The sequence below is a fragment of the Mariniflexile sp. genome, from assembly GCF_052728615.1.
Map to the genome: position 1 here is coordinate 1 of NZ_JBFVFE010000038.1, position 40,991 is coordinate 40,991.

Annotated in this window: 31 protein-coding genes and 1 pseudogene; 21 read left to right on the forward strand and 11 right to left on the reverse strand. The window is 36.8% G+C overall.

Features of this window, described 5'->3' with window-relative positions; all coding sequences use genetic code 11:
- Positions 1-468 precede the first annotated feature (468 nt).
- Positions 469-1,515: a GntR family transcriptional regulator gene (locus tag ACU1LP_RS13635; RefSeq protein ID WP_445736518.1), complete on the reverse strand. Its 1,047-nt coding sequence runs from the start codon at positions 1,513-1,515 to the stop codon at positions 469-471.
- Positions 1,516-2,005: 490 nt separating this feature from the next.
- Between ACU1LP_RS13635 and ACU1LP_RS13640 the strand changes: the two genes are divergently transcribed.
- The 6 genes from ACU1LP_RS13640 to ACU1LP_RS13665 all read left to right on the forward strand — a co-directional run bounded on the left by ACU1LP_RS13640 (position 2,006) and on the right by ACU1LP_RS13665 (position 10,783).
- Positions 2,006-4,111: a bifunctional aldolase/short-chain dehydrogenase gene (locus tag ACU1LP_RS13640; protein ID WP_445736519.1), complete on the forward strand. Its 2,106-nt coding sequence runs from the start codon at positions 2,006-2,008 to the stop codon at positions 4,109-4,111.
- A gap of 80 nt (positions 4,112-4,191) precedes the next feature.
- Complete coding sequence (locus ACU1LP_RS13645) at positions 4,192-5,472, forward strand: sugar isomerase (protein ID WP_445736520.1); 1,281 nt, start codon at positions 4,192-4,194, stop codon at positions 5,470-5,472.
- A 207-nt stretch (positions 5,473-5,679) separates the two neighbouring features.
- Positions 5,680-7,035, forward strand: a complete 1,356-nt coding sequence (locus ACU1LP_RS13650; protein WP_445736521.1) for an FGGY-family carbohydrate kinase — start codon at positions 5,680-5,682, stop codon at positions 7,033-7,035.
- A 27-nt stretch (positions 7,036-7,062) separates the two neighbouring features.
- Complete coding sequence (locus ACU1LP_RS13655) at positions 7,063-8,352, forward strand: class II aldolase/adducin family protein (RefSeq protein WP_445736522.1); 1,290 nt, start codon at positions 7,063-7,065, stop codon at positions 8,350-8,352.
- Between the two features lie 209 nt (positions 8,353-8,561).
- Positions 8,562-10,205: a M1 family metallopeptidase gene (locus ACU1LP_RS13660; RefSeq protein ID WP_445736523.1), complete on the forward strand. Its 1,644-nt coding sequence runs from the start codon at positions 8,562-8,564 to the stop codon at positions 10,203-10,205.
- A gap of 5 nt (positions 10,206-10,210) precedes the next feature.
- The gene (locus ACU1LP_RS13665) at positions 10,211-10,783 is read left to right on the forward strand and encodes a YdeI/OmpD-associated family protein (protein ID WP_445732479.1); all 573 of its coding nucleotides are present in this window, start codon (positions 10,211-10,213) and stop codon (positions 10,781-10,783) included.
- Positions 10,784-11,421: 638 nt separating this feature from the next.
- On the opposite strand, the gene ACU1LP_RS13670 is transcribed toward ACU1LP_RS13665, so the two are convergent.
- From ACU1LP_RS13670 to ACU1LP_RS13695, 6 genes are all read right to left on the reverse strand, one after another.
- Positions 11,422-12,921: a magnesium chelatase gene (locus tag ACU1LP_RS13670; protein ID WP_445736524.1), complete on the reverse strand. Its 1,500-nt coding sequence runs from the start codon at positions 12,919-12,921 to the stop codon at positions 11,422-11,424.
- A gap of 130 nt (positions 12,922-13,051) precedes the next feature.
- Positions 13,052-14,179 (reverse strand): vWA domain-containing protein, encoded by a 1,128-nt coding sequence (locus ACU1LP_RS13675; RefSeq protein WP_445736525.1) that lies wholly within the window; start codon positions 14,177-14,179, stop codon positions 13,052-13,054.
- An 87-nt stretch (positions 14,180-14,266) separates the two neighbouring features.
- On the reverse strand, positions 14,267-14,944 hold the full coding sequence (locus ACU1LP_RS13680) for a Crp/Fnr family transcriptional regulator (protein WP_445736526.1): 678 nt from the start codon (positions 14,942-14,944) through the stop codon (positions 14,267-14,269).
- Positions 14,945-14,991: 47 nt separating this feature from the next.
- Positions 14,992-15,831: a universal stress protein gene (locus ACU1LP_RS13685; protein WP_445736527.1), complete on the reverse strand. Its 840-nt coding sequence runs from the start codon at positions 15,829-15,831 to the stop codon at positions 14,992-14,994.
- An 85-nt stretch (positions 15,832-15,916) separates the two neighbouring features.
- Complete coding sequence (locus ACU1LP_RS13690; RefSeq protein WP_445736528.1) at positions 15,917-16,972, reverse strand: response regulator; 1,056 nt, start codon at positions 16,970-16,972, stop codon at positions 15,917-15,919.
- On the reverse strand, positions 16,969-18,213 hold the full coding sequence (locus ACU1LP_RS13695) for a PAS domain-containing sensor histidine kinase (protein ID WP_445736529.1): 1,245 nt from the start codon (positions 18,211-18,213) through the stop codon (positions 16,969-16,971). Before ACU1LP_RS13695 ends, ACU1LP_RS13690 begins: the two co-directional genes overlap by 4 nt.
- A 217-nt stretch (positions 18,214-18,430) precedes the next feature.
- Here ACU1LP_RS13695 and ACU1LP_RS13700 point away from each other — a divergent pair, with 217 nt between their 5' ends.
- From ACU1LP_RS13700 to ccoG, 6 genes are all read left to right on the forward strand, one after another.
- Positions 18,431-20,860, forward strand: a complete 2,430-nt coding sequence (locus ACU1LP_RS13700; protein WP_445736530.1) for a heavy metal translocating P-type ATPase — start codon at positions 18,431-18,433, stop codon at positions 20,858-20,860.
- 186 nt (positions 20,861-21,046) lie between these two features.
- The gene (gene ccoS / locus ACU1LP_RS13705; RefSeq protein WP_445736531.1) at positions 21,047-21,232 is read left to right on the forward strand and encodes a cbb3-type cytochrome oxidase assembly protein CcoS; all 186 of its coding nucleotides are present in this window, start codon (positions 21,047-21,049) and stop codon (positions 21,230-21,232) included.
- Between the two features lie 99 nt (positions 21,233-21,331).
- Positions 21,332-23,521, forward strand: a complete 2,190-nt coding sequence (gene ccoN, locus ACU1LP_RS13710) for a cytochrome-c oxidase, cbb3-type subunit I (protein WP_445736532.1) — start codon at positions 21,332-21,334, stop codon at positions 23,519-23,521.
- 12 nt (positions 23,522-23,533) lie between these two features.
- A complete protein-coding gene (locus ACU1LP_RS13715; protein WP_445733309.1) occupies positions 23,534-23,719 on the forward strand; it encodes a CcoQ/FixQ family Cbb3-type cytochrome c oxidase assembly chaperone in 186 nt (61 codons plus the stop codon).
- An 85-nt stretch (positions 23,720-23,804) separates the two neighbouring features.
- Positions 23,805-24,695, forward strand: coding sequence for a cbb3-type cytochrome c oxidase N-terminal domain-containing protein (locus ACU1LP_RS13720; protein WP_445734433.1), 891 nt, complete (start codon positions 23,805-23,807; stop codon positions 24,693-24,695).
- Positions 24,696-24,868: 173 nt separating this feature from the next.
- Positions 24,869-26,293, forward strand: coding sequence for a cytochrome c oxidase accessory protein CcoG (gene ccoG, locus ACU1LP_RS13725; RefSeq protein ID WP_445732877.1), 1,425 nt, complete (start codon positions 24,869-24,871; stop codon positions 26,291-26,293).
- A 510-nt stretch (positions 26,294-26,803) separates the two neighbouring features.
- On the opposite strand, the gene ACU1LP_RS13730 is transcribed toward ccoG, so the two are convergent.
- Entirely contained in the window at positions 26,804-27,832 is a 1,029-nt protein-coding gene (locus ACU1LP_RS13730; RefSeq protein WP_445732105.1) for an IS110 family transposase, read from the reverse strand.
- A 422-nt stretch (positions 27,833-28,254) separates the two neighbouring features.
- Here ACU1LP_RS13730 and ACU1LP_RS13735 point away from each other — a divergent pair, with 422 nt between their 5' ends.
- From ACU1LP_RS13735 to ACU1LP_RS13760, 6 genes are all read left to right on the forward strand, one after another.
- Positions 28,255-28,701: a FixH family protein gene (locus tag ACU1LP_RS13735; protein WP_445732878.1), complete on the forward strand. Its 447-nt coding sequence runs from the start codon at positions 28,255-28,257 to the stop codon at positions 28,699-28,701.
- 1 nt (position 28,702) lies between these two features.
- Entirely contained in the window at positions 28,703-29,404 is a 702-nt protein-coding gene (locus ACU1LP_RS13740) for a sulfite exporter TauE/SafE family protein (RefSeq protein ID WP_445736533.1), read from the forward strand.
- Between the two features lie 148 nt (positions 29,405-29,552).
- Complete coding sequence (locus tag ACU1LP_RS13745) at positions 29,553-30,227, forward strand: TetR/AcrR family transcriptional regulator (RefSeq protein ID WP_445732880.1); 675 nt, start codon at positions 29,553-29,555, stop codon at positions 30,225-30,227.
- 2 nt (positions 30,228-30,229) lie between these two features.
- The gene (locus ACU1LP_RS13750) at positions 30,230-31,897 is read left to right on the forward strand and encodes a peptidase domain-containing ABC transporter (protein WP_445732881.1); all 1,668 of its coding nucleotides are present in this window, start codon (positions 30,230-30,232) and stop codon (positions 31,895-31,897) included.
- A gap of 3 nt (positions 31,898-31,900) precedes the next feature.
- The gene (locus ACU1LP_RS13755; protein ID WP_445736534.1) at positions 31,901-33,262 is read left to right on the forward strand and encodes an HlyD family secretion protein; all 1,362 of its coding nucleotides are present in this window, start codon (positions 31,901-31,903) and stop codon (positions 33,260-33,262) included.
- Positions 33,259-34,653 carry a TolC family protein gene (locus ACU1LP_RS13760; RefSeq protein WP_445736535.1) on the forward strand — a complete coding sequence of 465 codons (1,395 nt, stop codon included), beginning with the start codon at positions 33,259-33,261 and terminating at the stop codon, positions 34,651-34,653. The genes ACU1LP_RS13755 and ACU1LP_RS13760 overlap by 4 nt, the downstream gene beginning before the upstream one ends.
- A gap of 72 nt (positions 34,654-34,725) precedes the next feature.
- On the opposite strand, the gene ACU1LP_RS13765 is transcribed toward ACU1LP_RS13760, so the two are convergent.
- Positions 34,726-35,559: a universal stress protein gene (locus tag ACU1LP_RS13765; RefSeq protein WP_445736536.1), complete on the reverse strand. Its 834-nt coding sequence runs from the start codon at positions 35,557-35,559 to the stop codon at positions 34,726-34,728.
- A gap of 347 nt (positions 35,560-35,906) precedes the next feature.
- Positions 35,907-37,271, reverse strand: a complete 1,365-nt coding sequence (gene hemN, locus ACU1LP_RS13770; RefSeq protein ID WP_445736537.1) for an oxygen-independent coproporphyrinogen III oxidase — start codon at positions 37,269-37,271, stop codon at positions 35,907-35,909.
- A 122-nt stretch (positions 37,272-37,393) separates the two neighbouring features.
- Between hemN and ACU1LP_RS13775 the strand changes: the two genes are divergently transcribed.
- The 3 genes from ACU1LP_RS13775 (at position 37,394) to ACU1LP_RS13785 (ending at position 39,578) form a co-directional block, all read left to right on the forward strand.
- On the forward strand, positions 37,394-37,963 hold the full coding sequence (locus ACU1LP_RS13775) for a superoxide dismutase family protein (protein ID WP_445736538.1): 570 nt from the start codon (positions 37,394-37,396) through the stop codon (positions 37,961-37,963).
- 279 nt (positions 37,964-38,242) lie between these two features.
- Positions 38,243-38,773, forward strand: a complete 531-nt coding sequence (locus ACU1LP_RS13780; RefSeq protein ID WP_445736539.1) for an RNA polymerase sigma factor — start codon at positions 38,243-38,245, stop codon at positions 38,771-38,773.
- 1 nt (position 38,774) lies between these two features.
- A complete protein-coding gene (locus tag ACU1LP_RS13785) occupies positions 38,775-39,578 on the forward strand; it encodes an anti-sigma factor (protein WP_445736540.1) in 804 nt (267 codons plus the stop codon).
- Between the two features lie 733 nt (positions 39,579-40,311).
- Here the strand turns inward: ACU1LP_RS13785 and glyA are convergent.
- Positions 40,312-40,991 (reverse strand): annotated as a pseudogene (gene glyA, locus ACU1LP_RS13790) (serine hydroxymethyltransferase); the annotation flags it as partial.

The window sequence follows — 40,991 nt, forward strand, 5'->3', positions numbered from 1 at the left end:
TTATCCGAAAAGATTACTTTTACCACATAAAATAAATGTTTAAAATAGCAAATTAATCGCTTGCGGATTTAAGGTTTAATAATTTTTATAAAAATAATTATTTAATATAAATAATGCTGTTTTGGATAAGCTTTATATGTTAAAAAACTTCCTAAGTATAGCACTTTTATTTAGAACTGGTTTTAATTAAAACCTAAACTTAAGGATTTAAAACAAGAAGTTAAAATATGTTGCGTGTAATAGCTGGTAGTTTGATTTATTATACAAAACAACTATTAAAAAATAAGTTATCTATCCTGCACTATACTGTAGTGGATTGAAATTGAAAAAGTCCGTAGGATGTTTTTCATACAATTCCACTTTAAAACCTGCAAGCCACGGGTTGAAATATGTACTAAAATAACAGAACGCCATCGCTTACCACATCAGCATACCTAATTTTACAAAATAAGCAGGTATATATTTTTACTATATTGAATTCCTATCTATAAAATTAAAAGGCACTTTAAATTTCCCTTTTTCTTTATTCATGATCATATAAGCGGTTCTTTCCCCCATTACCTTAAAATCTGTTGATACTACGGTAATGCCAAGCAATTCCTTTAAAGGGGTATCATTATAAGAAATAACCCCTATATCTTTGCCTAAAACAAACTCATCCTCCCTAATCTGCTTTACTAAATTCACTAAATCCGCTTCTTCAATGGTAATGAACAAATCGCCTTTTTTAAGAACCATATCATCATAAACCTTATCTATAATTTCAAAATCAAGGGCGTTCTCAATACAAAATTTTCTAAAACCATGCAAAATTCTTCTCGGATATGGATAAACCGCTTTTTCAGGATACACTAAAACCAACTTCATATATTTTGATATTTTAGGCAATCCTTCTTTGAGAGCAAAATAAATATCATTTTCAAAATCCTGATAGATTTCAACAATATTACCTTCAATCGCTGGCTTAATATTATCTAAAATGATCAGCTTTTCAGTGGGTATTTTTTTTATGGCTTTTATGACTGGATCTGTGAAACTTACATGTTTTAAATCATCTGTTTTAAAATGGGGCATGATAACAAAATAATCGTATAGGGCTTTATACTTATCCAATAAATTCAAAAACAAAGATTCGTCACAGTGGTAAATATGCAGGTCTGTATGGGAATTTCCTCCAATACTATCTATAAAGGAATTATATGTTTTCATTTTGTAGGAACTCAATTTATTTATTAGAAACAGAATATTGACTTTAGAGATCAATTTAGTTCTTGAAATATAAAAGCCTTTTCCTCTTATTGATAAAATAATATTTCGCTCTTTCAAGATATTATAAGCTTTTTCTACCGTATCCCTGGACAAATAAAACTCTTCACTAAACATATTAATGGATGGGATTTTTTGATCGATGGTAAGATTCCCCACAGATATATTGTGTATTATAGAATCCACTATCTGCTGATATTTGGGGACCCTAGAATTATCATCAATTTTTATAAATTTCAAATTATCCATACACTTTTGTTTTTTTTATGATTACCGTTTTGTTTTTGGAAACACTTATTAAAATTACAACTATCTTCTTAGCAAGACAAGTCTAAACAAAGTTACTACCATTTGAAATTTGTCAAAATCCAAATAAAGGGCATCAATTGTACCATTCTGCTTTAACGAATTGTTCTTTGCTTCGGGCAATACGTTTCCTGAAGTTAATATTAATGACCAAAAAGTACGTTTAATAAAGCTACTAAAACAAGCAGTAAAATCTGTGCGTGCTATATTGGAACATAAAAAGTCCTGCTAAACAATAAACAATTAATTGAAATAAATAATTTTTTTATCTAATATTTATAAAAATATATACTGTGAATATATCGAAAATGAGTATTAACATTATACTTTTTTGGTAATTTTTTCAACATTTTAAGTAATTTACAGTACAGTACAGGATAGAAAAAATTTTATGTTGGTTTATTTTCGCTAAGAAATATTTTTAACAAATCTTATGAATACGATTACAAAAAAGTTTAAATACGTGGATTACCTTTGGGACGATAAAAAATCTGAAGCCCTAGGGGATGACCAAGTGGCCCAATTTTTATACCGTTCTAACATTTTGGGCGCCGATTTAAGAATCACCAATTACGGTGGCGGGAATACCAGTTGCAAGACCATTGAAAAAGATCCCTTAACAAATGAAGCCGTTGAGGTGATGTGGGTTAAAGGTTCTGGAGGTGATATAGGTACTTTAACACGTTCTGGAATTGCAGGTTTATACACCGGCAGATTACGGGATTTAAAAAATGTTTATGGTGGTTTAGAAGATGAGGACCGTATGGTCGCCCTTTTCAACCACTGCATTTACGATCTGGACAGTAAAGCGCCTTCTATTGACACACCGCTTCACGGATTATTGCCTTTTGCGCACATTGATCACCTGCATCCGGATGCTTTAATAGCTGTGGCCGCTGCAAAAGACAGTGAAAAAGTGACCAAGGAAATTTGGGGCGATACCATGGGATGGGTGCCTTGGCAACGGCCCGGGTTTGACCTAGGTCTTCAATTGGAAAAATGTTTGGCAGACAACCCCGGCATTAGAGGTATTATTTTGGGTAGCCACGGGTTGTTTACTTGGGGAGACACTTCTTATGAATGTTATATGAACAGTTTGGAAGTCATTGAAATGGCTTCGGAATATATTGAAAAAAAAATAAAAGAAAAGGGATCTGTTTTTGGCGGACAAAAAACACAAAGTCTTCCTAAAGAAGCACGCTTGGAAAAAGCTGCACAATTGATGCCATTATTAAGGGGATTATGTTCTTCTGAAAATAGAATGATTGGGCATTTTTCTGATAGCGATGTGGTATTGGAATTTATTAACAGCAATGATTTGGCTAGATTGGCACCATTGGGAACCTCTTGTCCAGACCATTTTTTAAGAACAAAAATACAGCCGTTGGTTTTAACCTTGGATGCTAATGAAGATTTAAAAGATTCTGAAGCCATTCTGAAAAAATTGGAACCTGCTTTTGAACAATATAGAAAAGAATACGCAGATTATTACAACACATGTAAAAAGGCCAATAGTCCTGCCATGCGCGATCCAAACCCTGTTATCATTATTTATCCGGGCGTTGGCATGTTCAGTTTTTCAAAAGACAAACAAACCACTAGAGTTGCTAGTGAATTTTACATAAACGCCATTAATGTGATGCGTGGCGCAGAGGCTATTACCTCTTATACATCATTACCAAGACAAGAAGCGTTTGATATTGAATACTGGTTATTGGAAGAAGCAAAACTTTCTAGAATGCCGAAAGAAAAACCATTATCGCGTAAAGTAGCTTTTGTTACTGGTGCTGGTGGTGGAATTGGCAAAGCGATAGCCGATAAACTGGCTGCAGAAGGTGCCAATGTGGTATTGACCGATATTAACGAAGACAGTTTAAAAGAAGCCCATGCTACTTACAAACGTGATGTTTCAACCTATGCGGTGTGCGACGTTACCCGTTACGATTCCATAAAGGAAGCCTATAAAAAAGCCTGTTTGGAATTTGGCGGTGTGGACATTATTGTGCACAGTGCTGGATTGGCAATTTCTAAATCAATTGAAGAAACTACCGAAAAAGACTGGGATATTTTACAAAACGTTCTAGTAAAAGGGCAGTTTGAATTGGCACAAGCTGGTGTTGAGGTGATGCGTAAACAAAATTTAGGTGGTAACTTTATTAGCATTGCCAGTAAAAACGGTTTAGTTGCAGGACCAAACAATGTGGCTTATGGCACCGCCAAAGCTGCACAACAACACATGGTGCGTTTATTGGCCGCTGAATTGGCAAAAGATAAGATTAGAGTGAATACAGTAAATCCAGATGGCGTTATTGTAGGAAGCAAAATTTGGGAAGGCGCTTGGGCAGAAGGTAGAGCAAAAGCGAACGGCATTACCGTAGAGGAACTGCCCGCTTTTTATGCAAAAAGAAACCTGTTGAATGAAATCATCACACCAGATGATATTGCAAATGGCGTGTTTTCTTTAGTTGGGATTTTGGATAAATCCACAGGAAACATCATCAATGTAGATGGTGGTATGGCAAATGCATTTGTAAGATAATAATTTTGAGTTAGTTTAGTTTGTTGAAAACTTCCATAGTATATCATAATATCTATGGAAGTTTTTTAAAAAAAAGAATCATGAAAATAGAACAGAACCACATCCAAGACGCCAACAAAAAAGCGCTTCAATCACATCAAGAACATATCGATTTTTTATCACATAGTTTAACCAGAAAGGGTGTTGATGTTGATAAAATAATCAAAAAACTACAAGACTTTCAAGTCGCTATACCCAGTTGGGCATTGGGCGCGGGCGGTACAAGATTTGGTCGGTTTTCATTTTATGGAGAGCCATCAAATCTGGAACAAAAAATAGAGGATGTGGGCTTAATACATAGCCTAACACAAACGGCAGGTGCCGTGTCGCTTCATATTCCTTGGGATATTCCTCAAGATTATAACGCTATCAAAGAATTGGCAAATGGTCTGGATATTAAGTTTGATGCCGTAAATTCCAACACGTTCCAAGACCAAAAGAATGCCAAAGAAAGCTATAAGTACGGTTCTTTGAGCAATATTAGTAAATCGGTTAGGGAACAAGCTATTCAGCATAACCTGGAAGTCATCAAAATTGGAGATAAATTAGGCTCAAAAAGCTTAACCGTTTGGTTGGCAGATGGATCGTGTTTTCCTGGGCAGAACAATTTTCAAACAGCACTTCAAAATACAGAGAACAGCTTAAAAGAAATTTATAAAGGCTTACCGACCGATTGGAGCATGCTTATAGAATACAAACCTTACGAACCTAATTTTTACAGTACGGTTATACAGGATTGGGGCACATCGTTTATGTTGGCGAATGCCTGTGGAGAGAAAGCGTTTTCGTTGGTAGATTTAGGGCATCATTTACCAAATAGCAATATCGAACAAATTGTTTCCATTTTAATGCTAAAAGGCAAACTTGGTGGTTTTCACTTTAACGACAGCAAATATGGTGACGACGATTTAACCGTTGGAAGCATTAAACCTTATGCCTTATTCCTTATTTTTAACGAATTGGTTTACGGCATGCAGAACAACCCACAAAACCCCGATTTGGCGTGGATGATCGATGCGAGCCATAATGTAAAAGATCCTTTGGAAGATTTGATACAATCATTGGATGCCATTCAGGAAGCTTATGCAAAAGCGCTTTTGGTGGATCAAAATGCTCTAAAAACAGCACAACAAGAAAACGATGTGGTAAAATGCCAGGAGATTTTGCAGGATGCATACAGAACAGATGTAAGACCTCTATTGGCCAAAGCCCGCTTGGATAAAGGTGGTGCCCTAAGCCCCATACATGCATATCGCAGTTTGGATGTTAGAAACCAACTTATTAGAGAGCGTGGTAAAGATACCAAAGCCACTGGATTGTAGGTTACTTGTAGTTTATGGGTTTACAGGGTTATGGGTTTATTAGTTTATGGGTTTATGGGTTTATGGGTTTATGGGTTTATGAAAAATATCGCTTTAATAACTTAATAATCAATAATATAATAACTATTAAAAAGCAAAATAGCTGCAAAAGATTTAATCTTATAATAAAGTGCAAAGTTTCAACCAACACTTGTTACCAATGAAACCATGATAGATGTAACCGCCGTTTTTGATATTGGCAAAACCAATAAAAAATTCTTTCTGTTTGATACCGATTTCAAGGAAGTCTATAAAGAATACATCATTTTTGATGAGATTACGGATGAAGACGGCCATCCTACCGAAAACTTGCCCGCTTTACAAAAGTGGTTAAAGGACGTATTCAACCGTATTCTGGAAGCATCGGAATACAATGTGCAAGCCATTAATTTTTCAACCTATGGCGCCAGTTTTGTGCACTTGGATGAAAATGGCGAGGTACTTACACCACTTTATAATTATACCAAGCCGCTGGACGGGAATTTGATAACTTCTTTTCTTGAAACCTATGGTCCAAAGGAACAGTTCCTTAAAACCATAGGTTGCTACGATTTGAGTATGCTGAATTCGGGCATGCAACTCTATTGGTTAAAGCAACAAAAACCTGAACTTTTCAGCAAAATAAAATATTCGCTGCACTTGCCGCAATACCTAAGTTACATTTTTACGGGTATTCCGTTAAGCGAATTTACCAGTATTGGCTGCCATACCGCACTTTGGGATTATACAAAAAAAGATTACCACGAGTGGGTTTATAAAGAAAAGCTAAACACCATATTGCCCCCCATAGTTTCTACCGAAACGAGCATCAACATGAACTACAATGGTAAACGTATCAAAATTGGCGTGGGCATACATGATAGTTCTGCGGCATTATTGCCATATGTAAGGAGCATCAAGAAAAAATTTGCCTTGGTCTCAACTGGTACTTGGAGCATCACTTTCAATCCTTTCACAGAAAATACAGTCTCAGAAAACTCCATAAACTACATGCGCATCAATGGAAAACCGGTAAAGGCAACCCGCCTGTTTTTAGGAAACGAATACAAAATACAGGTGAGTAAATTAGATACCTATTTTGGAGTTTTGGAAGACTACCACCGTCATGTACAATTTGATTATGATACCTATTTTGAAATCAATAGAAATTTTGAATACATGTTTAAATGGGAAAGTATTTCAGATGAAAACATGCCTTCGGAAACCAAAATACCTTTCAAAAATTTTGAACAGGCTTACCATCAATTAATGACCGAATTGGTATTGCTTCAAATAAAAAGTATAAAAAGCGCCATTGGTGAAGATGATATAAAAAGACTGTATGTTGATGGCGGTTTTAGCAACAACGACCTGTACATTAAACTACTGTCACACCATTTTAGGGATAAAAAATTACTGACCACAGATTCGTCCTTAGGCTCTGCTTTAGGCGCTGCAATCTCGATATCTGATACCCAGTTAAATTCAAAGTTCTTAAAAAAGAACTATGCACTAAAAAAACACGTACCATTTATCATCAATTAGTGTAAATATAAAAGCTCCAACATTAAAATGTCAATCAAGAAAAAATTCATTCACCCAAGAAATCAAATAACAGAAGTTATAGATCGGATTTACAGACGGGGCATGACCACCACATCGGGTGGTAACATCTCTATAATAGATGAAAATGGCGATATTTGGGTAACGCCTTCTGCCATAGACAAAGGATCTTTAAGAGCTTCGGATATTATTTGTGTGAAAAAAGACGGAACTGTTATTGGCAAACACAAACCATCATCAGAATTTCCTTTTCACAAAGCTATTTATGAAGCGCGTCCAGACATCAAGTCTATTATCCACGCGCATCCTCCTGCTTTGGTTTCTTTTAGTATTGTTCGGCAAATACCAAACACCAACATCATATCCCAAGCAAAATATATTTGTGGCCCTATTGGGTATGCAGAATACGAATTGCCCGGAAGCGAGCAATTAGGTCATGTTATTGCAGAAGAATTTAAAAAAGGCTACAAGGCCATAATTATGGAAAATCACGGAACCGTTTTAGGAGGAAGTGATTTGTCTGATGCCTTTGAACGTTTTGAAACATTGGAATTTTGTGCGCGTACCATTATATATGGATCTCAAATAGGAACCCCAAATTATTTAACAGATGCCCAAATTGAAAAATTTGAAGCACAAGTTCCATCCATGATTCCAGAAATGGAAACCACCGATTATCCTGCCGATGAACTTGAAAAACGTGCGGAAATTTGTAAAATTGTGCAACGTGCCTGCCAACAAGGGTTGATGATAAGTTCTTACGGAACCGTTTCCATGCGTTGGAAGGGTAACGATTTTTTAATTTCGCCGACCAATATGAACCGATGGGATATGGATATTGAAGATGTGGTTCAAATAAAAGGAGGGAAAAGGGAAAAAGGAAAAACACCTAGTAGGGCCACTTGGATACATGAAGTAATTTACAAAAACAATCCGAAGGTAAACTCTATTATCATGACGCAATCACCGTATTTAATGTCTTTTGGGGTTACAAGAACACACTTAAATGTACGGACGATTCCTGAAAGCTGGATTTTTTTACAGGACATTTCCATTATGGAATATGGCTCCCATTTTAAAACTAACATGGATTCTGAAATCACAAAAAATTGCCATACCGCTTTGATCATTGAAAACGACTCTGTAATGATAACTGGCGACAAATTGCTGCAAACTTTTGATTATCTTGAAGTAGCCGAATTCAGTGCCAAGTCTATTGTATTAGGTCATTCATTAGGTAACATGGTGCCAATAAATGATAATCAAGTTGAAGATCTACGCAAAAAGTTTTTAGTATAAGTATAGCCTTTAGTTTTATAACATTTAAAAAAAACGCCCCTTTATGAAAATTAAGAGAATTATATTTGCAACTATCTGTTCTATTGTAATTTTTTACTAGCGATGGATTACCTAACATTGAAAAAGGATGAAATCAAGAAGTATGGTATTATTGATTATTAGCATATTAATTTTACAAACTTTTAATTAATTTAGACTAAAAATCCCACATGACCTATCGTTTATTTGTTCATATTATTTTTTTAATGATGCCATTTGTTTCAGTTAACGCACAACTACTTTCAGAAAAAAACAATTTCACGAGACAAGACACTTTAAGGGGCTCCATTACCCATGAGCGTTCTTGGTGGGACTTAACCTATTACCATTTAGATATTAAAATAAATCCGGATGACAAATATATTTCTGGAAAAAATACCATTCAGTATAAAGTTTTAGAAAATAAAAATGTCATGCAAATTGATTTGCAACCCCCTTTAAAAATCAAGAAAGTGCTTCAAAACAACGAAGAATTAATTGTAAAACATGATGGGAATGCGCATTTCATCACGTTAAAAAGCAATCAAACCGTTGGAAGTCTTCAAAATATAGAAGTCTATTACGAAGGGCATCCAAAAGAAGCCGTTAATGCGCCTTGGGATGGTGGTTTTTCATGGAAAAAAGATAAAAACGGCAATCATTTTGTGGCAACTTCTTGCCAAGGTTTGGGCGCCAGTGTTTGGTGGCCCAATAAAGACCACATGTATGATGAGGTGGATAGCATGCTTATAAGTGTAAACGTGCCTAAAAATTTAGTGGAGGTATCCAATGGTAGGTTACGTAAAATTGAAGAATTTACTGATACAAAAACCTACCATTGGTATGTGGCCAATCCTATTAATAATTATGGAGTAAACGTAAATATTGGCGACTATGTTCATTTTTCTGAAATATATGATGGTAAAAACGGGAATTTGGACATGGATTACTACGTGTTACGGGATAATCTAAAAAAAGCGAAAGAACATTTTAAGGATGCACCAAAAATGATGAAGGCCTTCGAGCATTGGTTCGGGCCCTACCCGTTTTATAAGGATGGTTTTAAACTCGTGGAAGTGCCCTATTTGGGTATGGAACACCAAAGTTCCGTAACCTATGGAAACAACTATATGAAGGGCTATTTAGGTAACGATCTATCTGGCACGGGTTGGGGTTTAAAGTTCGATTTTATTATTATCCATGAATCTGGGCATGAATGGTTCGCCAATAACATTACCTATAAAGATATTGCAGACATGTGGATCCATGAGAGTTTTACAGCCTACTCCGAGAATCTGTTTTTAGATTATTACTACGGAAAAAAAGCATCGGCAGATTATGTCATTGGAACCAGAAATGGCATTGCAAACGACAGACCCATTATTGGTTTTTACAACGTTAACAATGAAGGTTCGGGCGACATGTATTATAAAGGCGCCAATATGCTCCATACATTACGCCAATTGATTGAAGATGATGAAAAATGGCGACATATTTTACGTGGTTTAAACAGTACTTTTTATCATCAAACGGTTACTACACAACAAATTGAAAACTATCTCTCAAAAGAATCGGGAATTGATTTGACCGCATTTTTCAATCAATATTTAAGAACTATAAAAATTCCCGCTTTAGAATATAAAATTGAAAATAAGCAGCTTAAATATAGATGGACAAACAGTGTTGGGAATTTTGATATGCCCATTCAAGTAACCATTAACGAAAAAGAACAATGGCTGTTTCCGAAAGCAGATTGGAAAACAATGCCACTGAACTCTAATGCCACTACTTTAACAATAGATCCTGATTTTTATGTTTATGTGAAAAAGCTATAATAATCATGGAAATACCTGAACATTATTTTAAAACAGAAGAGGAATGGCGCCATTGGCTGCATGAAAATCATGCGTCCTACAAAGGCATCTATTTGATTTTTTATAAGGTTGAACATGAAAATGCTTCCATGCGTTGGGAAGAAGCAGTGAAAGTGGCGTTATGCTATGGATGGATAGATTCTACTATGAAAAGTTTGGGCAACGGGAAACGCCGACAATATTTCACTCCCAGAAATGAAAAAAGCGTTTGGAGCGCTTTAAACAAACGACATATTGAAGAGCTGATTGCTGAAAATTTAATGCACGAAAGCGGCCTTAAAAAAATTGAAACAGGAAAAAAAAATGGAAGTTGGATAGCTTTGGATGCTGTTGAAAATGGCATCATCCCTGAAGATTTACAAAAGGAATTTGATAAAAACCCGAGAGCTTTTGAAAACTACCAGAGTTTTGCAACTTCGTACCGCAAAAGTTATTTGTATTGGCTGAATCAGGCAAAACGTGAAGATACCAGAACAAAACGCATTACTGAAATCATCCAATTATGCACCAAAAATATTAAATCTAGGAATAGCCGATGATTGGTTACTAAAATGGTTTATACCTACAAGTCCCGATAGCAATCGGGATTTAAAACATAAGCGTTCGGAAATTGAAAATTTTTTGATAAACCGTTCCCCTCCTTGGAGGGGCTAGGGGTGGGTTTTATATTTTTCGGCTCATTTAAAATATGGTTATATTGATTGACCCACCCCTAACCCCTCCCAAGAGGGAATTAAATAACGTTTGATTGGTTACTAACATAACTCATACCTAAAAGGTGGGGTGTCAAATTTGTGCGTATTCATAAAAAATCGTTCGGTCTGTTTTTTAAACTTTTTCGGTGTTAAAAACCTAAAAAGCTAGTAAAATAAAGACTTTAGGTCATTTTTAAATTCATTATTGAAGATAAAAAAGAGAACGAATTTTAAATTTTAGATACTTCAAATTTGACACCCCACCTACAAGGTTTTTGATCCCGATTGCTATTGGGACTTGTAGAAAAAATAAATTTTGTTAGATTATGCTTATTCTTAAAAAATATAAAAATGTCATCTAATTAAAATAGTTGTTTCTCTTGACCCCTCCGCCCATCGGCACCTCCCCTTAAAAAAAGGGGAGGAATTATTGAGGGGGCTTGTTTTTATGGATTTGAGCTTGATTAAATTTTTGTCATGATTTAAATGCCGCTTATAAAACTTCCATAAGGATCTTTAAAGTGTGTACCCTCCGTAAACCTGAATTTACTTAGTTGCTTAAACTCTACCAAAGCCCAAAGAACAAATTCCTTAACAAAATAGCTATCTTCTTTTGATAGGTTCGGTTGATGTTCGCCCAATAAATCATTCAAAGGCGAAATACCATCCAATAAACTTTTATACTCTTTATCCCTAACGTCATCCAATAATTCAAATCCATCTTTTTGGTTAAAAAACCAGGACACAATATCATCATAAGGTGTTTCTTGGGTTTCCTTTTTCAATTTTTCAATTTTCGGAAAGAACTCTTCAAACAGGCTTTTTACGGCTTCTCCAATTAAATTATAGGCAACCACGGCAGCTCCTTCCTGTTCACCTTCATAAACCAATTCTACTTTTCCTGTTATCGATGGAATGATGCCCACAAAATCGCTTAATCGAACGGTGGTTTTTTCATCACCAACCATTAACGCGCGACGCTCGGCAGTACTCAATAAATTCTCTAAAGCCGTAATACTCAACCGCGCGCTCACGCCACTTTTTGCATCAATAAAATCACTTTCCCTAGCTTCAAAAACGATTTGCTCCAATAAATCCCGAGCCAAATCTGGAACCGTTATGGTTTGCTTTTGCGACTCGACCAATTTAGCCTCTTGCTCTGTGATTAAGCGTGCGGTTTCAATATCTACCGGATAATGCGTTAATATTTGCGACCCAATTCTATCCTTTAAAGGGGTTACAATACTTCCCCTGTTGGTATAATCCTCTGGGTTTGCGGTAAACAAAAACTGGATATCCAAAGGCAACCGCAACTTAAAACCTCTAATTTGCACATCGCCTTCCTGCAAAATATTGAACAGTGCCACTTGAATTCTGGCCTGTAAATCCGGTAATTCATTAATAACGAAAATACAACGGTTTGCACGTGGTATCATGCCGTAATGAATCACGCGATCATCGGCATAACTCAATTTTAAATTGGCGGCTTTTATCGGGTCCACATCGCCAATAATATCGGCTACCGTAACATCGGGCGTTGCCAGTTTTTCGGCGAAACGCTCGCTTCTATGCAACCAAGCAATCGGTGTGCTGTCTCCTTTTTCTTTGATAAGCTCTTTTGCAAATCTTGAAATAGGCTTCAACGGGTCATCATTGATTTCAGAACCTTCCACAAACGGAATGTACTCATCCAACAAATTAAGCATCAAACGCGCCAATCGTGTTTTGGCTTGTCCCCTTAATCCCAATAAATTAATGTTGTGTCTAGAAAGAATCGCTCGTTCCAATTCTGGAATAACGGTATTTTCATACCCATGTACGCCTTCAAAAGTGGTTTCTTTATTTTTTATTTTCTGAATCAGATTATCACGTAATTCATCCTTTATGGATTTTGATTGATACCCTGCTTTTTTTAATTCGCCTAATGTTTTTCTCTCCCTAACCCTCTCCGAAGGAGAGGGAACCGATATGTGATTACTCATATTTCTAAATTTTGATTTTTTATGGTTTTTATAATCGAGTGCTATAATGTTTCTATTTACAATTTTTCACTCCTGTTTTTTTGCGCTTTTTGCGTCTGGGCTCCTCCCCTTCGGGGAGGTCGGGTGGAGATTATCCCCTAATCCGCTTCTTCCTATTCGTCTCGTAATCCTCAAAAATCATTTCGCCTAAACCTTGTAATCCTGTATAAAATGCTTTCCCTTGGTTGGCTTGGGTAAATTCACGCACGAACTGCATCAAATACTGATCTTGTGCAATCATAAAAGTTGTAATGGGAATATGTAATCGTCGTGCTTGTTGTGCCATCGCATAACATTTATTGGTTATGTATGGATTAAGCCCGTTACTGTCCTTATAATATTGACCATCAGGCATGCGCAAACAACTTGGTTTGCCGTCGGTTATCATAAAAATCTGTTTGTTGGTATTACGCTTTCTGCGGAGTAAATCCATCGCTAATTGCAAGCCTGCAACGGTGTTGGTATGGTAAGGGCCTACTTTTAAATAGGGTAAATCCTTAATTTCTATTTGCCACGCATCATTTCCAAACACCAAAATATCCAAGGTGTCTTTTGGATAGCGTGTGGTGATGAGTTCTGCCAATGCCATTGCCACTTTTTTGGCCGGTGTAATGCGGTCTTCACCATAAAGAATCATGCTATGGCTAATATCGATCATTAATACCGTGCTCATTTGAGATTTATGGAGGGTTTCCTCTACCACCAAATCGTCTTCAGAAATACTGAAATCGCCAATACCATGGTTGATTTGTGCGTTCTTTAAACTCTCAGTCATAGAAACTTTATCGAGAGCGTCACCAAACTGATAGTTTCTAAAATCGCCCGTATGCTCATCGCCTATTCCAGGGCTTTTACTTTTATGGTTGCCTTGGCCACTTCGCTGTATATTCCCGAAAATTTGATCTAATGCTTGTTGGCGAACGGCGCGTTCGGTTTTGGCAGTGATTGCCATACCACCATTTCCGTCAGGATCCATTTCTTCTCTTATATAGCCTTTCTTTTTAAGATCCTCAATAAAATCGTCAATGGTATATTCCGCAGTGGTAAGTTTGTATTCCTTGTCCAATTCGCGCAACCAATCAATGGCTTCGTCAAAATCGCCCGAAGTATGTGTGATCAACTCTTTGAAAATATCAAAAAGTTTTTCAAATGGAGATTGATAGGGCGTTTCATATTTTTTAAATACAAAACCTTTCCTAGAAGTTTTATGGTTTGTCATAGCTGTATAAAAATACTATATTTTTATACAAAAGAGCGTGGAATTGAATCAGATTTATCTATACTTTAACAAGTAAATGATATGGGGCTACTCTACCCGCCTTAATTCTTCTAAATCCTTTATCCTAATTTGTTTCCCCATGGTATCTATCAAGTCTTCTTTTTTAAATTGGGACAAGACCCTAATAGCCGATTCGGTTGCCGTACCCACCATATTTGCAAAATCTTCGCGGGACAACAACACGCTTAACGTGCCATCAGGATTTGTTCCGAAGCTATCATTTATATATATTAAAGTTTCTGCCAAGCGTTGTCTTACAGATTTTTGCGCCATATTGACTATAATATCATCGGCTTCGCGTAAATCGTGTGCCATTTCCCTTAAAACATCAAATGAAAATTTCGCATTGTTTTGAAGACTGTTGATAATTTCGTTTCTGGGTATAAAGCAGACTTCCATATCGTTTAAAGCCACTGCCTGCAAATTGGAGCTTTCTTCACTTATAAGGGAGCGTTGGCCAATCAACTGTCCTCTTACAACCATTTTTACTATTTGGTCTTTTCCGTTGGCACTCAATTTGGAGAGTTTACAAATACCATCCCTAACGCAGTAGATACCGTTTAAAACCTCGCCTTCTTCAAAAATAACCTCGCCTTTTTTAATGGTTCTAGATGTTTTGCAATTAGAAATTCGGACAAGCTCTTCTTTAGTTAAAGATCTAAGCGCGTTAAATTGTTTGATGATGCATTGTTCACACTTTCCCATTATTGATAATTGAAAGTTTTAATATTAAAATTTGTAAAACCTCGGTTTTAATGAAGCACTAAAAACGGCACCTCTTTGTAATAACGGATTTTATTGACCGTGGGATGGAACAATATCCGCTGAAAATAATTTAGATTTTTAGCCAGCATGGTTATTAATTTAATGCCTCTATCATCTACAAATTGTTGCACGGCATTTTCAATATGCTTATTGGTTAAAAAATGAAAACTGTGGGTGTAATTAGTAAAGTAATCATCCAAATATTCCTTGTTTTTTTGCTGATCTTCATTAAATTCCACACCACGTTTATTAACGTGCAATACACTAACTTTTGCATTGTTGGCTTCAATAATATCCAATATAGGCTGTAAGGTTTCTGGTCGGTAAAAAATTGAGAAATCTGTTGGGAACGCAATTTCATTGGGTACTGTATATTTGGCGTTTTCTGGCACTACCATGGTGGCGCATTTTACCTTTGTAATAACATTGCCGGCATTAGTGCCTATGGCCAGATTGTTAAACCCGGAAGCCCCCTTGGTACCCATCACAATCAGGTTTATTTTATGTAGTGTAACCTGTTGCCTGATGGAATCGATGATGTAATTACTGTCGGAAATTGTAAAAAACCTGTGGTTTGGGTTTTTAGGAAAATGCTCGTGAATCCGTTTTAAGGTTTCCTGCAACATTTTTTTTGGAGGTTTGGTCAATGTTTCAGCAACCCCACCAACATGTTGTACACACGAAGTTTTGGCAGCTACCAATGCTCCTACTGTATTTACATGTAACAAATAAAAATTACAGGAAGATTTACTAAAAAAGTGAAGTGCATATACTATGGCATTCCACGAGTTTTCAGAAAAATCTGTTGGTATTAAAATGTTCTTCATGCATTTGTCTTCTAAAAAACAAAAGTAAAAGCATGGTTTTTAATTAAATATGACCAAAATCATACTTGGTATTTATTACAGCAAATTAAGTGATTTGCTCTAGCTTATTAATGTCTAAAATCTTAATATTCCTGCCTTCAATTTCAATAAGCCCCAAATCTTTGAAGCTTGAAAGTGTCCTAATCAAACTTTCAATGGCTATACCGGCTACACTCGCTAAATCGTTTCGCGAAATCCTAATGGCATCGTTGGGTTTGTAGTTAAGCTTTTCGGCAAATTTCAGTATGGTGGTTGCTGTTCTTTTTTTAACCGAACTGTATGCCATTTGCAACAATTGGTCTTTTACAAGGGTTAAATCATCGGATAACAGCTGTATAAGCTCTAAAGTTACGTTATGGTTTATGTTAAGTACATTTATAAGTTCATTTTTAGAAAGCGCTAGCAATTTTGAATCTTTTATAGCGGTTGCCGTTTCTTGGTAGGTCATGTTTTGCGTAAAGGAGGTATAACCGAACAAATCGTCTTCTTTATACAATGCGGTGGTTAAATCTTTGCCTTGTTCGTCCAACTTATGGCACTTTATCAATCCTTTGGATATCAAGAATATGTTATTGGAATTTTGTCCTTCTTCGTAAATCACATCGCCTTTGGCATAGGCTATTTCATTCCCATTATCATCAAAAAAGTTTTTAAGGTCGTTAAGCGTTCTAAGTTCATCCTCTTTGTTAGCATTGGAGCTTTCTTGGATTTCGCCACTTCTGTCCTTTAAAATGGCGGCTTTGGCCAACCTGCTTTCTATGGCACTCACAAGTTCATCTTCTTCAAAAGGTTTGGTTATATAATCGTCGGCCCCCAAATCCATGCCTTTTCTAACATCCTTTCGCTCTGTTTTTGCCGATAGAAATATAAACGGGATGTGTTTTGTGCTTTCATTTTTAGCCAAGGCTTCCAACACACCGTACCCGTCAAGTTCGGGCATCATAATATCGCAAATTATAATATTTGGCAAATCATTTTTAGCTATTTCCAATCCTATTTTTCCGTTGGGCGCTGTTATTACGTTGTAATTGGATAGTTCCAGCAATTCCGCCGTGTTTTCCCTTAAAACAACATCGTCCTCTATCAATAATATTTTTCTCATGGTTTGGCTTTATTGGGTATTACAAATATAAACTCGCTTCCTTTATTTTCTTCACTAACAAAACTTATGGTGCCTCCCAGGTTTTCCAAGTGGCTTTTTACAATGTTCAACCCAATGCCCGTGCCTTGTGTAAGCAATGCATTTTCAGCCCTAAAATAACGATTAAATACGCTTTTTTGGTCGTTTGCAGGAATGCCTATGCCGTTATCCCGGATTTTAAAAGTAGTCCGTTTTTCGTCTTGTTTTATATTGATATCCACTAAAGTGTTTTCAGAGGAATACTTAATGGCATTGTGCACCAGGTTGGACAATGCCAACTCTACAATTTTTTCATCCTGAAACATCGAATAATCATCAATATTCTCGGGGTAATTGATAATTTGGCCTTCTTTTAAAAGCATATTGGCATTGTAAACCACTTCGTTGACCACTTTACTTATTTTAAAGCTGTTTAACTTGTAACTGATTTTTCCTGTCTCTAACTTTTCAATGGACAAAAAGTCGTTTAAGATATTGTTTAGATAATGCACTTTGTCTGAAATTGTTTTTACGTGTTTATCCCGTTTTTCCTGTTGTTCGGCCAACTTATATTTTCCCAACAACATGGCCGAAGTTAAAATACCGCTCAACGGTGTTTTAAACTCGTGAGAGACTAATGATAAAAATTTGGTTTTTAATTCGTTAAGTTCCTTTTCTTTTTTAAGGGCTTCTTTGGTCTTGTTTTGGGCCTCAATGCGCTTTTTTATTTCTGCATCGCGCTGTAGGTTTACCGTTTTTAATGCTTCTACGGTATTGCTCAATTCCGTGGTGCGTTCTATAACCTTCCGTTCTAATTTGGTATTGAGTTCCAATAGCTGAAGTTCTTGGTGTTTGCGTATTGAAATATCAATTACCAAAGCCATGATAAAAGATTCGCCATTAATTCCCAAAGGATTTAAACCCGCTTCCACAGGAAACTCGCTCCCATCTTTACGGGCGCCATACAAATCCCGCCCATGCCCCATTTGCCTGCTTTCTTTTTGCTCCATAAAACCCTCAACATGGGCACCGTGGGCAGCACGGTATTTTTGTGGAATCAAAACATTGAGTTCTTGGTTTGCAAGTTCCGGTTTGGTGTAGCCAAACATACGTTCTGCCGAGGCATTGGTGGCTACAATTTTTTGATGGCTATCTACTACAATAACACCTTCTGATACAGCTTCAAAAAGCACATTGAAAATATCTTTGTCGTTCGGAACCATTAAAGCACAGGTTTTTTAAAATTCTTGAAAATGACTAAATGTATGCAGGTGCCCTTTAAAACCGAAAGCTGAACAAATGGACTTTTAATAAATGGATTGAAATGGCACATACTTAAAATTGAACTTTGGTAAAAATAAAAAAAACATGACAAATATCATATTTATTAATCACATCATTTTTACTTTTGTTATCAGGTATAAATTGAGCAAATAATAAATGGGCAAGCACAGATGTTTCCATTGTGGTTTAGATGCTGCATCTTCTATAATTACGTTTGATGAAAAAGAATTTTGTTGTAATGGTTGTAAAACTGTTTACGAGATTTTTTCCGATAACGATTTAACCTGTTATTACGACCTACAAAACGCACCAGGAGCCACGCCCAAAGACATTGAAGGCAAATACAATTTCCTGGAAAATTCGAAAATCATTGAGCAACTTCTGGAATTTAATGATGGCAACACCCAAATTATTACGCTTTATATTCCGCACATCCATTGCAGTTCGTGTATTTGGATTCTGGAAAACCTCAACAAATTAAACCCTTCCATAAGCGCATCCATGGTAAATTTTGGTAAAAAAACCGTTCGGGTCAGTTTTAATGCCGAAACGCTTTCGCTAAAAAACCTCGTTGCCCTATTAAGTAGCGTTGGTTACGAACCATTTATAAGTTTGGACGATTACAGCGTTGGAAAAAAACACATAGACCGCTCGTTGATTTATAAACTGGGAATTGCTGGTTTTGCCTTTGGAAACGTTATGTTTTTATCGTTTCCGGAGTATTTTGAAGTCGGCGAATTTTGGTTGGAACAGTTCAAACCCATGTTTAGATGGCTTATGTTCGCATTTTCCGTGCCCGTTGTTTTTTATTCAGCGCAAGATTATTTTATTTCTGCATTCAAAGGTCTTCGTTCCAAAATTTTGAATATAGATGTGCCCATTGCGTTGGGTGTTTCCGTTTTATTCATTAGAAGTACTTTTGAAATCAGTTTCGATACCGGTTCGGGCTTTTTCGATAGCTTAACCGGGCTTGTTTTCTTTTTATTGCTGGGGAAATTTTTTCAGCAGAAAACATACGCCTTTTTATCGTTTGAACGCGATTACAAATCCTATTTCCCTATCGGGATTACCAAAATAACTTCGGAAGGAAAGGAAGAATCCGTTCAAGTGTATGATATTGAAAAAGGCGACCGACTTTTAATCAGGAATGAAGAACTGATTCCTGTGGATTGCATTTTGATAAAAGGAACCGCACGAATTGATTACAGTTTTGTTACGGGCGAATCTAAATCGGTTTCAAAACAATCGGGCGATAAATTGTTTGCTGGCGGCAAACAAGTGGATGGCAGTATTGAGGTGGATGTTCTAAAATCGGTGGAACAAAGTTACCTGACCCAACTTTGGAGCAATGATGTGTTTAAAAAAGATAAATCGCTGGCATTCACAAACATTACCAACCAAATAAGTAAACGGTTTACCATCAGTATTTTAATCATCGCCATTTTAGCCACTACGTTTTGGTTGGTAGAAGATTCCAGCAAAGCCTTAAACGTTTTTACATCGGTTTTAATCATTGCCTGCCCCTGTGCGTTGGCTTTGGCAGCGCCTTTTACTTTCGGGAATGTCTTGCGTATTTTGGGGAAGCGGAAATTCTATTTAAAAAACGCCAGTGTTATTGAGCAACTCGCTAAAATAAACACCATTATTTTCGATAAAACGGGCACCATTACCGCCAATAAGGAAACGACCATTAGCTATGAGGGTTTGGAACTTTCACAGGATGAAGAATCACTATTAAAAAGCACGTTGCGCGGTTCCAACCATCCATTGAGCCGGTCGTTGTACAGTCTCTTAAACGAGCATGATATTTTAACTTTAGATACCTACGAAGAATATTTGGGCAAAGGTATTGAAGCTAAATATAAAAATAGCAACATCAAAATAGGTTCGGCACCTTTTGTGGGTTTTGCAACAGATTCTACTTTACTAAACACGGCTGTCCATATAAGTGCCAATAATAAGTACAAAGGTAAGTTTACGTTTTACAATGCCTATAGAAAAGGACTTTCCCATTTGTTCAACGAGTTGAAAAAGGATTATGATCTGGTCATTCTTTCAGGCGATAATGCAGGCGAACAAGAGAACTTAACCAAATTATTGCCCGCAAAAACAAAACTACTTTTTAACCAAAAGCCAGAAGACAAACTCGAATACATCAAATACCACCAAAGCGAAGGCGCTAAAGTATTGATGATTGGCGACGGACTGAACGATGCCGGTGCTTTGGCACAAAGTGATGTTGGTATTGCCATTTCGGAAAATGTCAATGTGTTTTCGCCCGCTTGCGATGCTATTTTGGATGCCTCAAAATTCAATCAATTATATAATTTCATTAGAGTTTCAAAATCCGCTATAAAAATTATCAAATGGAGTTTTGTACTTTCATTTATTTATAATAGTATTGGACTTTATTTTGCAGTAACTGGGCAATTATCACCTGTGGTCGCCGCCATTTTAATGCCATTAAGCTCTATAAGCATTGTGGCTTTTACTACGGTTGCCACGAATATAATCCCCACCCTAACCCTCCCCGAGGGGGAGGGAACCAAGACGGGAACGAACTCTAAAAAAAGTTTAAAAGTTTGAGTAAGCACATAAAGTTCCATTCCCTTCAGGGAAGGCTTGTGAGAGAAATTTAAAAGTTTGAGTAAGCACATCACGGTTCCATCCCCTTCGGGGAGGGTTAGGGTGGGGAAAACAATTTAAACATGACAATTGTCATATTTTAAGAAACACGATGAAAGTAATTTTGAACCATAACTTCAAGTAGGTATGAGTGTTATTTATATTTTATTAGCTATAAGCATTGTTGTAGCTGTTGGGTTTTTTATAGCCTTTATTGTGGCTGTAAAAAGCGGACAGTTTGATGATAGTTACACCCCTTCCGTTCGCATGTTGTTTGAAGACGAACTCGTAAAAGAAAAACCAAAAAAATCAGTACTAACCAATAAAGATTAACAAGTATTACTATGAAATCGCTACCACAAAAATCAATTAAAACTAAAAAATCATCTAGCGATTGCATAAGACCTTTGAAAATCAAATAATTATTTACTTATGAAAATGCAACAATTTCATTACGATAATAAAATCGTTACAAAGTTTATTTATGCCACCATTATTTTTGGCGTCGTGGGAATGGCAGTGGGCTTATTGCTAGCATTGATGTTCTTATTTCCCAACTTAACCGATGGTATTTCATGGTTAAGTTTTGGTCGTTTAAGACCATTGCATACCAATGCCGTTATTTTTGCATTTGTGGGAAATGCCATGTTTGCCGGTATTTATTACTCGCTGCAACGCTTGCTAAAAGCACGTATGGCTAGCGACCTTTTAAGTAACATCAACTTTTGGGGTTGGCAACTTATTATTGTTGCTGCCGCTATTTCGCTGCCATTAGGCTATACAAGTTCTAAAGAATATGCCGAACTGGAATGGCCCATCGATATTGCCATTGCTTTAGTTTGGGTGGTTTTTGGTATTAATATGATCTGGACCATTTTAAAACGTCGCCAACGCCATTTATATGTCGCTATTTGGTTTTACATCGCCACGTTTGTTACCGTTGCGGTGCTTCATATTTTTAATAGTTTGGAACTTCCTGTAAGTGCCATGAAAAGTTATTCGGTGTACGCTGGCGTTCAAGATGCCTTGGTGCAATGGTGGTACGGCCACAATGCCGTGGCATTCTTTTTAACCACGCCATTTTTAGGATTGATGTACTATTTTGTTCCCAAAGCAGCCAACAGACCGGTGTACTCATATAGACTTTCTATTATTCACTTTTGGTCGTTAATATTCATTTATATCTGGGCAGGTCCTCACCATTTATTATATACCGCTTTACCGGAATGGGCACAAAACTTAGGGGTTGCGTTTTCCGTGATGCTTTTAATGCCATCTTGGGGTGGTATGATAAACGGCTTATTGACCCTGCGTGGTGCTTGGGATAAAGTACGTACCGACCCAGTTTTAAAATTCTTTGTGGTGGCCATTACCGGCTATGGGATGGCAACCTTTGAGGGTCCCGCGTTATCACTTAAAAACGTGAATGCCATTGCCCACTTCACCGATTGGATCATTGCTCACGTACACGTAGGTGCTTTGGCTTGGAACGGTTTTATGGCGTTTGGTATTATTTATTACTTAATACCGCGCTTGTTTAAAACCAAATTATACTCTATTGGTTTAGCTAATTTGCACTTTTGGTTGGGCACACTGGGTATCATTATGTATGCTTTACCACTTTATGTTGCTGGGTTTACACAGGCCAGCATGTGGAAACAATTCAATCCTGATGGTACTTTAACTTACGGTAACTTTTTGGAAACCGTAACCGAAATTATGCCTATGTACTGGATGCGTGCCATTGGCGGTACCCTATATATTACCGGTATGTTCATTTTAGTTTACAACGTTATTGTTACTGTTAAAAATGGCAATAAAGTTGAAGATGAACTGGCCGAAGCTCCAGCTCTGGAACGTGTTACCAAAAAACGTACTGCTGGCGAAGGATGGCACTCGTGGTTGGAAAGAAGACCTGTGCAATTGACCCTTTTGGCCACCGTTGCTATTTTAATTGGTGGTATCATACAGATTGTACCCACCATTATGGTAAAATCGAACATCCCGACCATATCAAGTGTGAAACCATACACGCCTTTGGAATTGGAAGGTCGCGATATTTACATCCGTGAAGGTTGCGTGGGTTGCCATTCGCAAATGATTCGTCCTTTTAGAAGTGAAGTGGAACGTTATGGCGACTACTCAAAAGCTGGGGAATACGTCTATGACCATCCTTTTTTATGGGGAAGCAAGCGTACGGGTCCCGATTTACATAGAGTGGGTGCTAAATATTCAGACAACTGGCACTTTAACCACATGTACGATCCGCAAAGTACCTCATCGGGTTCTATCATGCCCCGTTACCCTTGGTTGATTAAAAACGAATTGGATAAGTCCAATATCGAAACTAAAATGAGAGCCATGGTAACCTTGGGTGTTCCCTATACAGATGAAGACATTGCCAATGCACAGAAAAGCATGTTGGATCAAGGCACTAAAATTGAGCAAAACCTCTATACCGATCCGGATTTTGTGAATTCGTATGAAGCAGATAAAAAATATGCATCCGAAAATCAGGAGTCATTTGTAGAAATGAAAAACCGTGAAATTGTTGCCGTTATTGCTTATTTGCAACGCTTGGGAACCGATATTCATGTAGAAACAGCTAAAAACCAACCCTAAAAACCAAAAACCATGTTAAAATTTGTAAAAGGCTATATGGAGAGTATTGATGGGATTGAAATTTACCCCATCATTTCACTACTGATATTTTTCACGTTTTTTGTGATCCTTTTTTTATGGGTATTCACAGCCAAAAAGGAATATATAAAAACCGTTAGCAACCTACCGCTAGAAAACCAAAACGACGCTATATTATGAAACCGACTGTTATAAATTTGAATTTTTATCTAAACAAAACCGGAGGTTGCATTTGTCCATTAAAAAACAATAAAATAACCATCAAATGAGAAACTTAATTCCATCTTGGGTAAGAGTACCCATTGTATTCCTCATCATCTTCGGAGCTGTAGAATATGTTATCGATTCGGGCAACCAACCGGCATTTATAAAATATCCCGCTGTGCTTTTGTTCCTATTATTAGTACTTTTGATATTAATAGCCATGGAGGCCATTATAAGTGCTCTGGAAAATGTGATGCTCCATAAATTGGATGAAGAAGCAAAAGCCCGTTTTTTGGCCGAAAAAGAAAAGACCTATCAGTTTACTTGGCTCAAAAACATGTACACCAAATTAGTTGGCAAATCAAAACCTGTTGAGGAAGAAGGCAAACTTATTTTGGACCACAACTACGACGGCATTAAGGAGCTGGACAACAACCTACCACCTTGGTGGCTGTATGGTTTTTACATCTCCATTATTTTTGCGGTGGTTTATATGTTCCGGTACCAAGTTTTCAATGGTGATAATCAATATGATGAATATAATCAGAAAGTTGCCCAAGCAGAAATAGATTATAAAGAATATCTTAAAACCGCAAAAGATCTGGTGGATTTTAATACGGTGGAATTACTGACGGATGCATCAGATATCAATGCAGGAAAAGCTACTTTTGAAGCTAATTGTGTGGCATGCCACATGGCAGATGGCGGCGGTGGTATTGGACCGAATTTAACCGATAACCAATGGATTTTAGGCGGTGGCATAAAAAATGTTTTCCACACCATTACAGAAGGTGGACGTTCCGGAAAAGGGATGATAGCCTGGAAACAGCAATTGAAACCAGCACAAATAGCACAAGTGGCCAGTTATGTTTTAACTCTTCAAGGCACCACACCGGCAAACCCTAAAGAACCGGAAGGCGATGTTTGGGTAGATGAAAATACAGAAAAATAAGCTATCCCCACGGATGCCATGGAAATAAAACAGATTCGGTAATAAAGATTGAATAACGAAACAAGCGTTTAACCTTCAAGTTCCAACGTTTTGGGATTAAAAGTCTTGAAGAAAAAAAACGAAGACCTGTCAGGTTTTAAAAACCTGACAGGTCTAAAAAAACACCAAAAATTTTGGAAGCCCCAGATAACGAAATATTCAGAGACTCTATAAGCACAGTTACCAAAGAAGGTAAACGCGCCTGGGTATTTCCTAAAAAACCAAGTGGTAAATTTTACAAATACAGAAAGCTGGTAAGCTATGTGTTGTTGGCATTTCTAATTCTTGCGCCATTCATTACTATAAATGGCAACCAGTTTTTGTTGTTTAATGTAGTGGAACGCCGCTTTAATATTTTTGGTTTTCCGTTCTGGCCCCAGGATTTTTATTTGTTTGTCATATCCTTACTTATTGGGGTAGTATTTATTACCCTTTTTACGGTGGCATTTGGAAGGGTTTTCTGTGGTTGGATCTGTCCACAGACCATTTTTATGGAAATGGTTTTCAGACGGATTGAATACTGGATTGAAGGTGATAGAGGTAAACAGATGCGCTTATCAAAACAGCCTTGGAATGCGGAGAAGATTAAGAAAAAAGGATTGAAATTGTTTATATTTCTAGTTATTTCGTTCCTTATCGCCAATGTGTTTTTGGCTTATTTAATTGGAGGCGATCAGTTGATAAGGTATATTACAGATGGTCCTTTAAACCATACAAGCACTTTAATTTCATTATTGATTTTTACCGCGGTTTTTTACTTTGTGTTTGCATGGTTTAGAGAGCAGGTTTGTATCATAGCTTGTCCTTACGGAAGGTTGCAAGGCGTTTTATTGGACACCAAATCCATAGTAGTAGCTTACGACCATAAACGTGGTGAAGCTGAAAATGGCAGGAAAAAATTCAGGAAAAACGAAGACAGGGAAGCTTTGGGCCATGGCGATTGTATTGATTGTTTACAGTGCGTACATGTTTGCCCAACAGGTATCGATATTAGAAACGGTACCCAGTTGGAATGTGTAAACTGTACCGCTTGTATTGATGAATGTGACCATATTATGGAAAGCATCAATTTACCGAAAGGCTTGATCAGATATGCCAGTGAGGAAAATATAGAAAAGAAAACCCCTTTTAAATTAACAGCAAGAATGAAAGGCTACATTGCTGTGTTGGTCATTTTAAGTGGCCTGTTAGCGGGGATGCTATTTTTAAGAAATGATGTGGAAGCCACTGTTTTAAGATTACCAGGGCAACTGTTCGAGCATAAGGGAAATAACATTATAAGCAATGTTTACACCTACAAACTAATAAACAAAACCACGCATGATATTGAAGATGTAAGTTTTAAATTAATGTCCCATAAAGGCGTTTTAAAGTTAGTGGCAACCAGCAATAGTTTTACCGTACCAAGCCAAGGCATTGCCAAAGGCACTTTGTTTATTGAAATCAATAATGCGGGGTTGTCGGGCGATAGAAACAAGATTAGAATTGGTGTTTACCAAGGGGATGTATTGATTGAAACGGCTACGGCCAACTTTTTGGGACCACGGAGTTTTAAATAGTTTTCAGTCGCAGTTTTCAGTCGCAGTCTCCTGCAAGTCCCGATAGCAATCGGGATTAAAACCTTGTAGGTATGAACAAGTTGAAACCAAAGTTGAAAATTAAAAATGACTTTGGCGGATGCGCGCATTAGGGATTACTCATTGGTTAATATTTTAAATTAATGAAATCCTGAATGCTTTGCATTTGAAGCGGCATCCTTTTTTGCCATTAAAAGCAAAAAAGATATAGCGAAAAGCCCGACCCGAGGAACGAGGGAAATGCCATAAAAAAGTTTACGGTGTTCAGTCTCAGTTGGCGGTTTTCTGTTAGGGATTGAAAACGGAGACCTCACAGATACTGTGTTAAAATCCTAATTATTTTTTAATTATTATCTTTGTGATGCAAAAAGAAAACTTCATTCAATTCTTTGAACCGAAGTTTATCTACTAGGCGAAGTTCTCTTCGCCTTTTTTTTGTTTTTAAAATGGCAAAAAGAAAACTTATTCTTCATCATTACCCGAAGTTTAAAATTAACAAACCTTGTAATTTTCTATATAACTTTCCTCTTTTTTCCATAGTGTATAAATTAAAATCAGTAATTTTCTCATCACTGCAATAAGTCCTTGTTTTTTTATTGTCCGTCCTTCATTTACACGTTCATAAAATGCTTTTAATGTCTTATTATGTCTTGTAGCTGTCATTGCAGGCATATATAGTGCGGCTCGAATCCTGGCATTGCCTTTTTTTGATATTTTGGTTTTTCCCTTATATTTTCCAGATTCTTTTTCTACTACATCCAATCCTGCATAACTTACCAACTGGCCAATATTTTTAAACAATAAAAAACCATTTACTTCTGCCAGGACTTTTACGATTGTTATAAAACCAAGACCTTTGACTGCTTCTATGTTTTTTATTCTTATATGCGGTTTTTCATCTGCTTTTATTTGCTTTTCAATCTCTGTTTCAATCTCATTAAGCTGTTTTTCGTAGAACGAGACCATTCTTTTTTTTAGTGCAATTACTTTTTTATAGGTTTTATGCGCGTGGTTGAACGCATGGAGCTGGGATTTTGCAGCTGATGCAGCTTGCTTTAATCTGGTATGCTCTCTGGCCAGGTCCCGGATAACCTTGAACTCTTTGCTTGGTGGTGCCCAAAGCTCTGTTCCCGTTAATGTTTTTTCTATGCCAAAGGTTGCTATCATTTTAGAATCCACTTTGTCTGTCTTGGTTTTCAGATTATGGCTTTTTGCATAATATTTTAATTTCTGGGCCAGTTGCACGCTTACTTTTTGTTCTTTTTCATAAAGGTAATAAGCCAGATCTTCGTAATAGACACCTGTGGCCTCCATTACATAAATTGGTGGACAATCGGGTGTTTTGTTACGTTTTTCGCACCATAAATAGAATGATTTTCTTCCCGGGACTGTGTTCTCAAAGGATTTGGTCCCTTTAATGATTTCATTAGCGTCCTGAAACTTGATTTTGTAACAGGCATAGAAACTTTCCATCCCTATGTCAATCCCTACCACTTGTTTTACTACTTTTCGCGTTTCCATTATTCTTGTGTTTTTGGTTTTTAAGAATAAGGATTTTTCTCTCAGTCTTTCCTCTTAGTTGATACGAAATCTAAACTTATAGCATAGTTTCTCAATACTGTTGTGACTCGTAGAAAAATACAGAATAGGATCATTATCTGTGAGTGGACATACTATTGTTATTGTTGTCTTGGTTTTTATCTTAATCCTATTCTGTTCTTATTCCATTTTACAAATTTAACGTCTATATTTGTTATGACTTTTTATTGAACACAAACATAAGAGGTTTTAAAAACCTGTGAGGTCTATAACACCGAGGTTTAAGTTGCGGTTGGCGGCTTCCAGCAAGTCCCGATAGCAATCGGGATTAAAAACCTTGTAGGTCTGAATTAAAATAAGTATTAACTAAAAAACAGATTCCTGCCTACGCAGGAATGGAAAATATGAAAATGAATTGGGGCACCGGAATTGTATTGGCATTTATAGGTTTTATTAGCTTTATAATGTATTTTATTATTACCATGAACGTGGATAGCAAATATGAACACGACTTGGTTACCGAAGATTATTACGGCGAGGAATTACAGTATCAAAACGATATAAACAAGCTTGCAAACGCTAAAAAATTAAGTGAAAACATTAGTTATAAAAAAACAGATGAAGGTTTGATGATCACATTTCCCAAAGATTTGGAAATTGAAAAAATTACTGGAAACGTGTCCTTATATAGACCATCTAACAAACAATTAGACTTTGAAACTCAAATTTCATTGTCTAAACCTTATTTGCTCATACCTGACAAACGTTTGGTAGATGGTCGTTGGGACATTAAAATAGATTGGCAATATAACGGCAATTCTTATTTATTTAAAGAATCCATAACTTATTGATATGCTTATTTCGGCATTTGTATTAGGTCTTTTAGGGAGCTTTCACTGCGTTGGCATGTGTGGGCCCATTGCCTTTATGCTTCCTGTTGACAGAACAAATGCATATAAAAAAATATCCCAGATTAGTCTATATCATATAGGAAGGCTTTTAGCTTACAGTCTTATTGGGTTGGTGTTCGGACTTATTGGAAAGAGCCTGTCTATTTTTGGTTTTCAGCAGCAATTATCGATTGCTATTGGCGTTTTAATGATCGTGGTGGTTATCATTCCGCAGAAAACATTTAATAAATACAACGTTTCAAAACCAATCTATAAGGGCGTTTCAAAAGTAAAATCCGCTCTGGGCAATGCCCTGAAGAAAAAAACGGCGGATACTTTTTTGACCATTGGATTTTTAAACGGGTTTTTACCTTGCGGTCTGGTTTACATGGCGGTTTTTGCCGCTATTGCTGGCGGCAATGCTTTAAACGGAAGTTTGTATATGGCCGTTTTTGGACTGGGAACCATCCCGCTAATGACCACCGCTATTTATTTCAGCCAGTTTTTAAAGGGCTCCGCACGACAAAAAATACAAAAAGCCATTCCTATGTTTGTAGTGCTTATTGGTCTGTTGTTTATTCTTCGTGGTTTGGGATTGGGCATTCCTTACCTCTCTCCTGCCCCGGTTTTTGATGTGGTTTCTGGAAATCTGAACTGCCAATAAACTACCTTGCTTATAACTAACCATCCGTTAGTTAATATCAAACTTGCATATTCCCATAGTATTTATTGATTACACATCAATAAAAACAATAGTTATATTTTCTTTTTTAATAGTATTGCTATTATATTTGCAACCAAATTTATTTATTATGCAAAGTTTACTATCCAATCTAAAAATTTCAGTTCCTGAAAAGATATATATCAAAGATCCCGAATCTTCTGAATTGGGCAAACGCATTGTAGAGCATAGCATTTTATTGATAGACGACATAGGTTTTGATGCCTTTACCTTTAAAAAATTGGGAGAAAAAATAGGGTCGAACGAAAGTTCCATTTATCGCTATTTTGAAAGTAAACACAAACTTTTACTGTATCTATCCTCTTGGTATTGGGCTTGGATTGAATACCAGTTGGTATTTGAAACCCATAGTGTTTCCGATAGCAAATACAAGTTAATCAAAGCTATAGAAATTGTTTGCAGATCCACCAAAGTGGACACTAATTTTTCGCATATCGATGAGATTGCATTAAACAGCATCATCATAAACGAAAATTCAAAATCCTTCTTAACCAAAGAGGTAGATGAAGAAAACAAAAATGGTTATTTTGTGATATACAAACGTATTGTGCAACGTCTTAGGGACATGATAGTACATGCTGCCCCAAACTATACATTCGCTTCCTGTTTAGCAAGTACCATCATGGAAGGCAGCTTGCACCAGCACTTTTTAAAAGATCACTTTGCCTCCATTACAGATTGTAACATGAATGTGACTCCTTCCAATTTCTTCGTCAACCTAACACTAAATGCTTTAAAACTATAAATATGGCTCAACCAACAATGACCCCTTGGCAACGTTTAATTGGCTTATTAAAACTAGAAAAAAGAGATATTTTACAAATATTTTATTATGCCATTTTCTCGGGTGTGGTGGCTTTATCACTCCCACTTGGTATTCAAGCCATAATCAACTTAATTCAAGGTGCCCAAATATCCACATCATGGGTGGTTTTGGTGGTTTTGGTTACCATTGGAGTGGCATTTTCAGGCATATTGAATCTGATGCAATTGCGTATCATTGAAACCATACAGCAACGCATTTTTACGCGCTCGTCATTCGAATTAAGCTATCGTTTCCCAAAAATCAAAATGGCAGAGTTGCGCCATTATTATCCACCGGAATTGGCAAACCGATTTTTTGACACCCTCACTATTCAAAAAGGTCTGTCCAAAATATTAATAGATGTGCCAAGTGCCATTCTACAGATTCTGTTCGCGTTATTGTTATTGTCCTTTTACCACCCTTTTTTCATTGTTTTTGGCATTCTTTTATTGCTTCTTGTAATAGTGGTTTTCAAATTTACAGCCAAAAGAGGACTGGAAACCAGCCTTAAAGAATCTAAAAACAAGTATAAGGTAGCACATTGGATTCAAGAAATAGCCCGTACCGTAGTGAGTTTTAAGCTTTCGGGAAGTACCAGCTTAGGCTTAAATAAAAATGACGATTTAGTTAGCGAATACTTAAAAGCCAGAGAAAGCCATTTTAAAGTATTGATGCTCCAGTTTATACAAATGATAAGCTTTAAAGTGATTGTAACCGCGGGTTTATTGTTAATAGGTGGCGCCTTGGTTTTGAACCAAGAAATGAACATTGGTCAATTTGTTGCTGCCGAAATCATTATTTTATTGGTTATTGCTTCCGTTGAAAAACTAATTTTGGGATTGGAATCTTTTTATGATGTATTGACTTCCATCGAAAAAATAGGTCAGATTGTTGATAAGGATTTAGAATCCCAAGAAGGGGAACAGCCTGTTTTTAAAGAGGGTTTAAATATAGAATTGGATAATGTATCGTACAAAGTGACCAATAGAGAAAAGGCCATATTAGAAAACGTATCGTTAAAAATAAATGAAAAAAGCAGGATTTTGGTTAAAGGGGAAACTGGTTCAGGAAAATCCACCCTTTTTAGAATCATCTTGGGCATCATAGAACCTACTTCAGGAAATGTGTACATCAACAACCTGTCCATCCACAGTTTGTACCTAAACCATTATCGCTCCCAATTGGGCATGTCTTTATCGGAAGAATCTCCTTTTGAAGGCACAATAAAAGAAAATTTAACTTTTGGAAATCCAAACATTTCCGATGAAAAAATTTACAGTATTCTTGATAAAGTGGGCTTAAGGCAATTTATTAAAGAACAACCCATGGGGCTACAAACCATTATAAATGCAGAGGCCAACCAACTATCTTATACCATAGCCAAAAAAATTATTTTGGCAAGAGCCATATTGAAAGAACCCAGATTGTTAATCTTAGAAGATCCCTTAGATAGATTTAATCAAGTTGAAATGAAAAACATCATCAACTATTTAACCGATAAAAGCCAACCTTGGGCATTAATAGTAGTAAGCACCAGTAAAAATTGGATTGAAAAATGTGATGAAGTCATATTACTGGAAAAAGGAAAATCCACTTTTCAAAAACTATAAATTATGCTGAACATATCCCATAATAAGCTAAATAAAAAAGTAGATTTAACAATTTATAAATCCGCTAAATCCGTATTCGATATTCCCTACTACAGGCAATTCAATAAATTTTTATTGGCCATTGCTCTTATAATATTGATTGTGCTTTTTTTACCATGGACACAGAATATCACGGGACAAGGACAAGTAACCACCTTAAAACCCAATCAACGTCCGCAAACCATACAATCACAAATACCCGGACGTATTGAGGAGTGGTTTGTGCAAGAAGGTGATTATGTGAAAAAAGGCGATACCATTTTAAGGATTTCGGAAGTAAAAAGTGAGTATTTTGATGATAAACTGGTAGAACGTACCAACCAACAAATTACGGCAAAAAATTCTTCCGTTGATGCTTATGGAAGCAAGGTGCAGGCTTTAAACAGGCAAGTTGCGGCTTTATTGAATGAGCAACAATTGAAAATCCAACAAACTAAAAACAAATTGATGCAAGCGCACTTAAAAGTAAAAAGCGATAGTATTGATTTGGAAGCGGCTAAAACCAATATAAGTATTGCTGAAAAACAGTTCAATCGTATTCAAACATTGCAGGATGAAGGTTTAAAAGCGGTTAGGGATGTGGAGGAAAAGCGATTGAAATTGCAGGAAACCCAAGCAAAATTGATGTCGCAAGAAAACAAATACTTAGCCACAGTAAACGATGTTATAAACGCCAAAATAGAATTATCTCGAATTAACGCAGAGTACACCGATAAAATTTCGAAAGCACAAAGTGATATGTTTACGGCCCAATCAAGTCAATTTGACACCGAAGCACAGGTAACCAAATTGGAAAACGACTATACCAATTACAAAATGCGAAATAGTTTGCTGTATGTTACCGCACCTCAAAATGGCTACATAAACAAAGCATTAACAGGTGGTATTGGAGTTACTTTTAAAGAGGGTGAGGAATTGGTTGGGATTATGCCAGCCGATTACGATTTGGCCGTGGAAACCTACGTAAAGCCCATAGACTTACCGCTTTTGCATATTGGCGAAAAAGTACGCGTACAGTTTGATGGATGGCCCGCAATAGTGTTCAGCGGTTGGCCCAATGTGAGCTATGGAACGTATGGTGCCAAGGTAGTAGCCATTGAAAATTTTATTAGTGATAATGGTAAATACCGAATTCTTTTAGCTCCTGATAGAAACGCCGAAACATGGCCCGAAGCCATCAGGGTTGGTTCTGGTGCACGAACCATTGCGCTTTTGGAAGATGTGCCTATTTGGTTCGAGTTGTGGCGACAGATAAACAGTTTCCCTCCTAATTATTACCAACCGGAAGGCAGCAATAAATTGGATAAAAAAGAAGCGAAAAAATGAGACTTTATATACTGAACATTTTCTTATTGTTTAACGCATTTGTTTTTGCGCAAGACAGTACATCGGTTATTTCTTTGGCTGAATATTTAAGTTATGTAAAAACCTATCACCCCATTGTGAAGCAAGCCAATTTAATCATTAATGAAAGTGAAGCAAAACTTATGAAGGCGCGTGGTGCATTTGACCCCAAGTTGGAAGTGGACTATGATAGAAAAAAGTTCAAGAACACCGAATATTACGATAAGTTGAATGCCTCATTTAAAATACCCACTTGGTACGGTATTGAACTAAAAGGAAATTTTGAAGAAAATGATGGACTCTATTTAAACCCAGAATCTTCAATCCCTGATGATGGACTTTACAGCGTGGGTATTTCGGTAGCATTGGCCCAAGGTTTTTTGGCAAATAAACGGATGACCATGTTGAAACAGGGCAAATTATTTGTAAAACAAGCCAAAGCCGACAGACAACTTTTAGTAAACAGCATTTTATACGAGGCCACATTAACCTATTTTAATTGGCTTAAAACCTATAATGATAAACGGGTGTATGAAAGCTTTCTTGAAAATGCCCAAATACGCTTTAACGGTATCAAAAAAAATTATGAAGTAGGTGAAATGGCAGCTATCGATACTTTGGAAGCCCGCATCGCCTTGAACGACCGAAAATTGAACCTTGAAAAATCGCGTATCAAATACGTTAAATCATCTTTGGAATTATCCAATTATTTATGGCTTAATGATAATACGCCTATTGAGATTAAAGACCATATCATTCCCAATACAACCACGTTTGAGACCATTGATGAAACCCTCAATACGTCTGCATTGAATCTTGAAAATTTGGATTTGGGAAATCATCCAAAGATGCAATCATTGGAATATAAGTTTGAAAGTTTAACATTGGAAAAACGCCTTCAGTCCAACAATTTGCTTCCTAAAATAGATTTGCAATATAATTTTCTATCACAAACGCCAGAAGTGATGCAATCGTTCAGCACATCGGCATACAAAAGCGGGTTGAATATTAGTTTTCCTTTATTTTTAAGAAAAGAGCGCGCCGATTTAAAATTGGCAAAACTTAAATTATTGGATACCGAATTTGAAATGAAATCGACACGAATCACATTAAAGAATAAAATTGATGCCATAACCCAAGAACTGGATTCTTATATACTACAAAATAATTACACCAATACTATTGTAGAAGATTACAACACCATGCTGGATGCCGAGGAACGTAAATTCTTTTTAGGCGAAAGTTCGTTGTTTTTGGTAAACTCCAGGGAATCAAAATTGATTGACGCCAAACTAAAAGCCATTGAAATTGAAAATAGTTTTTTCAACACCAAGGCAAGTTTGTTTAATGTATTGGCACCAACTGTGGAATAAATCCATAAAAAGGGGCAGCCATTTTATTAACCACCCTTTTTTTCAAATTAGTCACCTCTATTGATTATTGCACTAAATCTTAAATGTCATTACCGGTAAAGTGGCATGGTTTGCTACATCTTCGCCTACGCTACCTTCAAAAAAATGTGCCAAACCTTTTTTGCCGTGTGTTGGTATGGCTATCATATCGGCGCCCACTTTATTGGCTAAATTTAAAATACCGTCTTCCACCGTGTAATCCGACACATAATGGACATCTTTCATTTTATCCAAATTGCGCTCCGCTTTGGTAAAAAAATTAACCACACGTTTTTCAATTTCTATGGAACTTTTAAATCGGTCATTTGGTAAATTCACATAAACCATATAGACTCTCGATCCTATTTTTTCAAACATTTTAACGGCGTTCAAATAGGGCTTTATACAATCTTCTGAAAAATCGGAAGCAAATACCACCACTTCAAAATCAACATCTTTCAACTGGTTTTTCACAACAAGCACAGGTATATCGGCATGTCGCACAACCCGTTCGGTATTAGAACCTATAAAAAACTCTTTAACGCCACTGGTGCCTTGTGAGCCCATAATAATAAGGTCGGCATCATTTTTTTGTGCCACATCGTTTACTTCACTAAACACTTTAAAATGTTTTATAATGGGAGTGACTTTAATATCTTTCAAATAGTCTTTTTTAAGAAAACTTTCAAATTTCTGTTCAGAAAGTTTATAAAAGTAAACCGCTTTTTCATATTGCAGGCCATCGGAAGCCGTAAGCATGATATCGGACATTTCCAACATGTGCAATGCCAAAATTTCGGCATTGTTTTTTTTCGCTAGTTTCGCAGCGGTTTTTAGGGCGAATTCTGAATGTTCAGAAAAATCGATAGGTACAATAATTTTTTTCATTTGATTTGGTTTTAATTTTTTTTATGCCTGTCAGGGTTAATTATAATTACATACCACCCCTCCGCCTCTTGGCATTCCTAATAAATTCGGCATAAGCTCTCTCCTTTCAAAAAATGGAGGGATTTATATTATTATTTAATTCTTATAATGTAAGTCCTATGTAATTATTAGGTGCCATATATAATTCCATTTGGGGTTAGGGAGGTGTTATTTGTTATTGGATTACACCCCTATAATCCCCTCAAGGGGATAACCAACCGCATACACATAACGTAAACGTATTGTTTTCAATGTATTGTTTTTATCAATGAAATAAATTTTATCTTACGGCGAACCCACGTTTACAGTTAAACAGTCATCGAAAACAATTGGGTATTGGGTTGTTTTCGTTGTAATAATAAATCGAAAGCCATACATATATTTCTAACAAATGGCTGACCTTTGGTGGTAACTTCTATACTATTGGAATCTATTTGAAGCAACCCATCATCTTCCATTTCTTTTAATTTAATTAATACTTCCGGTAATTCTTTAAAGTATAACGCATGGGGTGTCCAATTGGTTTTAAACTGGCACATTAAATTAAGTATGTGTTTTCTTATGATTAAATCTTCTTCACTCAAAATATGCCCACGATATATGGGAATGATATTTTCATTGAGTAAATGATAATAAGCCTCAATCCCTTTTTCGTTTTGGGCAAACCCATACCAACTATCACTGATCGAGGAAACCCCCAACCCAATCATGGCCTGTGTTTTTGACGCCGTATAGCCCATAAAATTTCGATGCAACTTACCCTTTAGCATAGATTTATAAAGTGTATCGGTTGGCAATGCAAAATGATCCATACCAATTTCATGGTATCCCACTTGGGCAAGCAACTGTTTCCCTAACTCATATTGTTGGCGTTTTAATTGCGCCGTAGGCAAATCGGTATCATTAAACCCACGTTGGCCGTTTCCTTTAATCCAAGGTACATGGGCATAACTGTAAAAAGCCAATCTATCGGGCAACAAGGCTTTGGTTTTTAAAATGGTTTCCTTTATATGCTCAATGGTTTGAAATGGCAATCCAAAAATAATATCGTGCCCTACAGAGGTGTAGCCTATTTCCCTGGCTAAATCGGTTGCCCGCTTCACATTCTCAAAAGGCTGTATTCTATGAATGGCTTTTTGCACGGTTTCGTTATAATCTTGCACACCATAACTCACGCGCCTAAACCCCACATCAAACAAGGCCTGCAAATGGGCGCGGGTGGTATTATTGGGGTGTCCTTCAAAACTAAACTCATAGCCATCGGCCAATGTCGATTTTTGCAAGATGCCATGAATCAATCGCTTTAAATTTTCAGGACTAAAAAAAGTAGGGGTGCCGCCGCCTAAATGCAATTCCTTAATAATAGGTTTTTCGTCAAACAATTCCACATACAAACCCCATTCTTTTAAAACGGCACTTATATAAGGAGATTCCACACCGTGCTGTTTTGTAATGCGCTTATTGCAACCACAAAAGGTACACAGGCTTTCGCAAAAAGGCAAGTGGATGTAGAGGCTTATGCCTTCATTCAAGTTACTTTCATTAAAGGATCTTATCAAAGATGTTTTCCATTTTTTGAATGAAAAAGTCTCCTGATTCCAATAAGGGACGGTTGGATAACTTGTATAACGAGGACCCGCTATATTGTATTTATTAACTAACGAACTTACCATATTTAACAATTATGAGTCAAAAATAATGCATACGAGTTCAAAATAATATGATATAAGTCATATTCAAATTTGTAATTGTTTGATGAATGCACTAACTTTAGATAAAATTAAAACACAATAAAATGAAAAAAATAAGTTTACTGGCCATGGCCTTAGTAATGGGTTTAACATCCTGTAAAAATGTAAAAAAAGACACCGAAACCACAGAAGCGGAAGTGGTTGAAAATGAAGTGGCAGCACCTAAAGGGCTTACTGTACAACTGATGCCTAAAAGCGACAGTAGCGTAAGTGGTACCGTTGTTTTTACTGAAGAAAATGGCACCGTTAGCATGAGTGCTACCATAACCGGTCTAGAGCCTGGGGAACATGCCATACACATACACGAATCGTCTGACTGTTCGTCTGCTGACGGAAAATCTGCCGGTGGCCATTGGAACCCAACCTCAGAACCACACGGAAAATGGGGCGTCGAAACAGGATACCACAAAGGTGATATTGGCAACTTTACCGCAGATGAAAATGGCAAGGGAACCATTGAATTCTCTACGGATAAATGGTGTATAGGTTGTGGTGACGAAATGAAAGACATTATTGGCAAAGGTATTATTGTGCATGCCGGTGTTGATGATTTTACTACCCAACCCACTGGTGATGCAGGCGGACGCGTAAGTTGTGGCGGTATTATTGAATAAAAACCTAAAATAATTGCAAGATAACAAAAGAGTCAGGACAAGGGGATGAGTTTATTTACCGCTAATTCGCAAATTTTCTAATTAATTTTGATTCTGAAAATTCCGCTTTAAGCGGAATTTGCGCAAATTTATGCATCAGTATTAATGAAATATAAGTTTTAAAGAAAAAATCTGCGAATTTGCGGTTATTTTTTTACTCATGAGTTTGCCCTGACAAAAGAGTAACTTTTTTAAAAGTTGCTCTTTTTATTTAGTATCTTCACACCATAAAATCCCCGAATGCAATTAGAAATTCTTATTGAAAAATTCAAACAGAAAGATGAAAAGGCTTTCGAATCATTATACACTATGTATAGTGATAGCATGCATGGGGTTATCTACAATATTGTAAGAGACCATGATATTGCCCAAGAAGTGATGCAAGATGTGTTTATAAAGGCATGGCATAAAGCCGATAGTTATTCTGCTGAAAAGGGTCGGTTTTTCACTTGGATCTTAAACATTTCCAGAAACGCGGCCATTGATAGAACACGTTCAAAATCGTTCAAAAACTCAAAACAAAACCTTAATTCCGATTTTTTCGTAGATATACTTGAAACCCATGACAGTCTGGATGATAAAACCGATGCCATTGGTATTGCGAAATTTGTTGGCAAACTGGCAAAAAAATGCATTGAAGTTATAGAACTCCTTTACTTTAAAGGTTATACGCAAGCTGAGGCCTCTGAAGCACTTGATATGCCCATTGGCACTATTAAAACCAGAAACAGAAACTGCATACAAGAATTAAGAAACATGGTATTAAATTAAAGTGGACATTAAAGCATACATAGAATCTGGAATTTTAGAGCTATACGTAGCAGGCACCCTTTCTGAAAAAGAAAATAAGGAAGTGTATGCCCTGATGCAACAACATCCTGAAATACTTAAAGAGGTTATGGATATTGAAGCTGCCATTGTTAAACTAACAGCGGCTGTATCTAAAAAAACCAATGAAAACACTTTTGAATCCATAAAACAATATTTAGGCTTTAATGACCGTGAAAAGAAAGTAATTTCCATGGCGAAACCTAGATATGATTGGATTACCTATTCCGGTTGGGCCGCTTCCATTATTTTGGCGGCAGGTTTGTTATGGACGGTAAGCCAAAATAACCAATTAAAATCTGATATACAGACGGCCGAAATACAGCAATCGTTATTAGAAACCCAAATTGCCAATTCTAAAAACAGTTTAGAAGAAGCCCATACCTTAATAACGGTATTGCGCGATGATAGCATTACCCAAGTGCCATTGGCAGGACAAGGTAATTTTGCGAATACTTTTGCCAAAGTGTATTGGGATAAAAATTCTGAACGCATATTTTTGGATGCCCAAGGGTTGCCAGAACCACCCGAAGGTAAAGTGTACCAAGTGTGGTCTTTAACATTGAATCCGTTAACCCCAACCAGCTTAGGTACTATCGACAATTTTGCTACCGATACCAATAAAATTTTTGAAATTAAAAATGCGAACCAAAGTGAAGCTTTTGGCATTACTTTAGAACCTACAGGCGGTAGTGCATCGCCCACCATGGAGCAATTGTACACGTTGGGTGTGGTAAGTGCATCGTAAATTAAATCGGTTTTTTTCTAATTCCCTCAGATAAGCCTATGTAAAAAGTAGTTCCGCTGTCTGTTTCAATCTGCTAATGATAAGCCTAAAATAACGTGAATAATGGATAACCCTATTGAGCCGAAAATGGCCCTTCCCCAACCCTAAAGGCTGATACATTTTCTACATTTCAGGAATCTTTACACCCTTTAGGGAGGGGAAAAATAAAAATTCAATCTTAATTTTCTTATCCGTTATTCACGTTACAAAAGCTTGATGGATTTAACAGATTGTTACTTCATTGCTCATTCTCAATGGCGTTGCAGGTAAGCGCGTTAGGGATTGCAATGGAAAGCCCACAGCGATCCCGATAGTTATCGGGAGAGCGAGGACTTGAAATGAAAAGCCCGACCCTCCCGGATAGCTATCGGGATGGGTAACGCCCAAAAATAAAAAATCCCGCATAAAGCAGGATTCTATATTTTTCACAGACCTTACAGCTGGGGTGTCAAATATAGGACATTTAATAAAAAATAGTTCGTTCTGTTTTTTGTTCACATTTTAAGTCTGTCAGGGTTCAAAACCCTGACAGACTTAGTAAAATAAGACTTTCTGTTATTTTAAAAAATCATTATTGATTAAAAAAAAACGAAGTTTTAAATTTTATGTACTTAATATTTGACATCCCACCTTACAGCCCCGATATATATATATATCGGGATTAAAAACCTGTGAAATCTTGTTTATTAGGTGTTTACACAAACAACGGTCTTCCGGCCATCATAGCGTTTACTTTTACTTTAACGGCTTCTAAAGCCGATTCGTTTTCGTGGTTAGCGATCACATCGTCAATCAACTCTACTATTTCAAGCATATCAGCTTCTTTCAAGCCTCTGGTTGTAACGGCCGCTGTACCAACACGAATTCCAGAGGTAACGAACGGCGAACGGGTATCGAAAGGTACCATGTTTTTATTTACGGTAATATCTGCTTTTACCAAGGCCTGTTCGGCGTCTTTACCCGATACGTTTTTATTGCGCAAATCGATCAACATACAGTGGTTATCGGTGCCTCCGGAAATAATATTGTATCCTTTTTCAACCAAGGCTTGCGCCATGGTAGCGGCATTGGCTTTTACTTGTAATTGGTAATGCAAGAAATCATCGGTCAAGGCTTCACCAAATGCAATCGCTTTCGCTGCAATGATATGTTCCAACGGACCACCTTGGTTTCCTGGGAATACCGCAGAATCCAACAACGACGACATTTTACGTAAACTGCCATCTTTTAAAGTGATTCCGAAAGGGTTATCAAAATCCTGTCCCATCATAATCAAACCACCTCTGGGCCCTCTTAAGGTTTTGTGGGTAGTGGTGGTTACAATGTGGCAATGTGGCATGGGGTCGTTCAAAATACCTTTGGCAATCAATCCCG

Bases quoted from the DNA above. Each gene is read 5' to 3' on its own strand.
- ACU1LP_RS13690 (WP_445736528.1), bottom strand. From the start codon at position 16,972: ATGAGAAAAATATTATTGATAGAGGACGATGTTGTTTTAAGGGAAAAC.
- ccoS (WP_445736531.1), top strand. From the start codon at position 21,047: ATGAGTGTTATTTATATTTTATTAGCTATAAGCATTGTTGTAGCTGTT.
- ACU1LP_RS13780 (WP_445736539.1), top strand. From the start codon at position 38,243: ATGCAATTAGAAATTCTTATTGAAAAATTCAAACAGAAAGATGAAAAG.
- ACU1LP_RS13775 (WP_445736538.1), top strand. From the start codon at position 37,394: ATGAAAAAAATAAGTTTACTGGCCATGGCCTTAGTAATGGGTTTAACA.
- ACU1LP_RS13750 (WP_445732881.1), top strand. From the start codon at position 30,230: ATGGCTCAACCAACAATGACCCCTTGGCAACGTTTAATTGGCTTATTA.
- ACU1LP_RS13655 (WP_445736522.1), top strand. From the start codon at position 7,063: ATGTCAATCAAGAAAAAATTCATTCACCCAAGAAATCAAATAACAGAA.
- ACU1LP_RS13715 (WP_445733309.1), top strand. From the start codon at position 23,534: ATGTTAAAATTTGTAAAAGGCTATATGGAGAGTATTGATGGGATTGAA.
- ACU1LP_RS13665 (WP_445732479.1), top strand. From the start codon at position 10,211: ATGGAAATACCTGAACATTATTTTAAAACAGAAGAGGAATGGCGCCAT.
- ACU1LP_RS13735 (WP_445732878.1), top strand. From the start codon at position 28,255: ATGAAAATGAATTGGGGCACCGGAATTGTATTGGCATTTATAGGTTTT.
- ccoN (WP_445736532.1), top strand. From the start codon at position 21,332: ATGAAAATGCAACAATTTCATTACGATAATAAAATCGTTACAAAGTTT.
- ACU1LP_RS13685 (WP_445736527.1), bottom strand. From the start codon at position 15,831: ATGAAGAACATTTTAATACCAACAGATTTTTCTGAAAACTCGTGGAAT.
- ACU1LP_RS13720 (WP_445734433.1), top strand. From the start codon at position 23,805: ATGAGAAACTTAATTCCATCTTGGGTAAGAGTACCCATTGTATTCCTC.
- ACU1LP_RS13765 (WP_445736536.1), bottom strand. From the start codon at position 35,559: ATGAAAAAAATTATTGTACCTATCGATTTTTCTGAACATTCAGAATTC.
- ACU1LP_RS13650 (WP_445736521.1), top strand. From the start codon at position 5,680: ATGATAGATGTAACCGCCGTTTTTGATATTGGCAAAACCAATAAAAAA.
- hemN (WP_445736537.1), bottom strand. From the start codon at position 37,271: ATGGTAAGTTCGTTAGTTAATAAATACAATATAGCGGGTCCTCGTTAT.
- ACU1LP_RS13680 (WP_445736526.1), bottom strand. From the start codon at position 14,944: ATGGGAAAGTGTGAACAATGCATCATCAAACAATTTAACGCGCTTAGA.
- ACU1LP_RS13675 (WP_445736525.1), bottom strand. From the start codon at position 14,179: ATGACAAACCATAAAACTTCTAGGAAAGGTTTTGTATTTAAAAAATAT.
- ACU1LP_RS13700 (WP_445736530.1), top strand. From the start codon at position 18,431: ATGGGCAAGCACAGATGTTTCCATTGTGGTTTAGATGCTGCATCTTCT.
- ACU1LP_RS13670 (WP_445736524.1), bottom strand. From the start codon at position 12,921: ATGAGTAATCACATATCGGTTCCCTCTCCTTCGGAGAGGGTTAGGGAG.
- ACU1LP_RS13760 (WP_445736535.1), top strand. From the start codon at position 33,259: ATGAGACTTTATATACTGAACATTTTCTTATTGTTTAACGCATTTGTT.
- ACU1LP_RS13645 (WP_445736520.1), top strand. From the start codon at position 4,192: ATGAAAATAGAACAGAACCACATCCAAGACGCCAACAAAAAAGCGCTT.
- ACU1LP_RS13640 (WP_445736519.1), top strand. From the start codon at position 2,006: ATGAATACGATTACAAAAAAGTTTAAATACGTGGATTACCTTTGGGAC.
- ACU1LP_RS13740 (WP_445736533.1), top strand. From the start codon at position 28,703: ATGCTTATTTCGGCATTTGTATTAGGTCTTTTAGGGAGCTTTCACTGC.
- ACU1LP_RS13695 (WP_445736529.1), bottom strand. From the start codon at position 18,213: ATGGTTCCGAACGACAAAGATATTTTCAATGTGCTTTTTGAAGCTGTA.
- ACU1LP_RS13745 (WP_445732880.1), top strand. From the start codon at position 29,553: ATGCAAAGTTTACTATCCAATCTAAAAATTTCAGTTCCTGAAAAGATA.
- ACU1LP_RS13660 (WP_445736523.1), top strand. From the start codon at position 8,562: ATGACCTATCGTTTATTTGTTCATATTATTTTTTTAATGATGCCATTT.
- ACU1LP_RS13755 (WP_445736534.1), top strand. From the start codon at position 31,901: ATGCTGAACATATCCCATAATAAGCTAAATAAAAAAGTAGATTTAACA.
- ACU1LP_RS13730 (WP_445732105.1), bottom strand. From the start codon at position 27,832: ATGGAAACGCGAAAAGTAGTAAAACAAGTGGTAGGGATTGACATAGGG.
- ACU1LP_RS13635 (WP_445736518.1), bottom strand. From the start codon at position 1,515: ATGGATAATTTGAAATTTATAAAAATTGATGATAATTCTAGGGTCCCC.